This window comes from Nocardioides sp. 503 (assembly GCF_004522095.1).
In the GTDB taxonomy this organism is placed as follows: domain Bacteria; phylum Actinomycetota; class Actinomycetes; order Propionibacteriales; family Nocardioidaceae; genus Nocardioides.
Window position 1 is genome coordinate 1,129,916 of sequence record NZ_SPUI01000002.1, and the last position, 56,798, is coordinate 1,186,713.

General features: G+C 72.1%; 55 protein-coding genes and 1 tRNA gene (2 of these 56 running past the window's edge). 38 read left to right on the forward strand and 18 right to left on the reverse strand.

The window, feature by feature from the left end:
* A protein-coding gene (locus tag E4622_RS06415; protein ID WP_134739191.1) for an acyl-CoA dehydrogenase family protein crosses the window boundary here: on the forward strand, positions 1-451 show its 3' end. The gene continues 914 nt to the left of window position 1, outside the view; 451 of the gene's 1,365 nt are visible here — the last part of the coding sequence; its start codon lies beyond the left edge, outside the window; its stop codon occupies positions 449-451.
* Positions 451-1,665, forward strand: coding sequence for an acyl-CoA dehydrogenase family protein (locus tag E4622_RS06420; protein WP_134739192.1), 1,215 nt, complete (start codon positions 451-453; stop codon positions 1,663-1,665). Before E4622_RS06415 ends, E4622_RS06420 begins: the two co-directional genes overlap by 1 nt.
* A gap of 80 nt (positions 1,666-1,745) precedes the next feature.
* Here E4622_RS06420 and E4622_RS23040 read toward each other — a convergent pair whose 3' ends face one another.
* The 3 genes from E4622_RS23040 to E4622_RS06435 all read right to left on the reverse strand — a co-directional run bounded on the left by E4622_RS23040 (position 1,746) and on the right by E4622_RS06435 (position 3,429).
* Positions 1,746-2,552, reverse strand: a complete 807-nt coding sequence (locus tag E4622_RS23040; protein ID WP_209021798.1) for a hypothetical protein — start codon at positions 2,550-2,552, stop codon at positions 1,746-1,748.
* Between the two features lie 95 nt (positions 2,553-2,647).
* Positions 2,648-3,007, reverse strand: coding sequence for a hypothetical protein (locus E4622_RS06430; RefSeq protein ID WP_134739193.1), 360 nt, complete (start codon positions 3,005-3,007; stop codon positions 2,648-2,650).
* Between the two features lie 134 nt (positions 3,008-3,141).
* On the reverse strand, positions 3,142-3,429 hold the full coding sequence (locus tag E4622_RS06435) for a YiaA/YiaB family inner membrane protein (protein WP_134739194.1): 288 nt from the start codon (positions 3,427-3,429) through the stop codon (positions 3,142-3,144).
* A gap of 117 nt (positions 3,430-3,546) precedes the next feature.
* On the opposite strand from E4622_RS06435, the gene E4622_RS06440 reads away from it, so the two are divergent.
* The gene (locus tag E4622_RS06440; RefSeq protein WP_245155907.1) at positions 3,547-4,854 is read left to right on the forward strand and encodes a DUF2252 domain-containing protein; all 1,308 of its coding nucleotides are present in this window, start codon (positions 3,547-3,549) and stop codon (positions 4,852-4,854) included.
* Between the two features lie 13 nt (positions 4,855-4,867).
* Here E4622_RS06440 and galK read toward each other — a convergent pair whose 3' ends face one another.
* Positions 4,868-5,962 (reverse strand): galactokinase, encoded by a 1,095-nt coding sequence (gene galK / locus E4622_RS06445; RefSeq protein ID WP_134739195.1) that lies wholly within the window; start codon positions 5,960-5,962, stop codon positions 4,868-4,870.
* Positions 5,963-6,012: 50 nt separating this feature from the next.
* Between galK and E4622_RS06450 the strand changes: the two genes are divergently transcribed.
* Positions 6,013-7,452 carry a GuaB1 family IMP dehydrogenase-related protein gene (locus E4622_RS06450; RefSeq protein ID WP_134739196.1) on the forward strand — a complete coding sequence of 480 codons (1,440 nt, stop codon included), beginning with the start codon at positions 6,013-6,015 and terminating at the stop codon, positions 7,450-7,452.
* A gap of 78 nt (positions 7,453-7,530) precedes the next feature.
* On the opposite strand, the gene E4622_RS06455 is transcribed toward E4622_RS06450, so the two are convergent.
* A complete protein-coding gene (locus E4622_RS06455) occupies positions 7,531-8,115 on the reverse strand; it encodes a LysR family substrate-binding domain-containing protein (RefSeq protein WP_245155908.1) in 585 nt (194 codons plus the stop codon).
* Between the two features lie 85 nt (positions 8,116-8,200).
* Between E4622_RS06455 and E4622_RS06460 the strand changes: the two genes are divergently transcribed.
* Positions 8,201-9,169, forward strand: a complete 969-nt coding sequence (locus E4622_RS06460) for an NAD(P)H-binding protein (RefSeq protein WP_134739198.1) — start codon at positions 8,201-8,203, stop codon at positions 9,167-9,169.
* Between the two features lie 109 nt (positions 9,170-9,278).
* On the opposite strand, the gene E4622_RS06465 is transcribed toward E4622_RS06460, so the two are convergent.
* The 5 genes from E4622_RS06465 to E4622_RS06485 all read right to left on the reverse strand — a co-directional run bounded on the left by E4622_RS06465 (position 9,279) and on the right by E4622_RS06485 (position 13,158).
* Positions 9,279-10,058 (reverse strand): isocitrate lyase/phosphoenolpyruvate mutase family protein, encoded by a 780-nt coding sequence (locus E4622_RS06465; RefSeq protein WP_134739199.1) that lies wholly within the window; start codon positions 10,056-10,058, stop codon positions 9,279-9,281.
* Between the two features lie 46 nt (positions 10,059-10,104).
* Positions 10,105-11,349, reverse strand: a complete 1,245-nt coding sequence (locus tag E4622_RS06470) for an MFS transporter (RefSeq protein ID WP_134739200.1) — start codon at positions 11,347-11,349, stop codon at positions 10,105-10,107.
* Positions 11,350-11,469: 120 nt separating this feature from the next.
* Positions 11,470-12,372 (reverse strand): universal stress protein, encoded by a 903-nt coding sequence (locus E4622_RS06475; protein ID WP_134739201.1) that lies wholly within the window; start codon positions 12,370-12,372, stop codon positions 11,470-11,472.
* Between the two features lie 26 nt (positions 12,373-12,398).
* Positions 12,399-12,839 (reverse strand): pyridoxamine 5'-phosphate oxidase family protein, encoded by a 441-nt coding sequence (locus tag E4622_RS06480; protein ID WP_134739202.1) that lies wholly within the window; start codon positions 12,837-12,839, stop codon positions 12,399-12,401.
* Between the two features lie 233 nt (positions 12,840-13,072).
* Positions 13,073-13,158 (reverse strand) — tRNA-Leu (locus E4622_RS06485).
* A 76-nt stretch (positions 13,159-13,234) separates the two neighbouring features.
* On the opposite strand from E4622_RS06485, the gene E4622_RS06490 reads away from it, so the two are divergent.
* Positions 13,235-14,569 carry a M20/M25/M40 family metallo-hydrolase gene (locus E4622_RS06490; RefSeq protein ID WP_134739203.1) on the forward strand — a complete coding sequence of 445 codons (1,335 nt, stop codon included), beginning with the start codon at positions 13,235-13,237 and terminating at the stop codon, positions 14,567-14,569.
* A 3-nt stretch (positions 14,570-14,572) separates the two neighbouring features.
* A complete protein-coding gene (locus tag E4622_RS06495) occupies positions 14,573-14,971 on the forward strand; it encodes a tetratricopeptide repeat protein (RefSeq protein ID WP_134739204.1) in 399 nt (132 codons plus the stop codon).
* Positions 14,972-15,085: 114 nt separating this feature from the next.
* Here the strand turns inward: E4622_RS06495 and E4622_RS06500 are convergent, their stop codons facing one another.
* Both E4622_RS06500 and E4622_RS06505 read right to left on the reverse strand, forming a co-directional pair.
* Complete coding sequence (locus tag E4622_RS06500; RefSeq protein WP_245155909.1) at positions 15,086-15,304, reverse strand: DUF5703 family protein; 219 nt, start codon at positions 15,302-15,304, stop codon at positions 15,086-15,088.
* On the reverse strand, positions 15,301-16,251 hold the full coding sequence (locus E4622_RS06505) for an aldo/keto reductase (protein WP_134739205.1): 951 nt from the start codon (positions 16,249-16,251) through the stop codon (positions 15,301-15,303). The genes E4622_RS06500 and E4622_RS06505 overlap by 4 nt, the downstream gene beginning before the upstream one ends.
* Positions 16,252-16,323: 72 nt before the next feature.
* Between E4622_RS06505 and E4622_RS06510 the strand changes: the two genes are divergently transcribed.
* Positions 16,324-17,148: an undecaprenyl-diphosphate phosphatase gene (locus E4622_RS06510; RefSeq protein WP_134739206.1), complete on the forward strand. Its 825-nt coding sequence runs from the start codon at positions 16,324-16,326 to the stop codon at positions 17,146-17,148.
* A gap of 96 nt (positions 17,149-17,244) precedes the next feature.
* Here the strand turns inward: E4622_RS06510 and corA are convergent, their stop codons facing one another.
* Positions 17,245-18,225 (reverse strand): magnesium/cobalt transporter CorA, encoded by a 981-nt coding sequence (gene corA, locus E4622_RS06515; RefSeq protein ID WP_134739207.1) that lies wholly within the window; start codon positions 18,223-18,225, stop codon positions 17,245-17,247.
* Positions 18,226-18,257: 32 nt separating this feature from the next.
* Between corA and E4622_RS06520 the strand changes: the two genes are divergently transcribed.
* The 4 genes from E4622_RS06520 to mshC are packed head-to-tail and all read left to right on the forward strand — an operon-like array spanning position 18,258 to position 21,644.
* Positions 18,258-18,977 carry a histidine phosphatase family protein gene (locus E4622_RS06520; protein WP_134739208.1) on the forward strand — a complete coding sequence of 240 codons (720 nt, stop codon included), beginning with the start codon at positions 18,258-18,260 and terminating at the stop codon, positions 18,975-18,977.
* 10 nt (positions 18,978-18,987) lie between these two features.
* A complete protein-coding gene (locus tag E4622_RS06525) occupies positions 18,988-19,572 on the forward strand; it encodes a DUF3090 domain-containing protein (protein WP_134739209.1) in 585 nt (194 codons plus the stop codon).
* Entirely contained in the window at positions 19,569-20,381 is an 813-nt protein-coding gene (locus E4622_RS06530) for an SCO1664 family protein (RefSeq protein ID WP_280633741.1), read from the forward strand. Before E4622_RS06525 ends, E4622_RS06530 begins: the two co-directional genes overlap by 4 nt.
* Before the next feature lie 24 nt (positions 20,382-20,405).
* The gene (gene mshC, locus E4622_RS06535; protein ID WP_134739210.1) at positions 20,406-21,644 is read left to right on the forward strand and encodes a cysteine--1-D-myo-inosityl 2-amino-2-deoxy-alpha-D-glucopyranoside ligase; all 1,239 of its coding nucleotides are present in this window, start codon (positions 20,406-20,408) and stop codon (positions 21,642-21,644) included.
* 111 nt (positions 21,645-21,755) lie between these two features.
* Here mshC and E4622_RS06540 read toward each other — a convergent pair whose 3' ends face one another.
* Positions 21,756-22,616 (reverse strand): PAC2 family protein, encoded by an 861-nt coding sequence (locus tag E4622_RS06540; RefSeq protein ID WP_134739211.1) that lies wholly within the window; start codon positions 22,614-22,616, stop codon positions 21,756-21,758.
* A gap of 195 nt (positions 22,617-22,811) precedes the next feature.
* Between E4622_RS06540 and metH the strand changes: the two genes are divergently transcribed.
* The 5 genes from metH to E4622_RS06565 all read left to right on the forward strand — a co-directional run bounded on the left by metH (position 22,812) and on the right by E4622_RS06565 (position 29,806).
* Positions 22,812-26,549 carry a methionine synthase gene (metH, locus tag E4622_RS06545; protein ID WP_280633742.1) on the forward strand — a complete coding sequence of 1,246 codons (3,738 nt, stop codon included), beginning with the start codon at positions 22,812-22,814 and terminating at the stop codon, positions 26,547-26,549.
* 34 nt (positions 26,550-26,583) lie between these two features.
* Positions 26,584-27,213: an HAD family phosphatase gene (locus E4622_RS06550; RefSeq protein ID WP_280633743.1), complete on the forward strand. Its 630-nt coding sequence runs from the start codon at positions 26,584-26,586 to the stop codon at positions 27,211-27,213.
* A 197-nt stretch (positions 27,214-27,410) separates the two neighbouring features.
* Positions 27,411-27,857, forward strand: a complete 447-nt coding sequence (locus E4622_RS06555) for a hypothetical protein (RefSeq protein WP_134739213.1) — start codon at positions 27,411-27,413, stop codon at positions 27,855-27,857.
* A 24-nt stretch (positions 27,858-27,881) separates the two neighbouring features.
* Complete coding sequence (locus E4622_RS06560; RefSeq protein ID WP_134739214.1) at positions 27,882-29,168, forward strand: sensor histidine kinase; 1,287 nt, start codon at positions 27,882-27,884, stop codon at positions 29,166-29,168.
* Positions 29,165-29,806, forward strand: coding sequence for a response regulator transcription factor (locus E4622_RS06565; RefSeq protein ID WP_134739215.1), 642 nt, complete (start codon positions 29,165-29,167; stop codon positions 29,804-29,806). The genes E4622_RS06560 and E4622_RS06565 overlap by 4 nt, the downstream gene beginning before the upstream one ends.
* A gap of 75 nt (positions 29,807-29,881) precedes the next feature.
* Here the strand turns inward: E4622_RS06565 and E4622_RS06570 are convergent, their stop codons facing one another.
* On the reverse strand, positions 29,882-30,790 hold the full coding sequence (locus E4622_RS06570; RefSeq protein ID WP_134739216.1) for a PD-(D/E)XK nuclease family protein: 909 nt from the start codon (positions 30,788-30,790) through the stop codon (positions 29,882-29,884).
* Between the two features lie 166 nt (positions 30,791-30,956).
* On the opposite strand from E4622_RS06570, the gene E4622_RS06575 reads away from it, so the two are divergent.
* The 18 genes from E4622_RS06575 (at position 30,957) to E4622_RS06660 (ending at position 51,021) form a co-directional block, all read left to right on the forward strand.
* On the forward strand, positions 30,957-32,093 hold the full coding sequence (locus tag E4622_RS06575; RefSeq protein WP_134739217.1) for a site-2 protease family protein: 1,137 nt from the start codon (positions 30,957-30,959) through the stop codon (positions 32,091-32,093).
* A 26-nt stretch (positions 32,094-32,119) separates the two neighbouring features.
* Positions 32,120-33,148: a tRNA (adenine-N1)-methyltransferase gene (locus tag E4622_RS06580; RefSeq protein ID WP_134739218.1), complete on the forward strand. Its 1,029-nt coding sequence runs from the start codon at positions 32,120-32,122 to the stop codon at positions 33,146-33,148.
* Positions 33,145-33,876: a glutamine amidotransferase gene (locus E4622_RS06585; RefSeq protein ID WP_134739219.1), complete on the forward strand. Its 732-nt coding sequence runs from the start codon at positions 33,145-33,147 to the stop codon at positions 33,874-33,876. The genes E4622_RS06580 and E4622_RS06585 overlap by 4 nt, the downstream gene beginning before the upstream one ends.
* A 199-nt stretch (positions 33,877-34,075) precedes the next feature.
* A complete protein-coding gene (gene arc, locus E4622_RS06590) occupies positions 34,076-35,830 on the forward strand; it encodes a proteasome ATPase (RefSeq protein ID WP_134739220.1) in 1,755 nt (584 codons plus the stop codon).
* Positions 35,831-36,301: 471 nt separating this feature from the next.
* Complete coding sequence (gene dop, locus E4622_RS06595; protein ID WP_134739221.1) at positions 36,302-37,810, forward strand: depupylase/deamidase Dop; 1,509 nt, start codon at positions 36,302-36,304, stop codon at positions 37,808-37,810.
* Between the two features lie 107 nt (positions 37,811-37,917).
* Positions 37,918-38,115 carry a ubiquitin-like protein Pup gene (locus E4622_RS06600; protein WP_134739222.1) on the forward strand — a complete coding sequence of 66 codons (198 nt, stop codon included), beginning with the start codon at positions 37,918-37,920 and terminating at the stop codon, positions 38,113-38,115.
* Positions 38,112-38,966, forward strand: coding sequence for a proteasome subunit beta (gene prcB, locus E4622_RS06605; protein ID WP_134739223.1), 855 nt, complete (start codon positions 38,112-38,114; stop codon positions 38,964-38,966). The genes E4622_RS06600 and prcB overlap by 4 nt, the downstream gene beginning before the upstream one ends.
* The gene (gene prcA, locus E4622_RS06610; protein ID WP_134739224.1) at positions 38,963-39,880 is read left to right on the forward strand and encodes a proteasome subunit alpha; all 918 of its coding nucleotides are present in this window, start codon (positions 38,963-38,965) and stop codon (positions 39,878-39,880) included. Before prcB ends, prcA begins: the two co-directional genes overlap by 4 nt.
* A gap of 183 nt (positions 39,881-40,063) precedes the next feature.
* Positions 40,064-41,071, forward strand: coding sequence for a hypothetical protein (locus E4622_RS06615; protein ID WP_134739225.1), 1,008 nt, complete (start codon positions 40,064-40,066; stop codon positions 41,069-41,071).
* Positions 41,072-41,163: 92 nt separating this feature from the next.
* A complete protein-coding gene (gene pafA / locus E4622_RS06620) occupies positions 41,164-42,525 on the forward strand; it encodes a Pup--protein ligase (RefSeq protein WP_134739226.1) in 1,362 nt (453 codons plus the stop codon).
* A gap of 156 nt (positions 42,526-42,681) precedes the next feature.
* Complete coding sequence (locus E4622_RS06625; RefSeq protein ID WP_134739227.1) at positions 42,682-43,617, forward strand: FKBP-type peptidyl-prolyl cis-trans isomerase; 936 nt, start codon at positions 42,682-42,684, stop codon at positions 43,615-43,617.
* Between the two features lie 71 nt (positions 43,618-43,688).
* On the forward strand, positions 43,689-44,657 hold the full coding sequence (locus tag E4622_RS06630; RefSeq protein ID WP_134739228.1) for a WYL domain-containing protein: 969 nt from the start codon (positions 43,689-43,691) through the stop codon (positions 44,655-44,657).
* Positions 44,654-45,640, forward strand: a complete 987-nt coding sequence (locus E4622_RS06635; protein WP_134739229.1) for a WYL domain-containing protein — start codon at positions 44,654-44,656, stop codon at positions 45,638-45,640. Before E4622_RS06630 ends, E4622_RS06635 begins: the two co-directional genes overlap by 4 nt.
* 36 nt (positions 45,641-45,676) lie before the next feature.
* Positions 45,677-46,018, forward strand: a complete 342-nt coding sequence (tatA, locus tag E4622_RS06640) for a twin-arginine translocase TatA/TatE family subunit (protein ID WP_134739230.1) — start codon at positions 45,677-45,679, stop codon at positions 46,016-46,018.
* A 28-nt stretch (positions 46,019-46,046) separates the two neighbouring features.
* Positions 46,047-46,883 carry a twin-arginine translocase subunit TatC gene (gene tatC / locus E4622_RS06645; protein ID WP_134739231.1) on the forward strand — a complete coding sequence of 279 codons (837 nt, stop codon included), beginning with the start codon at positions 46,047-46,049 and terminating at the stop codon, positions 46,881-46,883.
* Positions 46,880-47,275: a hypothetical protein gene (locus tag E4622_RS06650; RefSeq protein ID WP_134739232.1), complete on the forward strand. Its 396-nt coding sequence runs from the start codon at positions 46,880-46,882 to the stop codon at positions 47,273-47,275. The genes tatC and E4622_RS06650 overlap by 4 nt, the downstream gene beginning before the upstream one ends.
* A 15-nt stretch (positions 47,276-47,290) precedes the next feature.
* Positions 47,291-48,169, forward strand: coding sequence for a YegS/Rv2252/BmrU family lipid kinase (locus E4622_RS06655; protein WP_134739233.1), 879 nt, complete (start codon positions 47,291-47,293; stop codon positions 48,167-48,169).
* A gap of 101 nt (positions 48,170-48,270) precedes the next feature.
* The gene (locus tag E4622_RS06660) at positions 48,271-51,021 is read left to right on the forward strand and encodes a DEAD/DEAH box helicase (RefSeq protein WP_245155933.1); all 2,751 of its coding nucleotides are present in this window, start codon (positions 48,271-48,273) and stop codon (positions 51,019-51,021) included.
* Positions 51,022-51,271: 250 nt separating this feature from the next.
* Here the strand turns inward: E4622_RS06660 and E4622_RS06665 are convergent, their stop codons facing one another.
* Complete coding sequence (locus tag E4622_RS06665) at positions 51,272-51,931, reverse strand: SDR family oxidoreductase (RefSeq protein ID WP_134739235.1); 660 nt, start codon at positions 51,929-51,931, stop codon at positions 51,272-51,274.
* A gap of 34 nt (positions 51,932-51,965) precedes the next feature.
* A complete protein-coding gene (locus tag E4622_RS06670) occupies positions 51,966-52,895 on the reverse strand; it encodes a 5'-3' exonuclease (RefSeq protein ID WP_348536975.1) in 930 nt (309 codons plus the stop codon).
* Between the two features lie 41 nt (positions 52,896-52,936).
* Here E4622_RS06670 and E4622_RS06675 point away from each other — a divergent pair, with 41 nt between their 5' ends.
* Positions 52,937-53,392 (forward strand): Lrp/AsnC family transcriptional regulator, encoded by a 456-nt coding sequence (locus tag E4622_RS06675; RefSeq protein ID WP_134739236.1) that lies wholly within the window; start codon positions 52,937-52,939, stop codon positions 53,390-53,392.
* 117 nt (positions 53,393-53,509) lie between these two features.
* On the opposite strand, the gene E4622_RS06680 is transcribed toward E4622_RS06675, so the two are convergent.
* On the reverse strand, positions 53,510-54,982 hold the full coding sequence (locus E4622_RS06680; protein ID WP_134739237.1) for a lysine 2,3-aminomutase: 1,473 nt from the start codon (positions 54,980-54,982) through the stop codon (positions 53,510-53,512).
* A gap of 150 nt (positions 54,983-55,132) precedes the next feature.
* On the opposite strand from E4622_RS06680, the gene E4622_RS06685 reads away from it, so the two are divergent.
* Entirely contained in the window at positions 55,133-56,179 is a 1,047-nt protein-coding gene (locus E4622_RS06685) for an L-erythro-3,5-diaminohexanoate dehydrogenase (protein ID WP_134739238.1), read from the forward strand.
* Positions 56,176-56,798 carry the beginning of a lysine 5,6-aminomutase subunit alpha gene (locus E4622_RS06690; protein ID WP_134739239.1) on the forward strand. It continues 952 nt past the right edge of the window, so only the first 623 of its 1,575 coding nucleotides appear in the window; the start codon lies at positions 56,176-56,178; its stop codon lies off the right edge, out of view. The genes E4622_RS06685 and E4622_RS06690 overlap by 4 nt, the downstream gene beginning before the upstream one ends.

The window sequence follows — 56,798 nt, forward strand, 5'->3', positions numbered from 1 at the left end:
CGCCGTCCCGGCCGACGCGGTCCTGGGCGACACCGACGGCACCGCCTACCTCGAGTGCGTGCGCCTCTCCCGGCTCGCGTGGTGCGCCCTGGCGGTCGGCACCGGCCAGGCCGTCCTCGACTACGTCACCCCCTACGTCAAGGAGCGTCACGCGTTCGGCGAGCCGATCGCCCACCGCCAGTCGGTGGCGTTCATGGTCGCCAACATCGCGATCGAGCTGCAGGCCATGCGCCTGGTGACCTACAAGGCTGCCTCGCGCGCCGCTGCCGGCAAGGACTTCGCCCGCGAGGTCGCGCTGGCCCGCAAGCTGTGTGCCGACAAGGGCATGCAGATCGGCCTCGACGGCGTCCAGCTGCTCGGCGGCCACGGCTTCGTCAAGGAACACCCCGTCGAGCGCTGGTACCGCGACCTCCGCGCGGTCGGCGTCATGGAAGGAAGCGTGCTGGTCTGATGCCCATCAACCTCGACGACCCGAAGAAGTTCCGTCCGCTGGTGGGCCAGGCCCACCAGGTCGCGATGAACATGCTGCGCCCCATCTCGCGCAAGTACGACCGCGCCGAGCACGAGTACCCCCACGAGCTCGACATGCTGGCCGCGATGATCGACGGCCTGGCCGAGTCCGGCGCCAGCGAGGGCGCGGGTGCCGCCGGCGTACGCCGCGAGGAGACCGAGGCCGACGCCTCGGTCAAGAACGGCACCAACCTCGCCTCGGTCATGTCCATCGCCGAGATGTGCTGGGGCGACGTGGGCCTGCTCCTCTCGATGCCCCGCCAGGGCCTGGGCAACTCCGCCATCGCCTCGGTGGCCGACGAGGAGCAGCAACAGCGCTTCGCGGGGGTCTGGGCCGGCATGGCGATCACCGAGCCCGGGGTCGGCTCCGACTCGGCCAACATCAAGACCACCGCCACCCTCGACGGCGACCACTACGTGCTCAACGGCGAGAAGATCTACGTCACCTCCGGCGACCGCGCCGACCACATCGTCGTGTGGGCCACGCTCGACCGGAGCCTGGGGCGCGCCGCGATCAAGTCCTTCGTGGTCCCCAAGGGCACTCCGGGCATGCGCGTCGACCGGCTCGAGCACAAGCTCGGGATCCGCGCCTCCGACACCGCGACGATCATCTTCGAGGACTGCCGGGTGCCGGCCGAGAACCTCCTCGGCTCCCCGGACGTCGACACCAAGCAGGGCTTCGCCGGCGCCATGGCGACCTTCGACAACACCCGACCGCTCGTCGCCGCCATGGCGGTGGGGTGCGCGCGGGCGTCGCTCGACCTCACCCGCGACCTGCTGGCCCAGGCGGGGGTGGCGGTCGACTACGACCGTCCCGCGCAGAACCAGTCGGCAGCGGCGTCCCGGCTCCTGCAGATGGAGGCCGACTGGGAGGCCGCCTACCTGCTGATGCTCCAGGCCGCCTGGCTGGCCGACAACCGGCAGCCCAACTCGCTCGAGGCGTCGATGGCCAAGGCGAAGGCGGGGCGGGTCGGCTCCGACATCACCCTCGGCTGCGTCGAGCTGGCTGGGTCCGTGGGCTACAGCGAGTCCGAGCTGCTCGAGAAGTGGGCGCGCGACTCCAAGATCCTCGACATCTTCGAGGGCACCCAGCAGATCCAGCAACTGATCGTCGCGCGGCGGGTGCTGGGCCTCTCGAGCGCCGAGTTGAAGTAGCGCTCGAGCCCCCTTGTACGACGAACGGCGGCGGACCCTGGGGGGGCCGCCGCCGTGCTGTCGTGCTCAGGAGCGAGGAGTCAGCTCGTCGACCTCTTCGCGACCGCGGACGCGATGTCGGCCGGCGTCACGTCGACGTGCTCGGTGTCCGCCCGGGCGTCGATGGTCGTCAGCGGTGCGTCGGAGCCGGGCGACGGCGTCGTCGCCGAGGAGGGGGACGGGGCCGGGGTAGCTGCGGCCTTCTTCGCCGGTGCCTTCTTCGGGGCCGGTGCCTTTTTGGCCGCGGCCTTCTTCGTCGGTGGCTTCTTCGCGGCGGGCTTCGTCTCGACGGGGGCCGGGTCCAGGCCCAGCTCCTCGGTGACGTTGACCGGCGTCGTGGGGTCGACGCTCACCTTCGTGGCCGGTGCCTTCTTCGTGGCCGGTGCCTTCTTCGCGGGGGCCTTCTTCGCCGCAGGCTGGCTCTGCGGCTTCTTCGCCGGCGCCTTCGTCCTGGCCGGCCCGGCGGGCGCCGCGGGGTCCTTCACGGGCAGCACGGCGGCGACGGACTTCTTGGCGGGCGTCGCCTTGGCGGGGGCCTTCTTGGCCGGTGCCTTGGTGGCGGCGGCCTTCTTGACCGGCGGGACGACCTGGGGCGCCAGGGCGTCGCCCTGGACCTTGCCGGAGGCGTGCGCGGAGTCCGTGGACGCCGGCGAGGCGGAGGGGGTGGGCTGCTTGCGACCGGGGAGCAGCGAGGTGACGGTGTCCGCGGCCTTGGCGGCGGCCGTGCCGGCGACCAGCTTGCCGAGGCCCACTCCACCCTTGGCGCTCTCGACGGTCAGGCTGGCAGCCTTCTGCGCGGTGCCGAGCGCGGCGTCCTTGATCGACTCGATCGGGTTCTTGCGGGCCACGGGAGGTCCTTTCGTCGGTGCAGCTCTCGTCGTTCTCAGTACCCATCCAACGACCGGCGACGCGTCAGGTCAGGGTGACCTTGCCCACCGCGGGGTCAGTCGTCGTCGGCCTTGCGCACCGGCAGCTTGGCGCCGGGGGCCGAGCGCTTCACGGGCTTGCGGGCGGCCGGCCGCTCCGCGGGCGGGTGCGGGGCGATGTTGCGGGCGACGGCCGACGGGGAGGGGGTGCCGGGCGTGGGTGAGGCCGTCGAGTCGGCGTGTGTCGGAGCCGGCGCCTCCGGTGCGCGTGCCGGCGGGGCGGCAGCGGCCGCGGGGCGGCGTCGCGTGGCGGCGGCGGCCTTCCCGACCGCCCGGGCGAGCAGCGGCCGGGCGGTGCGGGCGGCACGGGCTCCGATCGCGGTCCCGATGACGACGGCCCCCGAGGCGACGCTCCTGATCCGGTCGATGGCTGCCATGGACACTCCCTGTCGTCGTCGCGCGCGGGTCGTCGTCCGATTGAAGCAGGGTCGCGCAACGACTCGGGCGGGCGCGCCGTCCCGGGGGACGAGGCGCCCGCCCGAGTCGGCGGTGCTGAGTGTCGGAGCGGGCGTCAGGAGACGCTGCGGAAGGGGTCGTGCTCGGCGAGGATCTTGTCGACCCGGGCCTGGTCGAGGCGGGAGACGACGTACTGGTTCTCCTGCGAGTCGCGCACGCACTTGGCCAGCGTGAAGCAGGAGGTCGTCAGGAACATCGTGCCGAGCCCCAGGAAGGCACGGATCCACGGGTCGACCGGGAGGTAGAGGATCGCGAGGATCATGGTCAGCAGCGCGATGCCGAAGGAGATCGCGGCCTGCGCGAAGAAGGCGTTGGTGTTCTTGGCGGAGTTCGGAGTGCTCATGGCACCAGCCTCGCCGTCGTACGGCGGTCCGGGAGCGGCTCGCGTACCTGCTCACCGCTGAGTACCCGACCTCAGCCCTCCCGCGGGGGCGACCGTCGGCGTGGCAGGCTCTGCGGCGTGACGAGCGACGAGCGGGCCGAGCTGATCGTGTCCACCCTGACGGATGCCTTCGCGCCGCTGATGGCGGCCGACCCGGCGGCGTTCCGCGGCAAGTTCCGCACGATGTCCTCGGACCCCCACGCCTTCTACCGCGGCACGGCCTGCCTCTTCTACGCCGACGTCACCCGCGCCGAGGACCCCTTCGCCGACGAGCGCAGCGGCCGGATCTGGGTGCACGGCGACCTGCACGTGGAGAACTTCGGCACCTACCTCAACTCCGACGGCCGGCTCGTCTTCGACATCAACGACTTCGACGAGGCTTACCTGGGGCGCTTCACCTGGGACCTGCAGCGCTTCGCGGCGTCGCTGGCCCTGGTGGGCTGGCAGAAGGCCCTGCCCGAGGAGGACGTGCGGCGGCTGGTCGGGCGCTACCTGCGCGCCTACCTCTCGCAGGTGGACGAGTACCGCGAGAGCGAGGAGGACGACTTCGCCCTCCACCTCGACAACACCGAAGGCCCGATCCAGGAGGCGCTGGTGATGGCGCGCCACCAGCGCCGCGCGGAGCTGCTCGACCAGAGCACCGAGGAGGTCGACGGGATCCGTCTCTTCCGCGAGGGACGCGGCGTGCGGCGGCTGGGCAAGCGGGAGCGCGCGAAGGTGGTGGCGGCGTTCGAGGCCTACCTGGAGACGATCCCGGAGCGTCGGCGCTCCGACCGCGACCTGTTCTACGAGCTGCGCGACGTCGTCGGCCGGTCCGGCTTCGGGATCGGCAGCGCGGGGCTGCCGGCCTACAACGTGCTGGTCGAGGGCTACAGCCAGGCGCTGGACAACGACGTGGTGCTCTCGATGAAGCAGGCCAACGTGCCCGCGATCAGCCGCTTCGTCGACTCCTCGCAGGTGGAGCGCTACTTCGAGCACGAGGGCCACCGCACGGTCGTCAGCCAGCGGGCGCTGCAGGTTCACACCGACCCGATGCTGGGCTACACCGAGCTGGACGGGGTGGGCTACGTCGTCAGCGAGGTCTCGCCGTACGAGGTGGACCTGGACTGGACCCATCTCACCGAGCCCGACGAGATCGCGCGCGTGGTCGACCTGCTGGGGCGAGCCACCGCCAAGATCCACTGCGCCTCCGACGAGGACAGCGACCAGGACCTGGTGGACTTCCAGGTGGAGGACGCGATCGCGGCGAGCGTCGAGGGGCGCCGGCGCGAGCTCGTGCGATGGGTGACGGACTTCGCGATGGGCTACGCCGACCAGGTGCGCGAGGACCACGCGCTGTTCGTGCACGCCTTCCGCGAGGGTCGCATCGGCGTCACGGCGACCTGAGCCGCGCCGGCGCTCAGACCAGGTGGGCGGGGCCGCTCGGGCCGGCGTCGAGGTGGCGGGGCGCGGCGAAGCCCGCGGCCGCGAAGGCGGCGTCGACCGCACGCCGTACGGCCGAGGTGCGCTCGGTGGGCACCAGCGCGATGGCTGAGCCGCCGAACCCGCCGCCGGTCATGCGCGCGCCGACGGCGCCGGCCTCGATCGCGGTGGCGACGACGAGGTCGAGCTCGGGGCAGGACACCTCGTAGTCGTCGCGCAGCGAGACGTGGGAGGCGTCCATGAGCCCGCCCAGCGCCGCCCAGTCGGCCGCCTCGATGGCGGTGACGGCGTCGGTGACCCGGGCGTTCTCGGTGACGACGTGGCGGGCGCGGGCCTGGAGGCGCGGGTCGTCCAGGCGGTCGACGTCGGCGAGGGTCGCGCGGCGCAGCGAGGGCAGACCGAGCTGCTCGACGGCGGCCTCGCAGTCGGCGCGACGGGCGCCGTACCCGCCGTCGGTGAGGGTGTGCGAGACCTGCGTGTCCACCACGATGAGGGTCAGTCCGGCGTCGCCCCAGGGCAGGGCCACGTCGCGGGTCGAGCCGTCCTCGAAGTCGATCAGCAGCCCGGCGCCGGGCGCGGACAGCAGCACGGCGCTCTGGTCCAGCCCGCCGGTGGGGGCGCCCGCGACCTCGCTCTCGGCGCGACGGCAGGCGGCGACGAGCTCGTGGCGCAGCTCGTCGGTCAGCTCGCGCCCGACGAGGTCGGCCGCGGCCACCGCGACCGCGCACTCCAGGGCCGCCGAGCTCGACAGTCCCGCGCCGATTGGCACGGTGCTCTCGACCTCGAGGTCGACGCCGGGCAGCTCCCAGCCGGCCTCGCGCAGGGCCCACAGCACGCCGACGGCGTACGTCGCCCAGCCCTCGGCCTCACCGGGGCCGGTGGTGTCCAGCGTCCCCGACCACGGCTCGCCCTCGCCGCTGCTGCGGGCCGTGACCCGGTCGTCGTCGCGCGCCGTGGCGGTGACGGTGGTGGCGTAGGGGATGGTGAGGGGCAGGCACAGGCCGTCGTTGTAGTCGGTGTGCTCGCCGATGAGGTTGACCCGGCCGGGAGAGCGGCCCACGGACGTCGACATGGGCGGAAGCCTAGGCGGCGGTGGTGAGTGAGCGGCTCTAGGCTCCTCGGGTGCACTTCCTCCACGACGCCACTCCCGCGCACGACCTGACCTACGACGACGTCTTCATGGTGCCGCGCCACAGCGGCGTCGCGAGCCGCTACGACGTCGACCTCGCGACCGCCGACGGCACCGGCGCGACGGTCCCGCTGGTCGTGGCCAACATGACCGCCATCGCGGGCAAGCGCATGGCCGAGACGGTCGCGCGGCGCGGGGGGATCGTGGTGGTGCCGCAGGACATCCCCTTCCCGGTGGTCAAGGAGGTGGTCGCCGAGGTGAAGTCGCGCCACCTGGTCTTCGACACCCCGATCGAGCTCACCGAGCACCAGACGGTCGCCGAGGCGCTCTCGCTAATCCCCAAGCGCGCGCACCGCGCGGCCGTGGTCGTCGACGCCGAGGGGCGCCCGGTCGGCGTGGTCTCGGAGGCCGACTGCGCGGACGTCGACCGCTTCGCGCAGGTCGGTCAGGTCATGAACCCGCGCCCGGTGCTGATCCCGGACGACACCGACCCGCGGGCGGCGTTCGACGCCATCGACGCGGCCCGGACCGCCGTGGCCGTGGCCGTGCGGCCGGACGGTCGCCTCGCCGGCGTCCTCACCCGCACCGGCGCGCTGCGTGCCACGCTGTACGCGCCGGCGGTCGATGCCTCCGGTGGGCTGCGGGTCGCGGCCGCCGTGGGGGTCAACGGCGACGTGGCGGAGCGCGCCGCCGAGCTCCTCGAGGCCGGCGTCGACTGCCTGGTCGTCGACACCGCCCACGGGCACCAGGACCGGATGCTCGACGCGCTGCGCGCCGTCCGCGCCCTCGACCCGGGCGTGCCGGTGGCCGCGGGCAACGTGGTCTCCGCGGAGGGGACGCGCGCCCTGATCGAGGCGGGCGCCGACATCGTCAAGGTCGGCGTCGGCCCCGGCGCCATGTGCACGACGCGCATGATGACCGGCGTGGGGCGCCCGCAGTTCTCCGCCGTCCTGGAGTGCGCGGCCGCTGCCCGTGAGCTGGGGCGCCACGTGTGGGCCGACGGCGGGGTGCGCCACCCGCGCGACGTCGCGCTGGCGCTCGCGGCCGGGGCGTCGTCGGTGATGATCGGGTCGTGGTTCGCGGGCACCCACGAGTCGCCCGGCGATCTGCTCGAGGACTCCCAGGGCCGCGCCTACAAGACGTCGTTCGGCATGGCCTCCGCGCGCGCCGTCGCCAACCGGACGTCGGCGGAGTCGGCCTACGACCGCGCCCGCAAGGGTCTCTACGAGGAGGGCATCTCGTCCTCGCGCATGTACCTCGACCCGGCCCGCCCCGGCGTCGAGGACCTCATCGACGAGATCTGCTCCGGCGTGCGCTCGGCCTGCACCTACGCCGGCGCCTCCACCCTCGCCGAGCTGCACGACCGCGCCGTCGTCGGTGTGCAGTCGGCCGCCGGGTTCCACGAGGGGCGGCCGCTCGCCACGTCGTGGTGACCCCTGCGGTTTGGTCACCAACCGCAGGTCCTCGGCCCTCGGACGTGCGGTCTGTGACCAAACCGCAGGTCTGAGGGACTAGCGGGAGGACCGCTCGGTGCGTCCGCGGACGATGCCGATGAACGTCTGGACGCGCTCGTCCTCGTTGTCGACCAGCCAGGCGAGGCCGACCTTGGTGTCCGGCAGGTCGGTGACCGGTCGCGTCACCACGTCCTTGCGCTGGTGCAGCCGGGCGACCGACATCGGCACGAGCAGGACCCCGGTCCCGGAGGCGACGACCTCGACGGCGTCCTTGATGCTCATCTCCGGCCAGGCGAGCTGCTCGGCCGACGGCGTCCAGCCGGAGTCGTGGGGGAGGACCAGCTGCTCCTCGCTCAGGTCGTCCAGGGTGACCTCGTCGGCGGCCGCGACGAGGTGCTCCAGCCCGGCCACGACGACCGGCACCTCGTCGTACAGCGGGATGCAGTGCACCGCGTCCCGGTCGATCGGCAGTCGCACGAGCGCCATGTCGAGCGAGCCGTCGCGCAGGCCGGTCTCCTGCTCGTCCTGGGTGACCGGGACCAGCTCGAGCGGGGTGCGCGGGTAGCGGGTGCGCCACACACGGGCCCACTTGTCCGGGGTCGCACCGGTGACGAAACCGACACGGAAGGGGCGAGTGTCCACCGCCCGAGTATGGGGTAGTGGGCGGCACTGGCTAGCGTCGAGGTCGAGCCGGAGCCACGGCGAGACGTAGGGGAGAGGGACACGCATGCGGGTGCTCGTGACCGGAGCGACGGGCTACGTCGGGTCGCGGCTGGTGGCCTCGCTCCTCGCGGAGGGCCACGCCGTGGTCGCCGCCGCCCGTGACCTGACCGCCCTGGACCGCTTCGCGTGGTCCGACTCGGTCGAGCGCCGGCACTTCGACGTCGAGGACACCGTCTCGGTCCACCTGGCCGTGCGCGACATGGACGCGGTCGTCTATCTCGTGCACTCCATGGCCTCGGGGGAGTTCCTCAAGCGCGACCGCGAGGCGGCGGAGTACGTCGCCGACGCCTGCGACTACGCCGGGGTCTCCCGCATCGTCTACCTCTCCGGGCTGGTGCCTCCCGGTCACCTGTCCGACCACCTGCGCTCGCGCCTGGAGGTGGAGGACATCCTGCTCGCCAGCGACGTCCCGACAACCGTGCTGCGGGCCGCCATGGTGATCGGCGCCGGCTCGACGTCCTTCGAGCTCATGCGTCGCGTGAGCGAGCGCCTGCCGCTCACCCCGGTGCCGGTGTGGATGCTGCGCGACATCCAGCCGGTCGCGGTCGAGGACGTGGTCCACCTGATCGCCCGGGCGCTCGACGGCGAGCCGCGCAACCGCGCCTACGACGTCGGCGGCGACGAGGTGCTGACCTACCGCGAGCTGCTCGAGCGCTTCGCGCACCTCGCCGGGCTGACGCGCCAGCAGGTGCTGGTGCCGGTGGCGCCCGAGTGGGCGGTCGGCGAGGCCGTCGCCCTGGTGTCCGGGCTACCCCGCTCGACGGTCCGCGCGCTGGTGCGCAGCCTCGCCCACGACATGGTCTGCACCGAGGACGACGTACGCCGTGACCTCGCCCCCGGCCACCGGTTCCTGTCCGTCGACGAGGCGATCACCCGCGCGCTGGCCGGCCAGACCCACGCCACCGAGCTCGACGGCGACATCCAGGGCCAGGCCACCAGCGACCCCGACTGGGTCGGCACCACCCTCGCCTGACGTCCGCTCTCCGGGCTCGTCACCCCTGCGGTTTGGTCACCAACCGCACGTTCGAGAGCCCCGGACGTGCGGTCTGTGACCAAACCGCAGGGCCTGGGACCCGACGAGCTCAGTTGAGGATGCGCATGTCCTCGGGGACGCCACCGCCGTCGCGGACGGCCTCGACGAGCTTGGCGAGCGCGGTGAGGGCGACGTTCTGCGACATGGGCCCGTAGGAGACACGGGCGACGCCGAGCTCCTCGAGCCGCGCCAGCGCAGGAACGCCGGGGATGCCGATGAGCGTGAGCCGCTGCGGGCCGAGGGCGTCGACGAGCGCGACGACCTGCTCCTCGGACAGCCGGCCCGGGACGAAGACCACGGGCGCTCCGGCGTCCAGGAAGGCGCGCCCGCGCTCGATCGCGTCGGCGAGCACCTCGGCGGGGTCGCGGTCGCCGGCCTTGACGAAGGCGTCGGTGCGGGCGTTGAGGACGAAGTCGGGCACGCCCTCGGCGGCCGCGGCGGCCATCACGGCCTCCACCTGGGCGGCGGCCTCGGCGAGCGGCTTCATCTGGTCCTCGAGGTTGGCGCCGACGACGCCCACGCCGATCGCCTTGCGGATCGTCTCCGGCGCGTCGCCGTAGCCGCCCTCGAGGTCTGCCGAGACCGGCAGCGAGGTCGCCGCGACGATCCGGGCCACCTCGGCGACCATCTCGTCGACGGGGATGTTCTCGCCGTCCTCGTAGCCGCGCGAGGCGGCGATGGAGTGGCTGGCCGTGGCCAGCGCGGTGGTGCCCTCGATGTCGGTCACGACCTTGGCGGTGATCACGTCCCAGACGTTGACCACGGTGAGGAGGCGGGGGTCGGTGTGGAGGCGGAGGAGGTCGGTGGCGCGCTGCGCGATGTCGGTCACGCCCCCATCCTGCACCCCCGGCGGTCACCTCGCACGGGCCAGGACCTCAGGCGACGCTGCGGATCCGCGTCACCAGCAGCGAGCCCACGACCGTCACCGCCGCGGCGACCGTGTAGAGCGTCGCGTAGCCCAGGTCGAGACCGAGGATCAGCGCCGCCACCCCTGGCGCGACGACCTGGGGGAGGGCGTTGGCGATGTTGATGACGCCGAGGTCCTTGGCGCGGTCGCCGGCCGAGGGCAGGACCTGGCTGATCATCGCGAAGTCCACCGAGCTGTAGATCCCGAACCCGACGCCCAGCACCATCGCCCCCACCCACGCCCCGGTCATCGTCGGCACGGCCGCCAGCACCAGCAGCGCCGCGGCGATGACCAGCCCGGAGGCGATGACGAACGGCTTGCGGCGCCCGACCCGGTCAGACCAGACCCCGCCCACCACGGCGGTGAGCACCGTCAGGACGCCGTACGCCGCGGTGAGCTGGAAGACCCGCGACTCGGCCTGGTCCTCGGTGAGCCCGACGGCGTCGTCGAGGTAGTAGAGCAGGTAGAGCACGACCAGCGAGTTGCCCAGGTTCACCAGGAAGCGCGTGAGCCATGCCCACGCGAAGTCGGGGTGGCGACGCGGTGACACCCAGAACGACCGCACGAACGGCCCCAGCGCGAACGGCGGCCGCTCCTGGGCCTGCAGCGGTACGTCGCGGCTGTGCAGCACGTACGGCGTGGCGGTGAGCAGCAGCAGCCCCGCGCTGGTGAGGTAGCCGGCCGCGATGCTGCCCGTGGCGGCCGCGATCCCGGACCCCGCGATCACCCCGACCGTCTGCGCCAGCGCCAGCCAGCCGCCGATCGTGCCGCGCTCGCGGACCGGAACCTGGTCGGGGATGGTCGCGGTGAGGGCGGCGAGCATGGCGTTGAGCGACGCCTGCGCCAGGCACCACCCCAGCAGCATCTGCCACAGCGTGTCGGCGGGCGCCAGCACGAGCATCGACACCGCGCCGGTGATCGCGCCGCCCACCACCCACGGCACGCGTCGGCCGATCCGCAGCAGCGTGCGGTCCGACAGCGCACCCCACAGCGGGTTGAAGACCAGGCTGACGGCCGCGCCGGCGCCGGTGACCAAGGCGAGCACCGACTCCTTCTCGGCCTCGTTGACCAGCTCGGCCTGCTGGGCCAGGAGCACCTGGATGGGGCCGAAGAAGCCCGCCCACACCCCGATGCTGGCCAGGGAGAGCCACAGCACCCAGATCCGGGGCACCGCGTCGGTGGGCTCGGCGAGCGCCGAGCGGGTGGTGGTCATCGCCCGCATCGTAGGAGCGCCGGGACGAACGCGTGGCCGATCCGGTCACCGCACCGGCAGTGGTCCAGCCCGCCCACGACCCGGTGACCGACACCGCCCGGGCGATCGGGTCGCGTCAGGTCAGCCCGGCTGCCCCACGACCGCCACGGAGCACCGGCCGGCCTCGACCACCTGCGGCGCGACCGAGCCGTAGACCAGCTTGCCGAGCCGCGGCCGGGGCCGATGCCCGAGGACGACGAGGTCCGCGTGACGGGTGGCGTCCAGGACCGCCGTGTCGACGAAGCCCCGCGTGAGCCGCGGGTGCACCGCCACGCTCGGGTGCGCCGCCCGGTGCGCGGCGAGCGCCCAGCCGAGCCGCTCACGGAGCTCGTCGTGCCCCGGCTCGTCGTCGGGCACGTCGACCGCACCACGGGAGACGTCGTCGGGGTCCCAGAAGCAGTGCATGGCCGTCAGCGGGAGGCCGCGGGACCCGGCCACCCGGAAGGCCAGGTCGAGCACGGGCGCGTCGTCCCCGTCGAGGGCAAGCGCCACGACCACGCCGCCCGGCGAGCGGGGCTCATCGAGGGGGCGGACGACGACCACCGGCCCAGGGGCGTGCTTGGTGAGCGCGAGGCTCACCGAGCCCAGCAGCAGGCTGCGCACCGGACCCATCCCGCGGGAGCCGACGACCAGCAGCCGGTCCTCGCCGGCGAGCTCCAGGAGGGCCTCCCGGGGATCGGCCACCCGGGCCACCCGGTCGACCACGAGCCCGTCGTGAGCGGCGCAGACGCGGGCAGCGGCCCCGTCTAGCAGTGCTGCGGCATCCGACAGGACCTCCTCGCGCAGGCGCGACGTGTCGACGCCCAGGGAGCCCAGCGAGGCGACCGCGCCGGCGCCCAGGGGCGGGGCGGCGTGCACGAGGGCGAGCGGTCGCCCCTCGAGCGCGGCCTGCTCCGCCGCCCAGTCGAGAGCCGCCGCCGCGGGCGGTGAGCCGTCCAGCCCGACGACGATCGCGTCGCGGGGGATCTGCCTGGCGTCGTTCATGGAGCTCTCCTCAGGTCGCTGTGCGGTCAGGGGGTCCGTGCGGTGAGCCGGCGGCCGGTGACGCGGTGCACGGTCAGGCGCACAAGGGCACCGCGGTTCCCCGGGGCCCACGTGTCCAGCAGGCGCACCGCCTCGGGAACGTCGAGGGTGTCGACGGGCTCGCCGACGCCGGCGACGACCACGCTCCAGCCGCTGCGGCGCCCGGTGTCCACGTGGTCGGCCTCGACGGCCAGGCGTGCGCCACCTCGGCAGTGGCCGACGAGCCGCGAGTACGGCGACGTGCGCAGCCACACCGCCTCCTCGACCACGGCGAGGTTGACCGGCACGACGTCGGGTCCGTCCGGTCCGCACCACGCCACGCGACCGACCTCCACCTGCTCGAGCAGGCCCCAGCACTGGTCCGGTGTGAGGTCGGCCAGCCGTGCGGGGCCGGAGCCCGGTGTGCGCTCGATGTCCGTGTCGTCCATGCCGGCCACCTCCTCGTCCCCGCCAGCCTCGCGCGGCAGGGCGCTGCGCGGCAGGGGCTCGGGTCACGGGGGCCGGGACCTTGGTCCCGGGAGGACAGCGGACGGCCCCCGCACTGGCGAGAGTGCGAGGGCCGTCCGGCAACGACCCTAGCGCCCGCGGACCGGCGGCTCGCACCGGCGTGCGCGCGGGGCCGAAATGAAGAAAAGACCCCGTGGAGCCGGGGCCTTTCCAGTGTCCGAGGGGGGACTTGAACCCCCACGCCCTAATACGGGCACTAGCACCTCAAGCTAGCGCGTCTGCCAATTCCGCCACCCGGACGAGTGCGGTGGAACAGTAGCAAAGGCAGCGCCCCCGCCCCGCATCGGGAGGCACCTGGCAGTGCTTTGATGGGGCCATGAGCACCGATGCCGACAGCACGCCCTACGACCCCTCCGGGGAGGTCGTCGAGCTGTGCCGTGAGCTGATCCGGATCGACACGAGCAACTACGGCGAGGATGAGGGCCCGGGGGAGCGCAAGGCGGCCGAGTACGTCGCCACGCTGCTCGACGAGGTCGGCATCGAGTCCCGCCTCTACGAGTCGACTCCCGGACGCACCTCCGTGGTCGCCCACTGGGGAGGCCCGGCCGACGGCAGCGTCCCGGACCGCGGCGCCCTGCTCCTGCACGCCCACCTCGACGTGGTGCCCGCGGCCGCCGAGGACTGGCAGGTCCACCCCTTCGCCGGCGAGGTGCAGGACGGCTACGTGTGGGGTCGCGGCGCGGTCGACATGAAGGACTTCGACGCGATGCTGCTCTCCGTCGTACGGGCGCGCGCCCGGGCCGGCGCCGTCCCGGAGCGGCCCGTCGTCCTTGCCTTCACCGCCGACGAGGAGGCCGGTGGCCACCACGGGGCGCAGGTGCTGGTGGAGCAGCACGCCGAGGAGTTCGACGGCGTCACCGAGGCGGTCGGCGAGGTGGGCGGCTTCTCGACCACCATCCGCGGCCAGCGGCTCTACCTCATCGAGGCCGCCGAGAAGGGCATGGCCTGGATGCGGCTGACCGCCCGAGGACGCGCCGGCCACGGCTCGATGATCAACCGCGAGAACGCCGTCACCGACCTCGCCGCCGCCGTCGCGCGCATCGGCGCCTACGAGTGGCCCGTGCGGCTGACCCCGACGATGCAGACGCTCCTCGCGGCCGTCGCCGAGCTGGTCGGCACCGAGGCCACGCCCGACAACGCGGAGAGTCTGATCGAGGAGTTCGGCAGCGCCGCGCGGATGCTGGGCGCGGTCATCCGCAACACCACGAACCCGACGATGCTGGGCGCGGGCTACAAGGTCAACGTCATCCCGACCGAGGCCACCGGGCACGTCGACGGGCGCTTCCTGCCGGGCTACGAGGACGAGTTCTTCGCGACGCTCGCGGAGCTGTGCGGCGAGCACGTGTCGATCGAGTACGTCTCCAAGCAGCAGCCGTGGGAGATGCCCTACGAGGGCGCGATCGTCGACACGATGACCCGCGCACTGCTCGCGGAGGACCCGGACGCCATCGTGGCGCCGTACCTGATGAGCGGCGGCACCGACGCCAAGCACTTCAACAAGCTGGGGATGACCTCCTACGGCTTCGCGCCGCTGCGGCTGCCCGCCGAGCTCGACTTCACCGCGCTCTTCCACGGCGTCGACGAGCGGGTGCCGGTGGACGCGCTGGAGTTCGGGGCGCGGGTGTTCGACCGCTTCCTCGGCGAGGCCTGAGGCGTGAGCGAGACACCCTGGGAGCACCTGTTCGTCGAGGCGGTCGGCGCCAACGAGGCCGGCGACCCCGAGCGGGCGTTCCGCGGCTTCCTGACCGTGCTCGCCCTCGACGAGGTGCCCGGCTACGCCAAGTCGCTCGCCAGCACGAACATCGCGACGATGCACCTGCGCTCGCAGCGCGTCGACGAGGCGCTGGAGTGGTACGAGCGCGCCGTGGACTTCGACCCCGAGGGGGAGTCGGCGGCGGTCGCGCTCGGCGCCAAGGGCATGTCGCTGCACCGCTTGGAGCGCCTCGACGACGCGATCGCGACGTTCGAGCGGATGCTCGGCCTGCCCGTGCTCCCCGAGCCGCAGCGCCTCGCCGCCGAGCAGCAGCTGCGCGTGCTCCGGGGCGAGGGCTAGCGGCGCCGCTGCGGGCGCCGTAGCCCTGCGGTTTGGTCACAGACCGCAGGTTTCGAGGCCGCGGACGTGCGGTTGGTGACCAAACCGCAGGGGTTCGGGGGGCGCGCGGCGGGATCAGGCGGTACGGACCGCGCGGATGATCTTGCGGCGCAGGATGACCCGGCGGGTGCCGTCGGGGGTCATCCGGACCCGGTCGAGCTCCCAGCCGCCGTGCTCGGCGCGCTCGACGAGCAGCTTCGTGACGACGTTGCGGGGGAACTCCTTCGGGAACGTCACCCGGTCGAACTCCCACTCCACCCCGCGGCCCGGCGCGCGGCGCTCCTGGCGGCTCACGCCGGCTCCGACACGTCGTCGAGGGCGGCGATGATCTCGGGCGGGAGCTCCTTGTCCTCGAGGGCGAGCGCTCCGCGGAGCTGGGCGGCGGTGCGCGCGCCGACGATGGGGGAGGTCACGCCCGCGCGGTCGCGCACCCACACCAGCGACACCTCCAGCGGGGTCCAGCCCAGGCCCTCCGCGGCGCGGGCCACCGCCTCCACGATGCGGCCGCTGCGCTCGTCGAGGTAGGCGCCGACGAACTGCGAGAAGACGGGAGAGGCGCCCCGGGAGTCCGAAGGCGTCCCGGTGCGGTACTTGCCGGTCAGCACGCCGCGCCCCAGCGGCGACCACGGCAGGACGCCGAGCCCCAGGGCGGCGGCGGCCGGCAGCACCTCGCGCTCGACTCCGCGGTTGAGCAGGGAGTACTCGACCTGCGTCGACGCCAGCACGGCCCGTCCGGGCACGGCGCGCTGCCAGGTGGCGGCCTGCGCGGTCTGCCATCCGGAGTAGTTGGAGATCCCGACGTACGACGTTCGCCCCGAGCTCACCGCGTGGTCGAGCGCCGTGAGCGTCTCCTCGAGCGGGGTCTCGTCGGACCAGATGTGGACCTGCCACAGGTCGACGTGGTCGACGCCGAGCCGCTTCAGCGAGGCGTCCAGGGCGGTCAGGAGGTGGCCGCGCGCGGTGTTGGTGACGCGCTCGCCGGACCGACGCGAGATGCCGGCCTTGGTCGCCAGCACGATCTCGTCGCGCGCGACGACGTCCCCGATCAAGGAGCCGACCAGCGACTCGGAGTCGCCGTCGGTGTAGCCGGCGGCGGTGTCGACCAGGGTCCCGCCCGCCTCGGCGAACGCGATCAGCTGGTCGCGGGCCTCGTGCTCGTCGGTGTCGCGCCCCCAGGTCATCGTGCCGAGACCCAGGCGTGAGACCCGGAGACCGGTGTGGCCCACTGACCGCTGCTTCATGGCCACAAAACTAGTGGGCGCACCCAGGGGGCGGCGCGGCGGCTCGCCCGGGTGGGCCTAGGCTTCCTGCTCGTGTGGGACTACCTCCAGGCCGTCGTGCTGGGCATCATCCAGGGCCTCACGGAGTTCCTCCCGATCTCCAGCAGCGCCCACCTGCGGATCTTCCCCGAGCTGTTCGGGTGGGGCGACCCGGGGGCGGCGTTCACCGCGGTCATCCAGATCGGCACCGAGCTCGCGGTGCTCATCTACTTCCGCCACGACATCTGGCGGATCGCGTCCATGTGGACCAGGTCGCTGTTCCGGGCGGAGTACCGCGGCCACCTCGACGCGCGCATGGGCTGGTTCATCATCATCGGCTCGCTGCCCATCGTCGTCCTGGGCGTGCTGCTCAAGGACGTGATCGAGCGGGACTTCCGCAACCTGTGGATCATCGGCACGACGCTCATCGTGCTCGGCATCGTCCTGGGCATCGCCGACCGCGTGGGTGGCACGTCCAAGCAGATCAGGGAGATCACGCTGCGCGACGCCGTGCTCATGGGCGCCGCGCAGGCGATGGCGCTGGTCCCCGGCGTCTCCCGGTCGGGCGCGACGCTGTCCATGGGCCGCTTCCTGGGCTACGACCGCGAGGCCGCGACCCGCTACGCCTTCCTGCTGGCCATCCCCGCCGTCGTCGGCGCCGGGCTCTTCGAGCTCAAGGAGATCCCACACGGCGACAACACCTACGGCTGGGGTCCGACCCTCGTGGCCACCGTGGTGTCGTTCGCGGTCGGGTACGCCGCCATCGCGTGGCTGCTGCGCTACGTCAGCACCCGCTCCTACACCCCGTTCGTGCTCTACCGCGTCGCCCTCGGCGCCGCGGTCCTGATCCTCCTCGGCGCCGGCGTCCTCAGCGCCTGAGCGCGGCCGCTCTGTGGCGTCGAAGGACCTGCGGTTTGGTCACAAACCGCAGCTTCGCGGCCCTCTGACGTGCGGTTGGTGACCAAACCGCAGGGGTCAGAGCCAGCCGGACCGCTTGAAGAACACCCACAGCACCAGCGACGACAGCGCCATCAGGGCGAGCGCGAACGGGTAGCCGAAGGCCCAGTGCAGCTCGGGCATGTGGTCGAAGTTCATGCCGTAGACGCCGGCGATCATCGTGGGGGCCGCGACCAGGCCGACGCCGGCGGAGATCTTGCGCATGTCCTCGTTCTGCTGGACCGAGATCCGGGCGAGGTGGGCCTCGAAGGCGGTCGAGAGCAGCGAGTCGAGGTTGTCGATGATCTCCGAGGCGCGCACGAGGTGGTCGGCGACGTCGCGGAAGAACGGCGCGGCCTGCTCGTCGATGCCGCTGACCACCCCGGAGGCGAAGCGGCGCATCGGCTCGCGCAGGGGGAGCACCGCGCGGCGTACCTCGGCGATCTCCCGCTTGAGCGTGTAGATCCGGACTGAGTCGTTGGTGCGGGCGGGGGAGAAGACCGACTCCTCCACCTCGTCGACGTCCTCCTCCAGCGAGCTCACCACGTCGGTGTAGGCGTCGACGACGGAGTCGCAGACGGCGTAGACGACGGCGGAGGGGCCGTGGGTGAGGACCTTCTCGCGCTGCTCGAGGTACTGCCGCGCCGAGTGCAGCTCCCCACCGTGACCGTGGCGGACCGTGATCACGAAGTCGGCGCCGACGAACATGCTGATCTCGCCGGTCTCGACCGCGTCTTCCTCGTCGACGTACCAGAGGGTCTTCAGGATGAGGAAGAGGCAGTCGTCGTAGCGCTCCAGCTTGGGCCGCTGGTGTGCCTTGACGGCATCCTCCACCGCGAGCGGGTGCAGCCCGAACGCCGCCGCGACGCGCTCCAGCTCGTGCTCGTCGGGCTGGTGCAGCCCGACCCAGACGAAGTCCCCCCGCTTCTGCGCCTGGGCCCGCAAGGTGGCGTAGTCCTGTGGCCGGCAGTCGACGGGGATCCGCACACCTTCGCGGTACACCGCGCTGTCGACGATCACGGGCTCACGGTAGCCCCACTACAGTCCCCGACATGGCAACAGTGATCCTCGTCCGCCACGGCCGGACGAGCGCCAACGCGAGCGGCACCCTCGCCGGACGGACCCCGGGCGTCAGGCTCGACGACACCGGCACCGAGCAGGCCCGGCGTACGGCGGAGCGGCTCGCCGTCGTGCCGCTCGCCGGGGTGGTGACCAGCCCGCTCGAGCGCTGCCGGCAGACGGCCAAGATCATCACCGGCGCGCACCCCGCGGCACCGCCCACCGTCTCGGAGCGCGGCATCACCGAGTGCGACTACGGCGAGTGGCAGGGCCGGCCGCTCAAGGACCTGGCCAAGGAGAAGCTGTGGTCGGTCGTGCAGACCCAGCCCTCGGCCGCCGCCTTCCCCGGCGGGGAGTCGCTGCAGGCCATGCAGGCCCGCTCGGTGGCCGCCGTACGCCGCCACGACGCCGCGATCGAGGCGGAGCACGGGCCCGGAGCGGTGTGGGTCGCGGTGAGCCACGGCGACATCATCAAGTCGGTCCTGGCCGACGCGCTCGGCATGCACCTGGACCTGTTCCAGCGGCTGTTCGTGGACCCGGCGTCGGTGTCGATCGTGCGCTACACCGGGACCCGCCCCTACGTGATGGCCTCCAACACCCACGCCGGCGACCTGTCCTGGCTGGCCGCCCCGCCGCCCAAGAAGGCGCGTCGGCGCAAGGCCGCCGAGGACGCGCCCGTCGGCGGCGGCGCCGGGCCTTCGGTCCGGTCATAGGGTGGTCGGCATGCCACCGATCATCCACGGCTTCGACCCGCCCGAGCGCTTCGTCGCGGGCACCGTCGGACCTCCGGGGTCGCGGACCTTCTTCCTCCAGGCCCGCACGGGCGTGCGCGTGACGAGCGTCTCCCTGGAGAAGCAGCAGGTCGCGGCGCTCGCCGAGCGCGTCGACGAGCTTCTCGACGAGGTGATGTCGAGCGACCAGACCGAGGGAGTCATCCCCGCCGTGGCGCCGCTGGGCCTCGAGGACCCGCACCCGCTGGAGCAGCCGATCGAGGAGGAGTTCCGCGCCGGCACGATGACCCTGTCCTGGGACCCCTCCGACCAGCGGGTCGTGATCGAGGTGTTCCCGTTCACCGAGGCCGCCGTCGTCACCCCCGACCAGCTCGAGGAGGATGTCGACTTCGAGGAGCCCGAGCCCGACGAGGTGTTCCTGGTCCGCCTCGACGCGGGGCACGCACGGGCGTTCGTGAAGCGCGCCGCGCAGGTGCTGGACGCCGGGCGCCCCAGCTGCCCCTTCTGCGGCAACCCCATCGACCCCGACGGCCACCTGTGCGTCCGAGCCAACGGCTTCCGCCGGCGGGACCCGTGACCCACCACCCCGTGCCCGAGCCCGCCGAAGCCGCGGAGCCCGGTCGCGGACCGGTCGTCGAGCCCGAGGGCGAGCTGACCCTGCAGGGACGCATCATGCCGGCCTCCAACGCGACCTTCCTCGGGGAGATCGACGGGGTCAGCGTGGTCTACAAGCCCGTCGCCGGGGAGCGGCCGCTGTGGGACTTCCCCGACGGAGACCTCGCCGGGCGTGAGGTCGCGGCGTACCTCGTCTCCGAGGTCACCGGCTGGGACGTCGTCCCGCACACGTGGCTGCGAGACGGCCCCCACGGGGTCGGCATGTGCCAGCTGTGGCAGGAGCCCGACGAGGAGCAGGAGGCCGTGACGCTCGTGGCCGAGGGCGACGTGCCGCCGGGCTGGCGGCACGTCTTCGACGGCCTCGACGGGCGCGACCAGGCCGTCTCCCTGATCCACGAGGACACCGAGCAGCTGCGCCGGATGGCCGTCTTCGACGTCGTCGTCAACAACGCCGACCGCAAGGGCGGGCACGTCCTGGCCATGTCCGACGGGCACCGCTACGGCGTCGACCACGGCATCGCCTTCCACCACGAGCACAAGCTGCGCACGGTCCTGTGGGGCTGGCAGGGCGAGCCGCTGACCGACGACGAGGAGCAGACCGTGCGCCGGATCCGGGCCAGCCTGGCCGACGGCCTGGCCGACCGGCTGGCCCAGCACCTGACGGACCTCGAGATCGAGGCGCTGGACCGTCGGTGCCGCCGGCTGCTGGGCACCGGGCGGCTGCCCCGCTCCGGCAACGACTGGCCCTCCATCCCGTGGCCGCCCTTCTGAGGGCCGGCCACTAGGCTGACGCCCATGCGAGCCTGGAGCGCCCCCGAGGTCCCCACCCTGTCCGAGGTGGGCCCGCCCGTGGTGCTGCACGACACCGCCACCGGCGCCCGCGTGACGACCTCACCCGACGGCGCCGCGCGGCTCTACGTCTGCGGCATCACGCCGTACGACGCCACGCACCTGGGCCACGCGGCGACGTACGTCGCCTTCGACCTGCTCAACCGCGCCTGGCGCAACGCCGGCCACGAGGTGACCTTCGTGGAGAACGTCACCGACGTGGACGACCCGCTGCTGGAGCGCGCCACCAAGGTCAGCGTCGACTGGGTCGAGCTGGCCGAGCGCGAGACCGAGCTGTTCCGCCAGGACATGACCGCGCTGCGGGTGATCCCCCCGGACCACCTCGTGGGTGCCGTGGAGTCCATCCCGCTCGCCGTCGAGCTCATCCAGCGACTGGAGGCCCTCGGCGCGACGTACACGGTCGACACCGACGTCTACTTCTCGGTGACCGCCGACCCGGCGTTCGGGCGCGAGTCCGGCTACGACCGCGACACCATGCTCCGCCTCTTCGGCGAGCGTGGCGGCGACCCCGACCGCGCGGGCAAGCGCGACCCCCTCGACTGCGTCGTGTGGCGCGGCGAGCGACCGGGGGAGCCGAGCTGGGAGAGCCCGTTCGGGCCGGGGCGCCCCGGCTGGCACATCGAGTGCGCCGCGATCGCGATGCACCACCTCGGCGGCGCCTTCGACGTCCAGGGCGGCGGCTCCGACCTGGTCTTCCCCCACCACGAGATGTGCGCCGGGCACGCGCAGGTCGCCGCGGCCGGCACGACGTTCGCCCAGGTCTACTCCCACGCCGGGATGGTCGGCTACGACGGGCAGAAGATGTCCAAGTCGCTCGGCAACCTGGTCTTCGTCTCGGCCCTGCGCAACAGCGACGTCGACCCGATGGGCATCCGGCTCGCGCTCCTGCGCCATCACTACCGCTCCGACTGGGAGTGGACCGACGCCGAGCTGTGGGAGTCCGTCGACACCGTCACGTCCTGGCGCAAGGCGCTGTCGCTGGGCGCCGGCGCCCCCGCCGCACCGGTCGTCGCCGAGGTCCTGGCCGCCCTGGCCGACGACCTGGACGCTCCCCGCGCCACCGCCGCGATCGACGCCTGGGCGGCCGCCACGCTCGGCACCGACGGCCTCGCCGACACCAGCGACCCCGACGCCGCCGTCACCCTGCTCGCCGTCCTCGACGCCGCGCTCGGCCTGTCGCTCTAGCGCGGCGCGGGCGGTCCCACCCCCTGCGGTTTGGTCACAGACCGCACGTTTCGGCGCCCCGAACCTGCGGTTGGTGACCAAACCGCAGGGTCGGCGGACCCAGCGGCGCCCTCAGGCCGGCCCCGGCTCCTCGTCGCCGCGGCGCTTCAGGTAGCGCTCGAACTCCCGGGCGATGGCCTCGCCGGAGGCCTCGGGCAGGTCGGCGGTGTCGCGGGTCTCCTCGAGGCTGCGCACGTAGTCGGCGATGTCCTCGTCCTCCTCGGCGAGCTCGTCGACGCCGCGCTCCCACGCGCGGGAGTCCTCGGGCAGGTCGCCGAGCGGGATGCTGACCTCGAGCAGGTCCTCCAGCTGGCCGATGAGCGCGAGGGTGGCCTTGGGGCACGGGGGCTGGGCGACGTAGTGGGGGACCGCCGCCCAGTACGACACCGCCGGCACGTCCAGCTTGACGCAGGCGTCCTGGAAGACCCCGACGATGCCGGTCGGTCCCTCGTAGGTCGAGTGCTCGAGCTTGAGGCGGTCGACCAGCTCGGGCTCGGTGGCGGTCCCGTTGACCGGGATGGGTCGGGTGTGGGGCGAGTCGGCCAGCAGCGCGCCGAGCGTGACCACCAGCTCGCCGCCCAGCTCGTCGACCGCGGCGAGCAGCTCCGCGCAGAACTGGCGCCAGCGCATGCTGGGCTCGATGCCGCGGATGAGGATGACGTCGCGGTCGAGGTCGGGCGGGGAGGCCACCGCGATCTGGGTGGTCGGCCAGGTCAGTCGGCGGTAGCCGTGCTCGTCGGTGCCGACCATCGGTCGGTTGACCTGGAAGTCGTAGAAGTCCTCCGGGTCCACCGCTCCCACGACGCGGGCGTTCCACACGGTCATCAGGTGGTCCACCACGCCGGACGCGGCGTCGGCGGCGTCGTTCCACCCCTCGAAGGCGGCGATCACGATGGGATCGACCAGGTCGGGGGCGGCATCGATCTCGATCACGGCGAAAGCCTAGTCCGCGCCTCCGTCCACCGGGCGGGGGAATGGGCACGGGGGGGCCCTCGTTGGACTCCACGGGGATTTCGCCGCGTCCCAGCCGCGGTGTCACCATTCGGAATCCGAGTCCACGTCGTGGACGCGCTTCCTACGCTGGAACTCCGGCGCCGCACGGCGCCGGCCGAGCCCGAGAGGAGTCCTGTGTCCCGACCGACGGACCTGCGGCCCGACGCCACCGATGCCCTGACCGCGACCCTGCGGGAGCGGATCATGGTGATCGACGGCGCCATGGGCACGGCGATCCAGCGGGACCGGCCCGACGAGGCGGGCTACCGCGGCGAGCGCTTCGCCGACTGGCCCAGCGACCTCCAGGGCAACAACGACCTCCTGACGCTCACCCAGCCCGAGATCATCGCCGGCATCCACCGCGAGTACCTCGAGGCCGGCGCGGACCTGGTCGAGACCAACACCTTCAACGCCAACGCGGTCTCGCTCAGCGACTACGGCATGGCCGAGCTCGCCTACGAGCTCAACTACGAAGCCGCGCGCCTGGCCCGCCGCGAGGCCGATGCCGCGAGCGCGCGGACACCGCAGCGCCCGCGGTACGTCGCCGGCGCCCTCGGGCCCACCACGCGCACGGCGTCCATCTCGCCGGACGTCAACGACCCCGGCGCGCGCAACGTCAGCTACGACCAGCTCGTCGCGGCCTACATGGAGGCCGGCCGCGGGCTGCTCGACGGTGGCTCGGACCTGCTCTTCATCGAGACCATCTTCGACACCCTCAACGCCAAGGCCGCGATCTTCGCGGTGGAGACCCTGTTCGAGGAGTACGGGCGCCGCTGGCCCGTGATCGTCTCCGGCACCATCACCGACGCCTCCGGACGCACCCTCTCGGGTCAGGTCACCGAGGCGTTCTGGGACTCCGTGCGCCACGCCCGACCCCTCGCGGTCGGCCTCAACTGCGCGCTCGGAGCCAAGGAGATGCGCCCCTACATCGCCGAGATGGCGCGCCTGGCCGACAGCTTCGTGTCCTGCTATCCCAACGCCGGCCTGCCCAACGCGTTCGGCGAGTACGACGAGGCCCCCGAGGAGACCGCGGCGATCATCGCGGAGTTCGCCGAGAGCGGCTTCGTCAACCTGGTCGGCGGCTGCTGCGGCACGACGCCGGACCACATCGCGGCCATCGCCAAGGCGGTCGAGGGACAGACCCGCCGCGAGCCGTCCGACGTACCCCCGGCGATGCGCCTGGCGGGCCTCGAGCCGTTCACCGTCGACGAGTCCAGCCTGTTCGTCAACGTCGGCGAGCGCACCAACATCACCGGCTCGGCGCGCTTCCGCAACCTGATCAAGGACGGCGATTACGACGCCGCCCTGGCCGTCGCGCTGCAGCAGGTCGAGAACGGCGCGCAGGTCATCGACGTCAACATGGACGAGGGCATGATCGACGGCGTCGCCGCGATGGACCGCTTCCTCAAGCTGGTCGCCGCCGAGCCCGACATCAGCCGCGTCCCCGTGATGGTCGACTCCTCCAAGTGGGAGGTGATCGAGGCCGGGCTCAAGTGCGTCCAGGGCAAGCCGATCGTCAACTCGATCTCCATGAAGGAGGGCGAGGACACGTTCCGTGCGCAGGCGCGCCTGTGCAAGAAGTACGGCGCCGCGGCGGTCGTCATGGCCTTCGACGAGGACGGGCAGGCCGACAACCTGGAGCGGCGCAAGCAGATCTGCGAGCGCGCCTACCGGATCCTGGTCGACGAGGTCGACTTCCCGCCCGAGGACATCATCTTCGACCCCAACGTCTTCGCGGTCGCGACCGGCATCGAGGAGCACGCCTCCTACGGGCTGGACTTCATCGAGTCGACCCGCTGGATCAAGGAGAACCTCCCCGGCGCCAAGGTGTCCGGCGGCATCTCCAACGTGTCGTTCTCCTTCCGCGGCAACAACCCCGTGCGCGAGGCCATCCACGCGGTGTTCCTCTTCCACGCCATCCAGGCCGGCCTCGACATGGGGATCGTCAACGCCGGGGCCCTCGTCGTCTACGACCAGGTCGAGCCGGAGCTGCGCGAGCGCATCGAGGACGTCGTCCTCAACCGCCGCCCCGACGCGGCCGAGCGGCTCCTGGAGATCGCCGAGGCCCACAACCTGGAGGGCGAGAAGGTCGAGGCGACCGCCGAGGAGTGGCGCTCGTTGCCCGTCGGGGAGCGGATCACCCATGCCCTGGTCAAGGGCATCGACGCCTACGCCGAGTCGGACACCGAGGAGCTGCGGCAGCTGATCTCCGAGCGCGGCGGCCGCCCGATCGAGGTCATCGAGGGCCCGCTGATGGACGGGATGAACGTCGTCGGCGACCTGTTCGGGGCCGGCAAGATGTTCCTGCCGCAGGTGGTGAAGTCGGCGCGGGTGATGAAGAAGGCCGTGGCCTACCTGATCCCCTACATCGAGCAGGAGAAGCTCGACAACCCCGAGTACGCCACCGCCAAGGAGACCAACGGCACGATCGTCATGGCCACCGTCAAGGGCGACGTGCACGACATCGGCAAGAACATCGTCGGCGTGGTCCTGCAGTGCAACAACTACGAGGTCATCGACCTCGGGGTCATGGTGCCCCCGCAGAAGATCCTCGACGCCGCCAAGGAGCACGACGCCGACATCATCGGGCTCTCCGGGCTGATCACCCCCTCGCTGGACGAGATGGTGACGCTCGCTACCGAGATGCAGCGCCAGGGCCTCACCATCCCGCTGCTCATCGGGGGCGCGACGACGTCGCGCGCCCACACCGCGGTCAAGGTCGACCCCAAGTACGACGGCCCGGTGGTCTGGGTCAAGGACGCCTCCCGCTCGGTGCCGACCGCCGCGGCCCTGCTCCACGACGACCGGCGAGCCCAGCTGATGGCCAACGTCAAGGAGGACTACGACGCGCTGCGCACCCGCCACGCCGGCAAGAGCGAGCGCAAGCTGCTGTCCTACGACGCGGCGCGGGCCAACGCGACCCCGGTCGACTGGGAGGGCTACGTCGCCCCCGCGCCGAAGCAGCCGGGCGTCCACGTCCTTGCGGACTACGACATCGCCGAGCTGCGCGACTACATCGACTGGCAGCCGTTCTTCAACGCCTGGGAGATGAAGGGCAAGTTCCCCGACATCCTCAACAGCCCCACGTCGGGGGAGACCGCGCGCAAGCTCTACGACGACGCCAACGAGATGCTCGACACGATCATCGCGGAGAAGTGGATCACCGCCCGCGGCGTCTACGGCTTCTTCCCGGCCAACGCCGACGGCGACGACGTCATCACCTACGCCGACGACGCCCGGCAGGAGCCGCTCACGGTGCTGCACCACCTGCGTCAGCAGGGCGCGCACCGTGATGGCGTACCCAACCGGTCGCTGGCCGACTACGTCGCGCCCGTCGGCAGCGGGATCGCCGACCACCTCGGTGGCTTCGCAGTGACGGCGGGCATCGGGCTGCCGGAGCGGGTCAAGGCCTTCCGCGACGACCTCGACGACTACAACGCGATCCTCATCGAGTCGCTCGCCGACCGGCTCGCCGAGGCGTTCGCCGAGCGCCTGCACCAGCGGGTCCGCACGGAGTTCTGGGGCCACGTCACCGACGAGCAGCTCTCGAACGCCGACCTGATCGCGGAGAAGTACGACGGCATCCGCCCGGCTCCGGGCTACCCCGCCTGCCCCGACCACACCGAGAAGCCCCTGCTGTGGGACCTGCTCGACGTCGAGGCCAGCACCGGGATCACGTTGACCGAGTCGATGGCGATGTGGCCCGGCGCCTCGGTCTCCGGGTGGTACTTCAGCCACCCGCAGTCGCAGTACTTCGTCGTGGGCCGGCTCGGCCGCGACCAGGTCGCCGACTACGCCGAGCGCAAGGGCTGGACGCTGGCGGAGGCCGAGCGGTGGCTCTCGCCCAACCTCGGGTACGACCCTGAGGACTGAGCCGGCCGCCGTCGCGGACCTGCGCCCCGCCGCCGTGCTGTGGGACATGGACGGGACGCTGGTCGACACCGAGCCGTACTGGATCGACGTGGAGTACGAGCTGGCCGAGGAGTACGGCGGCACCTGGAGCCGCGAGCACGCCCTGGAGCTGGTCGGCAACGACCTGCTCTCCTCCGGCCGCTACATCCGCGAGCACATGGGGATCGACCTCTCGCCGGAGGAGATCGTGGAGCGGCTGCTCGACGGCGTCGTCGCGCGGGTGTCCCAGCAGGTCCCGTGGTGCCCGGGCGCCCGCGAGATGCTGATCGCGCTGCGCGAGGCCGACGTCCCGATGGCGCTGGTGACGATGTCGTACGCGCGCTTCGTGGCGCCGATCCTCGAGCAGCTGCCGCCCGGCACCTTCGACGCGATCGTCACCGGCGACCAGGTCACTCACGGCAAGCCCCACCCCGAGCCCTACCTCACCGCCGCGGCCACGCTGGGGGTGGCGCCGGACGCGTGCGTCGCCGTCGAGGACTCCACCACCGGCACCACCTCGGCCGTCAGCGCCGGCTGCCAGGTCCTGGTCATCCCCAACCACGTCACCGTCGCCCCCGGCCCCGCCCGCCACTTCCGCGACTCCCTCGTCGGCCTCACCGTCGCCGACCTCGCCGCCCTCGCCTGACGGCCTCGGCCGCGCCGCGCGGCCTGTCACCCCTGCGGTTTGGTCACCAACCCCCCCGTTGGCGCCCGCCAACGGGCGGGTGGTGTCCAAAACGCGGGGGTCTTGAGCAGTCGCGGGGTGGTCCTAGTACCACCGGACAATGGCGGCCGGCACCCGGCGCGGCGGAGGGTTGGACCCACACCGACCAAGGAGAAGCCATGAACACCACCCCCCGCACTCACACCGCCCCCAGCGCAGTCCGCACCGTCGCCCGCACCGCCACCCGGTCCGCCGGCGCCCTCGTCCTGGCCGCCTCGCTCGGAGCGGGCCTCGCGGGCGCCGCCAACGCCTCCTCCGACGACGACCGGGTCATCCGGACCGGGTCCTGCAGCGGCTCGACGGACTGGAAGATCAAGGCCAAGGAGGACGACGGCCGGATCGAGGTCGAGGCCGAGATCGACAGCAACCGCACCGGGCAGACCTGGCGCTGGCGTCTGGTCCACAACGGCTCGGTCTCCGCGAAGGGGACCTCGCGCACCCGGGGCCGCAGCGGCTCCTTCTCCGTCGAGCGCAAGACCGTGGACGCCTCGGGCAAGGACTCCTTCACCTTCCGGGCCCGCAACCCGCGCAGCGGCGAGCGCTGCGTCGCGCGCGTCTCCTACTGAGGCACGGGCGATACTGGGCCGACCATGACCGTGCCCGGACTCAGCGCCCTGCGCAGCCCCGTGACGCAGTTCGTGCTCACGGGGCTCGCCACGCTGGCGGTGCTGGTGCTGCTCACCGGCTACCTCGGCGGCCGGGCCGCTCGCGACGAGGCGCTCGTCGACGCCCGCGCCACCACGAGCGTGCTGGCGCACTCGGTCGCGGAGCCTGAGATGCGCCGCGGGCTCGTGGCCGGGGATGCCGGCGCCGTCGACCAGTTCGACCGCATGGTCCTCGACCGGCTGGTCGTCGGCGACGTGCGCCGGATCAAGATCTGGGACCGGGACGGGCGCATCATCTACTCCGACGAGGCGCGCCTCATCGGGGAGCGGTTCGCCCTGGACGGCGAGGAGCTCGAGGTCCTGGACGAGGGCGGGACCGAGGCCGAGGTCTCGGACCTCGCGGAGCCCGAGAACCGCTTCGAGGCCGGCGACCAGGGGCTCGTCGAGGTCTACACCCGCATCGAGAGCCCCGAGGGTGAGCCGCTCCTCTTCGAGGCCTACTTCTCCTCGCGCGACATCGAGGCCCGCCGCAGCGAGGTGCTCGCGCCGTTCCGGGAGATCACCGTGGGCGCGCTGCTGGTCCTCGTCGCGGTGGCCACCTCGATGCTGTGGGTGCTGACCCGGCGCCTGACCCGAGCCGGTCTCGAGCGCGAGCGGCTGCTGCGCAGCGCCGCCACCGCCTCCGACGCCGAACGTCGCCGCGTCGCCCGCGACCTGCACGACGGCGTGGTGCAGGACCTGGCCGGTACGACGTTCGGGGTCGCCGCCCTGGCCCGTGAGCTGCCGCCACCCCAGCGCGAGCGCCTCGACGAGGCCGCCGGGTCGCTGCGCACGAGCCTGCGTGCGCTCCGCTCGCTGCTGGTGGAGATCCACCCGCCCGGCCTGACCGCGGAAGGCCTGCCCTCCGCCCTCGACGACCTGACCGCACCCGCGGCCGCCGAGGGCGTCGACGTCCAGGTGCACGTGAGCCCGCTCGGCGACGTCCACCCCGACGTCGTCGCGCTCGTCTGGCGCGTCGCCCAGGAGGCGGTACGAAACACCCTGCGCCACGCGCACGCCGACCACCTGCGGGTCTCGGTGCAGAGCGAGGGGGACTCGATCGTGCTGGAGGTCGCCGACGACGGTCAGGGCTTCGACCCGGACCAGCCGCGCCCCGGGACCCACTACGGCCTGCGCGGGCTCGAGAGCCTCGTGCGCGACACCGGAGGCACCCTGGACGTCTCCTCCTCACCGGGTGCGGGCGCCCGGGTCGTCGTGCGGGTGCCGCGATGAGCATCCGCGTCGTGCTGGTCGACGACCATGCCGTCGTACGCACCGGGCTGGCGCAGCTGCTCGACGGCTCCGAGGGCATCGAGGTGGTCGGCAGCGCCGCGACCGGCGAGGAGGCCATCGACGTGGTGCGCGAGAGCAGCCCGGAGGTGGTCCTGATGGACCTGCAGATGCCGGGCATGGACGGGGTCGCCGCCACGCGGCGCATCCTGGCGGACAGCCCGAGCGCCCAGGTGCTCGTCCTGACCTCCTACTCCGACGCCGAGCGCATCGTCGCGGCGCTGGACGCCGGCGCGGTGGGCTACCTCCTCAAGGACGCCGACCCCGAGGAGATCATCTCGGGGGTCCGGGCGGTCAGCCGTGGGGAGTCGCCGCTGCACCCGCGTGCGGCCAGGACCCTGCTGACGGCGCGCTCCACCAGCCCTACCGCCGGCCCGGCCTCCGGGCTCACGCCGCGCGAGCTGGAGGTGCTGGCGCTGGTCCGCGCCGGGCTCGCCAACAAGCAGATCGCCCGGCGGCTGGGCATCTCCGAGCGCACGGTCAAGGCGCACCTCACCTCGACCTTCGCCCGCATCGGCGTCGTCGACCGCACCCAGGCCGCCGTCTGGGCCGAGCGGCACGACGTCGGCGACGGGCGCTGACCCCTGCGGTTTGGTCACCAACCGCAGGTTCAAGGCCCTCCGACGTGGGTAGGTGACCAAACCGCAGGCGAAGCGTCAGCCGAGCACCGGCGCGTCGGGCCCGGGCGGCGGGTCGGCGACGACGGCGTCGACCGCGGGCAACGGCGGGGGAGTGCCGCCCCACTCGGGGCAGATCGCCTGGTGGGCGCACCAGTCGCACAGGCGGTTGCGGCGGGCGCGCCAGTCCTGGGTCTCGCGGGCGTGGCGGATCGCCTCCCAGACGGCCTCCACCTTGCGCTCGGTGGCCAGGAGGTCGTCCTCGTCGGGCTCGTAGCGCAGGATCTCGCCGTTGCCGAGGTAGACCAGCTGCAGCACGGCGGGCACGACGCCGCGGGTGCGCCAGATGACCACCGCGTAGAACCTCATCTGGAACAGCGCCTTGGCCTCGAAGCCCTCGGTGGGCGAGCGCCCGGTCTTGTAGTCGACGACCCGGATCGCGCCGTCCGGGGCGATGTCGAGGCGGTCGACGAAGCCGCGCAGCAGCAGCTTGGAGTCCAGCAGCGCCTCGACGTACAGCTCGCGCTCCGCCGGCTCGATGCGCTGAGGGTCCTCCAGCGAGAAGTAGCGGTCGAGCACGACACGGCATGACGCCAGCCAGGCGGCGACGTCGGGACCCTCGGTGCCGAACATCTCCGCCACCCCGGGCTCCGCGTCCAGCAGCTCGTCCCAGGCCGGCATCAGCAGACCCCGCGCCTGCTCGGGCGTCCGGTCCACGGCGGGCAGGTCGAACAGGTTCTCCAGGACGCGGTGGACGACGGTGCCGCGGACGGCGTCGACCGAGTAGGGCTCGGGCAGCTTGTCGATGGTGCGGTAGCGGTAGAGCAGCGGGCAGGTCAGGAAGTCGCCGGCGCGGCTGGGCGACAGGGCGCCGAGCACCTCGACCCCGTCGACCGGGGTGGAGACGCGCTCGGCGGGCGAGGGCGCCGCCGTGTCCTGGACCGTCATGCTGACCTCACGCCCCGACCCTAGGCCAGCCCACCGACAGCCACCCACGCCCCACCAGCGGTCAGCCGGCGCCGTACCGCCCGTCCCGCGGGGCCAGCCGAGCCCGCCGAGCCCGCCGAGCCCGCCGAGCAATGGTCCGGACCCAGTGGTCCGATAGGTTCGGTGTGTGCCCGACCCCGCCCCACCGCCCCGAGAGTCCCGGCCTCCCGGGACCTTCAAGCTGGGCACCATCGCGGGCAGCGACGTGCTGGTGTCGTCGTCGTGGTTCGTCATCGCCGGCCTGATCGCCTACATGTACGCCCCCGTCGTCGAGCGCACGCAGCCCGGCCTCGGAGTGTGGAAATACGTCGCCGGGCTGTCCTTCGCGGTCATCCTCTACGGGTCGATCCTGCTCCACGAGGCCTCGCACGCCATCGTGGCGCGTCGCTTCGGCTTCCAGGTCCGCTCCATCACGCTGCACTTCCTGGGCGGCATGACGTCGATCGAGGGCGAGTCACGCACGCCGCGCCAGGAGTTCTGGATCGCCGTCGTCGGGCCCCTCACCTCGATCGCCGTCGGCGGGGCGGCCGTCGGGCTCTGGTTCGTGACCCCCGACGGCCTCCTGCGGGTGGCGGTCTACGGCCTCGCGACCGCCAACCTGCTCGTCGGCGTCCTCAACCTGGTCCCGGGCCTGCCCCTGGACGGCGGCCGGGTGCTCAAGTCGCTGGTGTGGCGGGCCACCGGCAACGTCCACCGCGGCACGGTCGCGGCGGGGTGGGGCGGTCGGGTCACCGCCGGCGCGGTCCTGCTGTGGCCGCTGCTGCAGAAGCAGATCTTCGGACGGCCCCCCGACGTCTTCGACTTCCTGATCTCGCTGCTCATCGCGGTCTTCCTGTGGTCCGGTGCCACCGCGGCGATCGCGTCGGGCCGGCTGCGCTCCCGCCTGCCCGACCTGCGCGCCCGCGACCTCGCCCGCCGTACCCTCGCCGTCCCCGACGACCTGCCCCTGTCCGAGGCCGTACGTCGCGCCCAGGACGCCCACGCGGGCAGCATCGTCACCGTCACGAGCAGCGGGCGGCCCATCGGCGTCGTCAACGAGGCCGCGCTGCTGGCCACGCCTGCGGACCGCCGGCCCTGGGTGGCGGTGTCGACCGTGGCCCGCACGCTCGACGAGGGGCTCAGCCTGCCGGTGGCGATCAACGGGGAGGACCTGGTCCTGGCGATCAACCGCAACCCGTCGGCGGAGTACGTCCTGGTCGAGGACGACGGCTCGGTCTTCGGCGTGCTGTCCACCGCCGACGTCGACCGAGCGTTTCGCCAGTGAGGGCCCGGCGACAGTAGGGTTCCGCGGTGTCCTCGACTCTCCCGCACGACGACGATGTCGACCCCCGAGCCTGGTCCGGGGTCCACCGCGGCCCCCTGCGCGAGGGCGAGTGGGTGCGCCTCGTGGACGCCAAGGGCCGCAAGCACAACATCTGCCTCGAGGCCGGCAAGACCTTCCACACCAACCGCGGCGGGATGTCCCACGACGACCTAATCGGGCGCGAGGAGGGCTTCACGGTCGTCTCCACCTCCGGCGGGGAGTACCTCGTGTTCCGGCCGCTGCTCTCGGAGTTCGTGGTCTCCATGCCGCGAGGTGCAGCGGTCGTCTACCCCAAGGACGCGGCCCAGATCGTGGCGATGGCCGACATCTTCCCCGGCGCTGACGTCGTCGAGGCGGGCGTGGGGTCCGGGGCGCTGACCTGCTCGCTGCTGCGCGCGGTCGGGCCGTTCGGCCGGGTGACCTCCTACGAGCGCCGGGAGGAGTTCGCCGACGTCGCCCGCAAGAACGTCACCCAGTTCTTCGGCGCCCCCGACGGGGAGACGCATCCCGCGTGGTCGCTGCGGCTCGGAGACCTCGCCGAGGAGCTGCCCACCACCGGCGAGCGCTACGACCGCGTCATCCTGGACATGCTCGCCCCGTGGGAGTGCCTCGACGCCACCGCCGACGCGCTGCGACCCGGCGGGATCGTGTGCGCCTACGTCGCCACCACGACCCAGCTGTCGCGGTTCATGGAGACGGTGCGCCTGCACGGCGGATTCACCGAGCCGCAGGCGTGGGAGTCGCTCGTGCGCGACTGGCACGTCGAGGGCCTCGCCGTACGACCCGGCCACAAGATGATCGGCCACACCGCCTTCCTGGTCACCGCCCGGCGGATGGCGCCGGGCCAGAAGGCGCCGCTGAAGCGCCGCCGACCGGCTCCCGGCGCCTACGGCCCGGACTACACCGGCCCCCGCGCCGAGGAGGTGGCCGAGGAGATCACCGAGCCGACCGGGGTCGCCGAGGGAATCGGTGACGGTCGGAGCGCAGCCGTGACGGGGGAGCCCGAGACCGCGTGAGGCCGTTCCTCCTGCTGTCGATCCGCTCCGAGCCCGACGCGGTCGCGGAGGAGTACGACGCCTTCCGCCGCTTCCTCGAGGTCTCGCCGGAGGAGCTGGAGACCCGGTCCTTGGCGACCGGTCCGCTCGGCGAGGTGTCCCTGGACGACTGGTCCGGGATCCTGCTGGGCGGCGGCGCCTTCACGGTCTCGGACCCCGAGGAGCGCAAGTCGGCGGCCCAGCGGCGCACCGAGGACGACCTCGCGGTCCTGCTCGACTCCGTCGTCGCCGCGGACTTCCCGTTCCTCGGCGCCTGCTTCGGCATCGGCACCCTGGGCACCCACCAGGGCGGCGTCGTGGACACCAGCCACCCCGAGCCGGTCGGCCCGCTCGCGGTCACCGTCACCGAGGCAGGCTCGGCCGACCCGCTGTTCGCGTCGGTGCCGCGCGACTTCACGGCGTACGGCGGTCACAAGGAGGCCTTGTCCCGGCTGCCGGCCCACGCGACCCTGCTGGCCACCTCCGAGGCGTGCCCGGTGCAGGCCTTTCGGGTGGGCGAGAACGTCTACGCGACGCAGTTCCACCCCGAGCTCGACCTGCCGGGCATCCTGACCCGGATCGCGGTCTACGCCACCTTCGGCTACTTCGACCCCAGCGAGGTCGCCGACCTGCAGGCCGCGGCCGCTCGCGCCGTCGTCACCCACCCCGGCCTGCTGCTGCGCAACTTCGCCCGGCGCTACGCGCGCTGACCGCCGCCTTCGTCCTCCCGAGGCCCATGACCCTGCGGTTTGGTCACAAACCGCAACCCCGGAGGCCCCTGACGTGCGGTTGGTGACCAAACCGCAGGGCCGCTGGGGTCACGGTTCCAAATCGTGACCAACACCGAGACGCAACCGCTTCCGTTGTGTGTCCGCCCGGGTAGGGTCGCAAGAACAGGAGGTGGGCCTCATGTCGATGTCAGATGGTGTGTCCAGCAACAACGGTCGGAGCCCCGAAGAGCTCGAGAGCCAGGTGCGCTTTCTCGAGGCCGAGGTGACCGACCTGCGTCGCCGCCTCAGCGACGCCCCGACGTACTCGCGGGGCGTGGAGCTGCGGCTGGCCGACGCCCAGCGGTCGCTGTCGGCGGTGACGTCGCAGAACGAGCGTCTCGCCGAGACGCTGCGCGAGGCGCGTGACCAGATCATGAAGCTCAAGGAGGAGGTCGACCGGCTGGCCCAGCCGCCAGCCGGTTTCGGGACCTTCCTCGCGCGCAATGAGGACGACTCCGTCGACGTGTTCACCGGTGGGCGCAAGCTGCGGGTCAACGTGAGCCCCTCGGTGGAGCTCGACGGCCTGCGCCGCGGCCAGGAGGTCATGCTCAACGAGGCGCTCAACGTCGTGGCCGCGTTCGACTACGAGCAGGTCGGCGAGGTCGTGATGTTCAAGGAGCTGCTCGCCGACGGTGAGCGCGCCCTGGTCATCGCCAACGCCGACGAGGAGCGCGTCGTACGCCTGGCGCAGCCCCTGCTCGAGGACACGATCCGCGCCGGGGACTCGCTCCTGCTCGACTCGCGAGCCGGCTACGTCTACGAGAAGGTGCCCAAGTCCGAGGTCGAGGAGCTCGTGCTGGAGGAGGTGCCCGACATCGACTACGAGTCGATCGGCGGCCTCTTCGGCCAGATCGAGCAGATCCGCGACGCGGTGGAGCTGCCCTACCTGCACCCCGAGCTGTTCCTCGAGCACGAGCTCAAGCCGCCCAAGGGGGTCCTGCTCTACGGCCCTCCCGGCTGCGGCAAGACGCTCATCGCCAAGGCCGTGGCCAACTCGCTGGCCAAGAAGGTGGCGGCCAAGACCGGCCAGGAGGGGAAGTCGTACTTCCTCAACATCAAGGGCCCTGAGCTCCTCAACAAGTACGTCGGCGAGACCGAGCGCCACATCCGGCTGGTCTTCCAGCGGGCGCGCGAGAAGGCCAGCGAGGGCACCCCGGTCATCGTGTTCTTCGACGAGATGGACTCGCTCTTCCGCACGCGTGGCTCGGGCGTATCCTCCGACGTCGAGAACACCATCGTCCCGCAGCTGCTCAGCGAGATCGACGGTGTCGAGCTGCTCGAGAACGTCCTGGTGATCGGCGCCTCCAACCGCGAGGACATGATCGACCCCGCGATCCTGCGCCCCGGGCGGCTCGACGTGAAGATCAAGATCGAGCGCCCCGACGCGGAGTCGGCGCGCGACATCTTCTCCAAGTACCTCACCGCCAGCCTCCCGCTGCACGCCGACGACCTGGGCGAGTTCGGCGGAGACCGCGACGCCTGCGTGGCGGGCATGATCCGCGCGACGGTGGAGCGGATGTACACCGAGACCGAGGAGAACCGGTTCCTGGAGGTCACCTACGCCAACGGTGACAAGGAGGTCCTGTACTTCAAGGACTTCAACTCCGGCGCCATGATCCAGAACATCGTCGACCGCGCGAAGAAGATGGCGATCAAGGACCTCCTCGACCACCAGCAGCGCGGCCTGCGCGTCTCGCACCTGCTGCAGGCGTGCGTCGACGAGTTCAAGGAGAACGAGGACCTGCCCAACACGACCAACCCCGACGACTGGGCGCGGATCTCGGGCAAGAAGGGGGAGCGGATCGTCTTCATCCGTACCCTCATCACCGGCAAGCAGGGCACCGAGCCCGGCCGCTCCATCGACACCGTCGCCAACACGGGTCAGTACCTCTAGGCGGTCGCCTGGCGTCGTCCTCCACCGTGCGGTTTGGTCACAGACCGCACGGTGGAGCGCCTGCGACGTGCAGTTTGTGACCAAACCGCACGGGGTGTGGTCCAGATCGGCGCGCTCCGCCAGCACCGCGGCGCTGCGCAGGCTCCAGGCGCCGCGGCCACGCCTGCCACGCCGGGGGGCTGACGCCCGCTCCGGGCTGCGCAGCGATCTTTCGACCAGATGCGGGACGACGCGCCGTTCCACGAGCTCATCTCGATGGCTCACTCCTCGCGCGGCAAGGACGGTGCCAGGCCCGCGGCGTGCTAACCATGTACCCCCGCGTCACCCGTCAGAGGTGACCGTCACGGTCGGAGACCCCCATGATCAAGATCCTCGTCATCATCGTCGTCGTGCTCGTCATCATCTACCTCGCCCAGATGGTCCTGCGGAAGCGCTGAGCGGACGCTCGCCCCGGCCACGTACGCTCGACCCATGAGCGTACGGCGGGTCATGGGGGCCGAGGTCGAGTACGGCATCTCGGTGCAGGGCCAGCCGTTGGCCAACCCGATGGTGGCGTCCTCGCAGGTGGTCAACGCCTACGCGTCCGCCACCGTTCGGGCGCGGCGCGCGCGCTGGGACTTCGAGGAGGAGTCCCCGCTGCGCGACGCCCGCGGCTTCGACATGGCGCGGCAGGTGGCCGACCCCAGCCAGCTGACCGACGAGGACCTGGGCCTGGCCAACGTCATCCTGACCAACGGCGCACGCCTCTACGTCGACCACGCGCACCCCGAGTACTCCACCCCCGAGGTCACCAACCCCCTCGACATCGTCAGGTGGGACAAGGCCGGCGAGCAGGTCATGCTGGACGCGCAGCGGCGCGCCGCGGCGATGCCCGGCGGCGCCCCGATCGCGATGTACAAGAACAACACCGACAACAAGGGCGCCTCCTACGGTGCTCACGAGAACTACCTGATGCGGCGCTCGACCCCGTTCGCCGACATCGTTCGGCACCTCACGCCGTTCTTCGTCAGCAGGCAGGTCGTGTGCGGCGCCGGCCGGGTCGGCATCGGCCAGGACGGGCGGGAGCACGGCTTCCAGATCAGCCAGCGTGCCGACTTCTTCGAGGTCGAGGTCGGTCTCGAGACCACCCTGAAGCGGCCCATCATCAACACCCGCGACGAGCCGCACGCGGACCCCGAGAAGTACCGCCGGCTGCACGTCATCATCGGCGACGCCAACCTCGCGGAGGTCTCCACCTACCTCAAGGTGGGGACGACGTCGCTGGTGCTGGCCATGATCGAGGACCGGTTCATCGGCGCGGACCTCACCGTCGACGGGGCGGTCTCCGCGCTGCGCGCGGTCTCCCACGACCCCACGCTGAAGCAGACGTTCACGCTGACCGACGGCCGCACGCTGACCGCCGTACAGCTGCAGCTGGAGTACCTCGACCTGGCCAAGAAGTACGTCGAGGACCGCCAGGGCTCCGACGCAGACCCCCAGACCGTGGACATCCTCGCGCGCTGGGAGTCGGTCCTGGATCGCCTCGAGCGCGACCCGATGCTGTGCGCCACCGAGTTGGACTGGGTCGCCAAGCTGAAGCTGCTGGAGCAGTACCGCTCGCGCGACGCGCTGGACTGGGACGACGCCAAGCTGCAGCTCATCGACCTGCAGTACTCCGACATCCGGCCCGACAAGGGTCTCTACAACCGGCTCGTGGCGGCCGGACGCATGGAGCGACTGCTCGACGACGACTCGGTGGTGCAGGCGATGCACGACCCGCCGGAGGACACCCGGGCGTACTTCCGCGGCCGGTGCCTGGAGAAGTACGCCGAGCACGTCGCCGCCGCGTCGTGGGACTCGGTGATCTTCGACCTGCCCGGCCGCGAGTCGCTGCAGCGCGTGCCCACGATCGACCCGTTGCGCGGCAGCCGCGCCCACGTCGGCGACCTGCTCGACCGCTGCGACACCGCCGAGCAGCTGTTCACCGCGCTGACCCGCTGACTCCTCAGGGCTCGTGGTTTGGTCACCAACCGCAGACCGAAGACCTCCGACGTTGCGGTTTGTGACCAAACCGCGACGTCCTTCCCCCGACTGGATAGGGTCGAGGCATGGCCCAGGAGCAGAAGCAACCGCGCAAGTCGTCGGAGACCGAGGAGTCGACCGAGGTCGCCCCGGAGAGCGATGTCGCCGAGCGCAGGGAAGCCCTCGACGGTGACGTCGACGCGATCCTCGACGAGATCGACGAGGTGCTGGAGTCCAACGCCGAGGACTTCGTGAAGTCGTTCATCCAGAAGGGCGGCCAGTGAGCGACCCGCGCCTGCCCGCGTCGTACCTCCAGCCGGGCATCTCCTCCTTCAGCGACTTCCTCGCCGGTGAGTCTCCTGAGCTGCTGCCCAGCCGCCGGGCGCTCCCGCAGGGCCAGGCCGGCGACCTGGCGCCGCACGGCACGACGATCGTCGCGGCGACGTTCCCGGGCGGCGTCGTCATGGCCGGGGACCGCCGGGCCACGATGGGCAACATCATCGCGCAGCGCGACATCGAGAAGGTGTTCCCGGCCGACGAGTACTCCGTCGTCGGCATCGCCGGCACCGCCGGCCTCGCCGTCGAGATGGTCCGGCTCTTCCAGACCGAGCTCGAGCACTACGAGAAGATCGAGGGCACGACGCTGTCGATGGACGGCAAGGCCAACCGGCTGGCGGCCCTCATCCGCGCCAACCTCGGGATGGCGATGCAGGGGCTCTCGGTCGTCCCGCTGTTCGCCGGCTTCGACCTGCGCCAGAGTCAGGGTCGGATCTTCAGCTACGACATCACCGGTGGTCGCTACGAGGAGACCGCGTTCTACTCGGTGGGCTCGGGGTCGCTGTTCGCCAAGGGCTCGCTCAAGAAGCTCTACCGCGAGGACCTCGACGAGACCCAGTGCGTCACCGCCGTGATCCAGGCGCTCTACGACGCCGCCGACGACGACTCGGCGACCGGTGGCCCCGACATGGCCCGCCGCATCTTCCCGGTGGTGCGCGTCATCACCGTCGAGGGCGGACGGCGACTGAGCGACGAGGAGGTCGCCGAGATCGCCGACCGCGTCATCGCGGGTCGCATGATCAGGCCCGACGGGCCGGGGGCACCGCTCACCGGCGGTACGACGGGAGGCCAGCGATGAGCATGCCGTTCTACGTCTCGCCCGAGCAGCTGATGAAGGACCGGGCCGACTTCGCACGCAAGGGCATCGCCCGCGGGCGGTCGGTGGTGACGGTCCAGTACGGCGACGGCATCCTGTTCGCCTCCGAGAACCCCTCCCAGGCCCTGCACAAGGTCTCGGAGATCTACGACCGCATCGCGTTCGCGGCCGTGGGTCGCTACAACGAGTTCGAGAACCTCCGCATCGCCGGCGTACGTCTCGCCGACATGCGGGGCTACGCCTACGACCGACGCGACGTGACCGGACGGGGACTGGCCAACGCCTACGCCCAGACCCTCGGCACGATCTTCTCCAGCGGCGGCGAGAAGCCCTACGAGGTGGAGCTCTTCGTCGCAGAGATCGGCGACAGCGCCGCGCAGGACCAGATCTTCCGCCTGACGTACGACGGGCAGGTCGCCGACGAGCAGGGCTTCGCCGTCATGGGCGGCGCCTCGGACGTGGTGGCGGGCTACATCAAGGAGCGCTACGTCGCGGACTCGACGTTGGAGGACGTCGTGCGTCTGGCCGTGGCGGCCCTCGGGCACTCGGCGGACGACGACCGGGTCATCGACGTCGACCACCTCGAGGTCGCGATCCTGGACCGCACGCGCACCCAGCCCCGCAAGTTCGTGCGGCTCAGCCCTGCGCGGCTCACCGGGCTGCTGGGCGAGCGCGGGCCGTCCAGCCCCGAGGAGGCCATGCCGGAGGACACCCAGCCCGGCCCGGCCACGCACGTCGGCAACCCTGATGACCCCCGCGACCCCACCGACCAGACGAGCGGCCACGTGCCCCCGCTGGAGGACCCCGTCACCGGCGAGCCGACGTCGCGGGGCGGTGACGACGGGGAGCCTCCCGTCGCGCCTCCTGCCCCCGGCTCCGGTGGCTCGCCTCTCTGAGCCCTCGCGGCGTCCCTCCATCTGCGGTTTGGTCACAGACCGCAGGTCGGAGGGGCCCTGGGTTGCGGTTGGTGACCAAACCGCGCGGCGCGGGGACGTGAGGCGGCGGCGCGCTGAGGCGGCCGTCCACAGGCGGATCGACGCCGTGTTTCAGTGCACGCCAGGTCGTCCAGGCTATGAGGCATGTCCGAGGACGAGAGGGCCCGCCAGGCGATGGCTCGCGCCGTCGACGAGGCCGTGCGGGCGTGCGGCGCCGAGCTGGGGGAGGTCAGGCTGGCCGGGTCGAGGCGCGTCAGCTTCGGGCTGTACCGGCCTGAGACCGGCGGCGACGAGGTAGCCGAGCTGCTGCTCGACCTGGCCGCCTGGCTGTTGGTCCTGCCGCCAGGGGCGGTGTTCACGCACCTGACCGGGGCGTGGCTGCGGGGCTGGACGCTGCCCAAGGTCCCCGAGGGGGTGCCGGTGTTCGCCGCCGTACGTCGCGAGCAGCGGAGGCCGCGGCGGCCGGGCCTGCTGTGCTCCCGCCTGGTGGGGGAGCCCTCCTACGAACTGCGCCACGGCCTCCCGGTCGAGTGCCCCGAGGAGATCCTGCTGCGCGCCGCCCGGGACCTCGGGGTCATGGACCTCGTGATCATGATCGACTCGGCCCTGCACCTGGGCGACATCGACGTCGACCGGATGGAGGCGCTGCTCCAGAGTCGTCGACCCGGCGTACGGCAGCTGCGCACCGCCTGGCTGCTCGCCGACGGCGCCACGGAGTCGGCTGGGGAGTCGGTCCTGCGGCTCTTCCACCGAGCCATCGGCGTGGCGGTGGAGCCTCAGGTGGAGGTGATCGACGACGACGGCCGCCCGCTCGGGCGCGTCGACCTGCTCGTGACCGGCACCCGGTCGGCCCACGAGTACGACGGTGAGCACCACCGCGACAAGGTGCAGCAGCGCACCGACCTGCGGCGCGAGCGCGGCCTGGGGGCGACGTACGTGCGGCGCGGCTTCACCCTCGACGACCTGCTGAACCACCCCGCCACGACCATGCACGAGATCGACCGGGCACTGGGCAGGGCGCACCGCAGTGCCCGGTTGACGCGCTGGCGGGTGCTGGTGAGCAACTCGATGTACTCCGACTCCTGCCGGCGCCGACTGCTGCTGCGGTGGCAGCGCGCCACGGGGGTCATCGACTGGTTCGCCGTCGCCTGAGGCGCCGCTCGTTGCGGTTTGGGACCAAACCGCAACCGCGCCGCACGGTGAATGAGCGGACGTGTGGACAGGCGCCCCGTAGGGTTTGTCTCGTGGACCGGCGGATCTTCGGCATCGAGAACGAGTACGGCGTCACGTGCACGTTCAAGGGTCAGCGCCGCCTGAGCCCGGACGAGGTCGCCCGCTACCTGTTCCGCAAGGTCGTCAGCTGGGGGCGCTCCAGCAACGTCTTCCTGCGCAACGGAGCCCGGCTCTACCTCGACGTCGGCAGCCACCCCGAGTACGCCACCCCCGAGTGCGACGACATCGCCGAGCTCGTGACCCACGACAAGGCGGGGGAGCGGGTCCTCGAGGGCCTGCTGCTCGACGCCGAGCAGCGGCTGCACGACGAGGGGATCCAGGGCGAGATCTACCTGTTCAAGAACAACACCGACTCCGCCGGCAACTCCTACGGCTGCCACGAGAACTACCTGGTCGGTCGGGCGGGGGAGTTCAGCCGGCTCGCGGACATCCTGATCCCGTTCCTGGTGACCCGTCAGATCGTGGTGGGGGCCGGCAAGATCACCCAGACCCCGCGCGGGGCGTCGTTCTCGGTCTCCCAGCGCGCCGAGCACATCTGGGAGGGCGTCAGCAGCGCCACGACGCGCAGCCGGCCGATCATCAACACCCGCGACGAGCCGCACGCGGACGCGGAGAAGTACCGGCGCCTGCACGTCATCGTCGGTGACTCCAACATGAGCGAAACCACCACGATGCTCAAGGTGGCCAGCTGCGACCTGGTGCTGCGCATGATCGAGGAGGGCGTGGTGATGCGCGACCTCACGATGGAGAACCCGATCCGCGCGATCCGCGAGATCTCCCACGACGTGACCGGGCGCCGCAAGGTGCGCCTGGCCAACGGTCGGGAGGCCAGCGCCCTGGAGATCCAGGGGGAGTACCTCTCCAAGGCCCGTGACTTCGTCGACCGTCGCCAGATCAGCACTCCGCTGATCGAGCGTGCCCTGGACCTGTGGGAGCGCGGCCTGAAGGCCGTGGAGTCCGACGACCTCGGCCTCGTCGACCGCGAGATCGACTGGGTCATCAAGTGGAAGCTCATCGACCGCTACCGCGCCAAGCACGGACTGCCGCTCGGCCACCCCCGCATCGCCCAGCTCGACCTGGCCTACCACGACATCCACCGCGGGCGCGGGCTCTACTACCTGCTGGAGAAGCGGGGCGCGGTGGCCCGGGTCTCGACGGACCTGAAGATCTTCGAGGCCAAGTCGGTGCCGCCGCAGACCACCCGGGCGCGACTGCGCGGCGAGTTCATCCGCAAAGCCCAGGAGCGGCGGCGCGACTTCACCGTCGACTGGGTGCACCTCAAGCTCAACGACCAGGCCCAGCGCACCGTGCTGTGCAAGGACCCCTTCCGGGCCTACGACGAGCGCGTGCAGCGCCTCATCGACGGCATGTGACCCTGCGGTTTGGTCACCAACCGCAGGTCTGGTGGCCTCCGGCCTGCGGTCTGTGACCAAACCGCAAGGGCGACACCACCCGCGCCTTGGGGATCTCTCAGTGACGGCTTGTAGGGTGACCGCGCCGTAACGCTCCGCTTCCGAAGGTGAAAATTCGTGCTCTCACGCCGTCGTCCTGCCGCCACCCTGGCTGTCTCCGTCGTCCTGCTGTCCGCCCTCGCGGCGTGCGGTGACGACACCGCCGACGAGCCGGAGGGTCTCGACGGGCTGGCCGCGGTGGAGATCTCCGGGGACTACGGCAAGGAGCCGGAGGTCACCTGGAAGGACCAGATGACGGCCGAGGACGTCGACGTGAAGGTCCTCAGCGAGGGCGACGGGGAGAAGGTCGCCGACGGCGACCAGGTCCTGGTCAACTTCTGGGTCGGCAACGGCTTCACCGAGAAGAAGACGTTCAGCACCTACGACGAGGGCGGTGCGCCCGAGACCGTCCCGATCACCGACGAGGTCTCCCCGATCTTCAAGGACTCCCTCGTGGGCCAGACGATCGGCTCGCGCATCGCGGTGACCGCCTCGGCCGAGGACGCCTTCGGCGAGAGCGGCAACCCCGGTCTGCAGATCGGCAACCGCGACACCGTGCTGCTGATCTTCGACCTCATGGAGGCTCCCGAGCCGCCCAAGCTCGTCGACGTGCCGGCCCGGCGCCAGCCGAAGGTCATCGAGCGCAAGGGCGAGCCGGTGCGGATGAACTTCGACGGCATCAAGGCCCCGTCCGCCGAGGGCCCGCTGCTGCGCACGATCGTCAAGCAGGGCAAGGGCGCCACCGTCACCGAGGACATGAGCCTGACGGTCAACTACCTCGGCTCGGTCTACGGCAAGAAAAAGCCCTTCGACGAGTCCTACTCCAAGGAGCCGGCCACCTTCGAGCTGACCGGCGTCGTCGCCGGCTGGACCCAGGGCCTCGCCGGCGTCAAGGTCGGCAGCCGCGTGCTGCTGACCATCCCGCCGGTCCTCGGCTACGCCGCGCAGGAGCAGGCCGGCATCCCGGCCAACAGCACCCTGTACTTCGTCGTCGACATCATCTCGGCCAAGTAGCCTCGCAGTACGTCCAGCCAGCCCCCGGTAGCAAGGAGCGAGGAGCAACGATCGTGGAGGGGACCGCCGCCGTGAACGAGCGCAAGAGCGAGCGGCTGCTCAACCTGCTGATCATGCTCCTCGTCCAGCGCCACTTCGTCGCCAAGGACCGCATCCGCACCCTGCTCTACCCGGGGTCCTCGCGCGACGCCTTCGAGAAGATGTTCGAGCGCGACAAGGAGGAGCTGCGCAGCCTCGGCGTCCCGATCGAGGTCGGGCAGATGGACGCGTTCTTCGCCGACGAGCCGGGCTACCGGATCCGCCCCGACGAGTTCGCACTGCCCGACATCGCGCTCGAGCCCGACGAGGCGGCCATCATCGGCCTCGCCACCAAGGTCTGGCAGCACGCCCGCCTGGCCGAGGCGACGACCGACGTCGTCCGCAAGCTGACCGCGCTCGGTGTCCCCGTCGACGTCTCGGCCCTCGACATCGTCCAGCCCCGGCTCAGCGCCGACGAGCCGTCGTTCGACGTCTTCTTCGAGGCGGTGCAGGAGCGCAGCGCGGTGGAGTTCGACTACGTCCGGTCCGGCCAGAGCGAGGTGACCCGCCGTCGCCTGCACCCGTGGGGCGTGGCTCGCTACGCCGGCCGCTGGTACGTCGTCGGGCACGACCTCGACCGCGACGCCGAGCGCCTGTTCCGGCTCTCCAGGGTCCAGGGCAAGGCCCGCAAGGTCGGTCCCGCGGGCGCCTACGAGGTCCCGCCCGGCACCGACGTCGGCGAGGTCGCCCGTCGTCTCGCGCCCGCCCCGCGCCTCGAGCGCGCGGTCGTCCTGGCCCGCGCCGGCACCGGCGTGCCCCTGCGCCGCGAGGCCTCCGAGATCACCACCGCCGTCGTCGGCCCGGACGACCGCACCCTGTGGGACCGGCTGGTCGTCACCCGCAGCGCCATCGGCCTGGCCGACGAGCTGCTGGGCTACGGCGCCGACGTCTACGTCGAGGAGCCGGCCGAGCTGCGCGACGAGCTCGTCGAGCGACTGAGCGCCGTCGGGGGTGCCGCATGAGCCACACACCGGCGGGGGCCAAGGACCAGGTGGCGCGGCTGCTGACGCTGGTGCCGTTCCTGCACACCCACGGCCAGGTCCGCATCGACACCGCCGCCGCCGCGCTCGGGGTGCCGGAGGAGCAGCTGGTCACCGACCTCAAGGTGCTGCTGATGTGCGGGCTGCCCGGCGGCTACCCCGACGACCTCATCGACGTCGACCTGGACGCCCTGGAGGCCGGCGTCATCCGGGTGTCCAACGCCGACTACCTCGCCCGCCCCCTGCGGCTCACTCCCACCGAGGCGAGCGCGATCATCGTGGCCCTCCGCGCCCTGCGCAGCGGCGCCAAGGACGACACCCGCGAGGTCGTCGACCGGGCCCTGGCCAAGCTCGAGGCGGCCGCTGCCCAGGGCTCCGGCGCCCCCCAGATCGACCCCGGCGTCAACGCCGCCGACGCCGACCAGGCGCTGCTCGCCGTACGCCTGCGCGACGCGGTCGACCGAGGCCGCCAGGTCCGTCTCACCTACTACGTGCCTGCGCGCGACGAGGAGTCGGTGCGCGTCGTCGACCCGCACGGCGTGATCACCCACGGCGGGCTGACCTACCTCGACGCGTGGTGCCACAGCGCCGAGGCGCCCCGGCTCTTCCGCCTGGACCGCATCGCAGCCGCGGAGACCCTCACCACGCCGGTCTCCCGGCCCGACACCGAGCCCCGCGACCTGGGCGACGGGCTGTTCACGTCGTCCTCGCAGACCACGCCGGTCACGCTGCGGCTGCGGCCCGAGGCCCACTGGGCCACCGAGTACTACCCGATGGACGCGATCCGTCCCCAGGACGACGGCACGCTCGAGGTGGACCTGCAGGTCGCCGACGAGCGCTGGCTGACGCGGCTGCTGCTGCGCCTGGCCCCGCACGCCGACGTCGTGGCCCCTGCCGGCTACGGCGAGGCGTTCATCGCCGCCGCACAGGACGCCCTCAGGCTCTACTCACGGCCCCCGGCGTAGGCTGGGATCCAACGCACCCCGACGAATGAGGTCCCGATGCTCTACCCACTGATCGGTATGCCGGCTGGAGCCGAGTGGCTCGTCATCCTGGCCATCGTCATCCTGGTGTTCGGTGCGGCCAAGCTGCCCGCCCTGGCCCGCAGCACCGGCCAGTCGCTGCGCATCTTCAAGGCCGAGACCAAGGGCCTGCGCGACGACGACGACCCGACCGAGCCCACGCCGCCTGCGACGCCGGCCGCCGAGCTCCCGGAGGCCACCAGGCCCGTCACCCCGCCCGTCACGCCCCCGGCGATGACCCCCGTGGAGCCGCAGGCCGTCGACCCCATGCCCGGCACCACGGAGCACCAGACGCCCCACAACGGCCCCCGCAACGCCTGAGCCTCGGGCGGCCTGAGAGCATCGCCGGGTGTCCATCTCCGGCCTGGTCCAGCTGTTCGTCGGCACCCCGGTCCACCCGGTCGGCGAGGACGGCCGGATGGCGCTGTCCGACCACCTGCGAGAGCTGCGCGCCCGGATCCTGAAGGGCACCCTGGTGGTCCTGATCGGGCTGGGCGTCGCCCTGATCTTCTTCGACCAGCTCTACGACCTGGTCTACGACCCCTACCTCCGCGCCCAGCGGAAGCTGCCGGAGGGGAGCACCGTCGGCACGACGGGCGGCCCCGGCGGCGGCCTGATGCTCTACCTCAAGCTCTGCGGCCTCGCCTCGGTCGTGTGCACCAGCCCGTTCTGGCTCTACCAGATCTGGGCGTTCATCCTCCCCGGCCTGCACGCCAAGGAGAAGCGCTGGTCGCGGATCTTCGTCGCCATCGCAGGGCCGCTCTTCGCGGTGGGGATCCTGCTCGGCTACGTCACCCTGCCCAAGGGCCTGGAGATCCTGATCGGCTTCAACCCACCGGGGCTGACGAACCTCGTCGACTTCAACGACTACCTCACGTTCTTCAGCCGCACCCTGCTGGTCTTCGGCATCGCCTTCGAGATCCCGCTGTTCGTCGTGCTGCTCAACCTCGCCGGCGTGGTCTCCGGCAAGAGCCTGGGCGCCCACCGGCCCTGGATCATCGTGGGGGTGTTCGTCTTCGCCGCGATCGCGACGCCGTCGGCCGACCCGTTCACGATGACGTTCATGGCCGTCCCGATGGTGCTGCTCTTCCTGCTCGCCGAGCAGATCGCCCGCTACAACGACCGCCGCCGCGCCCGCCGCGACCCCCACGCCGGGCTGTCGCCCGACGAGGCCTCGGCGCTGTGACCGCGGGCGAGGCCGCCGAGGTGGACCCCTTCGACCTGCCCGGCTGGCTCGGGGAGGCCGAGGTCACCTGGTCCACCGACGAGGGGCTGCGCGCCGGCCACCTGGTCGCCGGGCGCCTGACCGGCGCCGGGGAGGAGCTGCCCTGCGACCTGCTCGCCGTCGACGAGGCCTACCCGCAGCCGGTCACCGACACCGCCCTGCGCTCCCGCGCCCACCAGGCCTGGCGCCACGGCCAGCTCCACCTGGCGTCGTACGGCGGGCGCCTCACCCTGCTCGTGCCCGGCACCGGCTTCGACGCCGACCGGGTCCTCGAGGCGCTGGCCCGCCTGGCGATGGCGGTGGGCGCCGCGCCGGAGCGCTACGCCGTGCACCTCCGGATCGGCAGCCGGTAGCACTAGGCTCCGAGGGTGGCCGCCACCCGGACGATCGCGCTCCTGGCGAACCCCACCGCGGGCGGCGGCAAAGGCGCCAGCAGGGCCGGTGCCGCCCTCGAGCGCCTGCGCAGCCAAGGGCACCACGTCCAGGCGCTCCAGGGACGGGACGCCGACGAGGCGCTGGACATCGCCCGGGCCGCCGTCGCCGACGGCGTCGACGCCCTGGTGGTCGTGGGCGGCGACGGCATGGTCCACCTCGGGGTGCAGGCGGTGGCCACGACCGGCGTACCGCTCGGCGTGGTCCCGGCCGGCACCGGCAACGACGTGGCCCGCTACGTCGACCTGCCGCGCACCGACCCGGTGGCCGCCGTCGACCGGTTGCTCGCCTGGCGGCCCCGCACGCTGGACCTCGCCGTGAGCCAGGGGCGCTACTTCACCACCGTCATGGCCGCCGGCTTCGACGCGGTCGTCAACGAGCGGGCCAACCGGATGGCCTGGCCGAAGGGCCAGATGCGCTACAACCTCGCCACCCTCGCCGAGCTGCGCACCCTGAAGCCGATCGACTACATCCTCGACCTGGACGGCACGGCTCTCCGCGTCCCCGCGGTCCTGGTCGCCGTCGGCAACGGACCGTCGTTCGGTGGCGGGCTGCGCATCGCGGAGGGGGCGCTGCTCGACGACGGGCTCCTCGACGTCGTCGTGATCAAGCCGATCGGCCGCCTGGAGCTGGTGCGCACCTACCCGCGGCTGTTCCGCGGCACCCACACCAGCCATCCGCAGTACGAGCGGCACCGGGTCCGGCGGGTCACGGTTGCGGCGCCTGGCATCGTGGGGTACGCCGACGGGGAGCGGTTCGGACCGCTGCCCCTCACCATCGAGAGCGTTCCGGGAGCCCTGATCCTGCTGTCATGACCACCTCCGACCAGTCGTCCGCCCGTCCGGGCCGGGGCGCCGACCTGACGCCCGCCGACGCCGCTCACGCCGAGCTGGGTCCCGCCGAGCGCTACGCCGCCATGCGCCGCGACCGCAAGCACCCGGTGCTGCGCGACTTCGCCGCCCACTACGACTTCCCGCTCGACGACTTCCAGGTCCGGGCCTGCCGCGAGATCGAGGACGGCCGCGGCGTGCTCGTCGCCGCCCCGACGGGCTCGGGCAAGACGATCGTCGGGGAGTTCGCGATACACCTGGCGCTCGCGACCGGGCGCAAGGCCTTCTACACGACGCCGATCAAGGCCCTGTCCAACCAGAAGTTCCACGACCTGGTCGACCGCTACGGCGCCGACCAGGTGGGCCTGCTCACCGGCGACAACACGATCAACGGCGAGGCGCCGATCGTCGTGATGACCACCGAGGTGCTGCGCAACATGCTGTACGCCGGCTCGCGCACCCTGCTGGGCCTGGGGTTCGTGGTGATGGACGAGGTGCACTACCTCGCCGACCGCGCGCGCGGCGCCGTCTGGGAGGAGGTGATCATCCACCTGCCGGAGTCGGTGGCCCTGGTCTCCCTGTCCGCCACGGTCTCCAACGCCGAGGAGTTCGGGGAGTGGCTGGCCACCGTGCGCGGCGAGACGACCACGATCGTGGAGGAGCGCCGCCCGGTGCCGCTCTACCAGCACGTGATGGTCGGCCGGCGGCTGCTCGACCTGTTCGCCTCCTCCGACGTCGACGCCGCGGCCGGCTTCGTCAAGGAGGGCGCCCCCGTCAACGACGAGCTCAACCGGATCGCCCGCGACGACTGGGCCTCGGCGCGCATGAAGGACCGCCGTACGCCGAAGGGGAGCAGGGGTCGCTCGGGCGGGCCCCGGCAGGTCGGCAACGGTCGGCGGGTGTGGATCCCCAGCCGCGCGGACGTCATCGAGCGCCTCGACCGCGAGGGGCTGCTGCCGGCGATCGTGTTCATCTTCAGCCGGGTGGGCTGCGACGCGGCGGTGACCCAGTGCCTCAGCGCCGGAGTGCGGCTCACGACGCCGGAGGAGCGCGACGAGATCGTGGCGTTCGTCGAGGCCAGCTGTCGCGACCTGCCTGAGGACGACCTGCACGTGCTGGGCTACCACGACTTCCTCGACGGGCTGAGCCGCGGCGTCGCGGCGCACCACGCCGGCATGCTGCCGGCGTTCAAGCAGTGCGTGGAGGAGCTCTACGTGCGCGGGCTGTGCAAGGTGGTCTTCGCGACCGAGACGCTCGCGCTCGGCATCAACATGCCGGCGCGCACGGTCGTCATCGAGAAGCTGTCGAAGTGGAACGGCGAGACGCACGCCGACATCACGCCGGGGGAGTACACCCAGCTCACCGGCCGCGCCGGCCGCCGTGGCCTGGACGTCGAGGGCCACGGCGTCGTGCTGTGGCAGCCGGGGATGAACCCCCGCGAGGTGGCCGGGCTGGCCTCCACCCGGACCTACCCGCTGCGGTCGTCGTTCCGCCCGTCGTACAACATGGCCGTCAACCTGGTGCACCAGTTCGGGCGCGAGCGCAGCCGCGAGCTGCTGGAGCAGTCGTTCGCGCAGTTCCAGGCGGACAAGGCAGTGGTGGGCCTGGCGCGGCAGCTGCGCAAGGCCGAGGACGCGCTGGACGGCTACGTCGAGGCGGCCACGTGCCACCTCGGGGACTTCATGGAGTACGCCGGGCTGCGCCGGGCCATCAGCGACGCCGAGAAGAACGCCAGCCGGGCGCGTCGCTCGGACCGCCGCGAGGAGGCGCTGGCCTCGCTGGGGCGGCTCAAGGTGGGCGACGTCATCCAGGTGCCAGCGGGCAAGTTCGCCGGGTTCGCCGTGGTCGTCGACCCGGGCTACTCGCCCGAGGGGCCCCGACCGTACGTCGTGACGGCCGACCGGCAGGCCCGGCGGTTGGCGATGATCGACTTCCCGGTGCCGGTCGAGGCGCTGACGCGCCTGAAGGTGCCCAAGAGCTTCAGCGCCCGCAACCCGCAGATGCGCCGCGACCTGGCGGCCGCGCTGCGCTCGCGCACCCACGACCTGACGCCGCCGCCGTCGACCACCGGTCGTCGCGTCGACGGCGGCCTGCCGCCGGCCGTGGCCGACGAGATCGACGCGCTGCGCGCCGAGCTCAAGGCCCACCCGTGCCACGCGTGTCCCGAGCGCGAGGACCACGCGCGGTGGGCGGAGCGGTGGTTCAAGCTGCACCGCGACGCCGCGACCCTGAGGCGGCGCGTCGAGCAGCGCACCAACACCGTCGCGCGCCAGTTCGACCGGGTGTGCGAGGTGCTCTCGGCCCTCGACTACCTCGCCGACGACGAGGTCACGCCGCGCGGGCGTCACCTGATGCGGCTCTACTCCGACATGGACCTGGTCGCCGCCGAGTCGCTGCGCCGTGGCCTGTGGGACGACCTCACGCCCTCCGAGCTGGCAGCGGTGCTCTCCACCCTGGTCTTCGAGGCTCGACGCCCGGACGACGCGCGGTCCCCGCGCCTGCCCGGCGGCGCGGTCAAGGAGGTCGTCGCGGAGATGGTGCGCCTGTGGGCCGAGCTCGACGAGCTCGAGCGCTCCCACCACCTGGACTTCCTGCGCCAGCCCGACCTCGGCTTCGCCTGGATCGCCTACCGCTGGGCCGAGGGCGACGACCTGGACGAGGTGCTCGGCGGCTCCGAGCTCGCCGCGGGTGACTTCGTGCGCTGGATGAAGCAGCTGCTCGACCTCGCCGGCCAGGTCGCCGACGCCGCCGGCGACTCACCCCTGCGCCACACCGCCCGCACCGTCGTCCGCACCCTGCGCCGCGGCGTCGTCGCCTACTCCGGCCTCGCCGACTGACGGTGCCACGAGGGCCGTCGGCCCTGCGGTTTGGTCACCAACCGCACGTTTCGGGGCCGGGAATCTGCGGTCTGTGACCAAACCGCAGGGTGTTCGGGTGTCGCCGGCCAGGTGGCGACCCAGCCGAGTCCGGCGGCGCTCGTCAACCTTCTTGGCCGACCGAGCGTCGCCGCCCCTGCGGTTTGGTCACCAACCGCACGTTTCGAGCCCGAGGACCTGCGGTCTGTGACCAAACCGCAGGGGTCCCGCGTCAGCCGGCGGCCGCGGCGAGGGCGTCGTGGACGAGCGTGTCGCCGTTGACCAGGTCCCACTGGTGACCGGCGGCGGCGTCGTGGTCGAGCACGGCGGCGACGACCGCGGCAACGTCCGCCCGGGTCACGTCGCCGTGCGTGAGGCCCTCACCGAGCGTGACCAGGCCGGTGGCCGGGTCGTCGGTCAGACGACCGGGGCGGATGATCGTCCACGCCAGGTCGCTGTCGCGCAGGGCGGCGTCGGCGTCGCGCTTGGCGGTGACGTAGGCGGCCCAGACCTCGGCGGTGTCCGCGGGCAGCGGCTCGTCGACGCCGATCGCGGAGACCTGCACGAACCGGGAGATCCCGGCCTGCTTGGCGCCCTGGATCGACTTCAGGGATCCCTCGAGGTCGACGGTGCGCTTGCGCTCGATGTTGCCGTCGGGGCCTCCGCCGGCGGCGAACACCACCGCGTCGCAGCCCTCGAAGGCAGCGGCGAAGTCGCCGGCGCCCTGCTGCTCGAGGTCGAGCAGCCGCACCTCGGCGCCGCGGCTCTCGAGTTCCTCGCGGTACTCCTCCCGGCGTACCAGCGCCACCGGCGTGTGCTCGGCACGGCGCAGGATGGTCAGCAGATGACGGGCCACGGCTCCGTGGCCCCCGACGATGGCGATGCGGGACATGTCCCCACCGTACGTCGCACCCGGAGGCCGCGGGTCAGCCGGACAGGACCGCCAGGAGGCGCTGCGTCGGGCTCTCCAGGCCGTAGCGCTGGGCCAGCTCGGCCACGGCCGCCGGGTCGGCGGGAGTGCGCGGCAGCGCCCAGCCGCCACGCTTGAGGTCGATGTCGCGCGCGACCGCGACGACGGTCGGGGCCACCGCCAGGTAGTCGGCCGCCGCCTTGATCTTGCCGCGGGGCCCCGGCCCGAGGTCGGTCTCGGGGTCGTGCGCGGCCGCGATGATGCCGTCCATGTCACCGAAACGGCCGAGCAGGGTCGCGGCTGTCTTCTCGCCGACGCCGGGCACGCCCGGGAGGCCGTCGGAGGCGTCGCCGCGCATGGTGGCGAAGTCGGCGTACTGCCGCGCGTCGATGCCGTACTTGGCGCGCACCCACTCGTTGGTGACCTTCTCGTGGTTGCCGACGCCGCGGGCGATGTAGAGCACCCGCACGTCGGTGTCGTCGTCGACCAGCTGGAACAGGTCGCGGTCACCGGTCACGATGTCGACCGGCTGGCCGGCGCCGGTGGCGAGGGTGCCGATGACGTCGTCGGCCTCGTAGCCGTCCGCCCCGATCACACGGATGCCGAACGCCGCCAGCACCTCCAGGATGATCGGGACCTGGACCTGCAGCGGGTCGGGGACCTCCTCGACGTCCGGCGCGGTGGCGACCTCCTCGACCACGCGGTGGCCCTTGTACGACGGCAGCAGGTCGACGCGCCACTGCGGGCGCCAGTCGTTGTCCCAGCAGCAGACCAGGTCGGTGGGGCGGTACTGGTCGACCAGGCGCGAGATGAAGTCCATCAGTCCGCGCACGGCGTTGACCGGGGTCCCGTCGGGGCCGGTGATCTCCGGGACCCCGTAGAAGGCGCGGAAGTACATGGACGCGGTGTCGAGGAGCATGAGGCGGCCGTTCTGCGGGCTGGTCACGCCGGGCATCCTGCCACGCCGCAAGCACTAGTCTGTGCCGCGTGGCAGCCACCGACCTCGAGGCAACCGACCGGAAGATCCTCGAACTCCTGGCCCGCGACGGGCGGATGTCCTTCACCGACCTCGGGAAGGCGACCGGCCTGTCCACCTCGGCGGTCCACCAGCGGGTCAAGCGGCTCGAGCAGCGCCGCCTGATCCTCGGCTACGGCGCGACGATCAACCACGACGAGATCGGGCTGCCGCTGACGGCGTTCATCTCGATCCGGCCGATCGACCCCTCCCAGCCAGACGACTGCCCCGAGCGCCTGCGCCACATCCCCGAGATCGAGTCGTGCTGGTCGGTGGCGGGGGAGGAGTCCTACATCCTCAAGATCCGGGTGCCGACCCCCGCGGACCTGGAGGACCTGCTGGCGCGGGTCCGCGCCGCGGCCAACGTCTCCACCCGCACCACGATCGTGCTGTCCACGCCGTACGAGAACCGCCCCGTCACCGGCTGAGCCGCGGGGCTCGTCGTCTCGCACCCCTTGCGGTTTGGTCACAAACCGCAGGTTCTGGGGCCTCGGACGTGCGGTTGGTGACCAAACCGCAGGGGTGACGAGCCGACGGACCGACCCTCAGTAGGCCTGCAGGGCGGCCATGCGGCGGGAGGCCTCGGCGACCTCGGCCGCCTTGAGGGCGGAGGTGTCGAGGTCGCCGTGCTCGGCCCACCACGCCTGGCCCTCGGCGGGCAGGGTGTGGATGGGGTCGTAGTACTCGTAAGTCTTCGACAGCGCGTCGGACTGGGTGGCCTCGATGGACGTGCGGTAGTTCTTCGTCCAGTGCGAGATGCCGCGGACCTCGTCGTACGACGCCAGCTGGTGCACCCAGCGCTTGCCGACGAACGGCACGTCGCACACGATCCGCGGCGTGGCGAAGCCGGGGAGGTAGCCCATGATGTGGTGCTGGAGCCGCTGGGCGTCCGCGACCGAGACCCGCCAGTGCTCCGAGTACGGGATCATGTCGCACATGTAGAAGTAGTAGGGCATGATCTGCGCGCCGTCGAGCAGGCGGAAGCACAGGTCGAGCAGGGCGTGCGGGTCGGCGTTGACGCCGTTGAGCAGGACCCCCTGGTTGCGGACGTCGCGGATGCCGGCGTCGAGCATCGCGCGCGTCGCCTCGGCGACCAGCGGCGTGATCGAGTTGGCGTGGTTGGCGTGGGTGTGGATCGCGATCGAGACCCCGCGCTCGCGCGCCACGCCGGCGACCCGCTCGACGCCGGCGCGCACCTCGGGCTGCAGCCAGTGCTGGGGGAGGCCCACCAGCGCCTTCGTGGCCAGGCGGATGTCGCGGATGTTGTCGATCTCGAGCAGCCGGGTCAGGAAGTCCTCGAGCCGGGGCCACGGCATGTTGGCGACGTCGCCGCCGGAGACCACCACGTCGCGCACCTGGGGCGTACGCCGCAGGTAGTCCATCATCGAGTCGAGCCGGTCGACGGGCTTGGCGGTGAACTTGAGCTTCTCGATCACCGGCGTGGAGTTGCCGACCAGGTCCATGCGGGTGCAGTGGCCGCAGTACTGGGGGCACGTCGGCAGCAGCTCGGCCAGCACCTTGGTCGGGTAGCGGTGGGTCAGGCCCTCGGCCACCCACATGTCGTGCTCGTGCAGGGAGTCGCGCGTGGCGTGGGGATGCGAGGACCAGTCGGTGCGGCGGTCGGAGAACACCGGGATCATGTAGTGGCGCACCGGGTCGGCGTAGAGCTCCTCGGTGAACGACCCCGGGCCGGCGGGCACGGCCTGCGGCAGCATCGTGTTCATCATCTGCGGCGGCACCAGCATCGACATCGTCGCGCGCTCGGCCTGGTCGCGCTCCAGGTCGGCGTAGAAGCGCTCGTCGACGAGGTCGCCCATCAGCTCGCGCAGCTGCCTGACGTTCTTGACGCAGTGGGCACGCTGCCACTGCACGGAGGCCCACTCCTCGGCGGTGACGTCCTTCCACCCGGGGAAGCGGGTCCAGTCGGGCTCGACGAGCTCCACCCGCTGGTAGGGGTAGGGCTGGCCGGCCTCCAGTGAGAGTCCCGACGAGGGAGGGAGGGAGGTGTCGATGCTCATGGGTGCTCCGGGGTGTGGGTCGGGCGGCGGCGCGTCGGTTGTGGGCCACGCCACTGTCCTGCGTAGACTACGTGGAGATCATTCGGTCTGCACATCGCCACACCGCACAATTTCCTGAACATCTCGCGCAACGACGGAGGACAGCCCGACATGACGGTTCGTGACGCCGATCCGACCGGCCTGCACCGGGTCCTCGACGACACCGTCGTGCTCCCGCAGGCGGCCGCTCGCCTCGACACCCGCCCCGAGCTGTGGCCCGACGAGGTCCGCATCCGCGTCGAGCGGCTCAACCTCGACGCCGCCTCGTTCCGGCAGCTGGAGCGTGCGCACACCGTCGGGGGACGGGTCGACCGTGAGGCGCTGCGCGCCGAGGTCCTCGACATCGTCGCGACCCGCGGCAAGATGCAGAACCCCGAGACCGGCTCCGGCGGCATGCTCGTCGGCGTCGTCGAGGAGGTCGGGCCGGCCTCGCCGCTCGGCCTGAGCGTCGGTGACCGGGTCACCACCCTGGTTTCCCTGACGCTCACCCCGCTCGTCATCGAGGACGGGCTGGCCGGCTGGGACGCCCGCGACGAGCAGGTCCCGTGCGACGGCTACGCCATCCTGTTCGGCCGCTCGATCGCCGCGGTCATCCCCGACGACCTCCCGGCCGGGCTCAGCCTCTCGGTCATGGACGTCTGCGGCGCCCCGGCGCTCACCGCACGCGTCGTGGCCGGATACGCCGACGCCACCGTCGCCGTCATCGGCGGTGGCGGCAAGTCCGGTTCGCTGAGCCTGGCTGCCGCCCGGCAGGCCGGCGCCCGCCACCTCGTCGGCGTCGTCCCCCACGAGGAGGAGGCCTCCCGCCTGCGCGCCTCGGGGCTGGCCGACGAGGTCGTCGTCGCCGACGCCCGCAACCCCGTCGCCCTGCGCGAGGCCGTCGAGAAGGCGGGAGGACCGGCCGACGTCACCGTCGTGTGCGTCGACGTGCCCGGCTGCGAGGGCGGCGCGATCCTGGCCACCGCCGACCGCGGCACCGTCATCTTCTTCTCCATGGCCACCTCGTTCTCCGCCGCCGCACTCGGGGCGGAGGGGTTGGCCGCCGACGTCACGATGCTCGTCGGCAACGGCTACGTCCCCGGGCACGCCGCCTACGCCCTGCAGCTCCTGCGCGAGTACGACGGCGTCCGCTCGCTCTTCGAGAGCCGGCTCGGATGAGCCGCCGGCCACGCGGCAAGCTCGACCTCGACCCCGCCACCGTCAAGCAGGCCCGGGCGCTGGCCCGCAAGGTCGGCCGCCCCATCGTCACGACCGCCAAGAAGCACACGACCGTCGCCGTGGAGCGGGCCACCCTGCGCCTGGCCGGCCTCGAGGGCGCCGACGCCGAGGGCACGCCGTGGGTCAACCGGCTCATGGACGTCGTACGCGCCGACACCGGCCTCGAGCACGGCGTCGCCCTGCCCGTCTGGGACGCCCTGGCCCGGGGCGAGGCCGCCGACCTCGTGACCCTCGCGCAGAAGGCCTCGGCCGGCTCCGTGACGTTCCGACTCCCCGAGGGTCGCGACGCCACGCGGGCCCGCACCGCGTCGCGCAAGCAGGTGGGCCGCGGCATCAAGCGCATCGACCAGCGCCGCGTCGAGCGCGACCGGATGATCAAGCGCCAGGGCGACGCGCCGCGCACGCCGTGGATCTACCTCATCGTGGCGACCGGCGACATCTACGAGGACATCCCGCAGGCCCAGCAGGCCGCGCGCGAGGGCGCCGACGTCATCGCCGTCATCCGCTCCACGGGCCAGAGCCTGCTCGACTACGTGCCGGAGGGGGCCACCCGCGAGGG

Bases quoted from the DNA above. Each gene is read 5' to 3' on its own strand.
- E4622_RS06475 (WP_134739201.1), bottom strand. From the start codon at position 12,372: ATGAACGACGCCAGGCAGATCCCCCGCGACGCGATCGTCGTCGGGCTG.
- E4622_RS06680 (WP_134739237.1), bottom strand. From the start codon at position 54,982: ATGAGCATCGACACCTCCCTCCCTCCCTCGTCGGGACTCTCACTGGAG.
- galK (WP_134739195.1), bottom strand. From the start codon at position 5,962: ATGTCGACGTCCGTGGGCCGCTCTCCCGGCCGGGTCAACCTCATCGGC.
- arc (WP_134739220.1), top strand. From the start codon at position 34,076: ATGTCGATGTCAGATGGTGTGTCCAGCAACAACGGTCGGAGCCCCGAA.
- E4622_RS06505 (WP_134739205.1), bottom strand. From the start codon at position 16,251: ATGAAGCAGCGGTCAGTGGGCCACACCGGTCTCCGGGTCTCACGCCTG.
- E4622_RS06555 (WP_134739213.1), top strand. From the start codon at position 27,411: ATGAACACCACCCCCCGCACTCACACCGCCCCCAGCGCAGTCCGCACC.
- prcA (WP_134739224.1), top strand. From the start codon at position 38,963: ATGAGCATGCCGTTCTACGTCTCGCCCGAGCAGCTGATGAAGGACCGG.
- E4622_RS06635 (WP_134739229.1), top strand. From the start codon at position 44,654: ATGAGCCACACACCGGCGGGGGCCAAGGACCAGGTGGCGCGGCTGCTG.
- E4622_RS06460 (WP_134739198.1), top strand. From the start codon at position 8,201: ATGCGGGTGCTCGTGACCGGAGCGACGGGCTACGTCGGGTCGCGGCTG.
- E4622_RS06560 (WP_134739214.1), top strand. From the start codon at position 27,882: ATGACCGTGCCCGGACTCAGCGCCCTGCGCAGCCCCGTGACGCAGTTC.
- E4622_RS06525 (WP_134739209.1), top strand. From the start codon at position 18,988: ATGCCACCGATCATCCACGGCTTCGACCCGCCCGAGCGCTTCGTCGCG.
- E4622_RS06685 (WP_134739238.1), top strand. From the start codon at position 55,133: ATGACGGTTCGTGACGCCGATCCGACCGGCCTGCACCGGGTCCTCGAC.
- E4622_RS06470 (WP_134739200.1), bottom strand. From the start codon at position 11,349: ATGACCACCACCCGCTCGGCGCTCGCCGAGCCCACCGACGCGGTGCCC.
- E4622_RS06420 (WP_134739192.1), top strand. From the start codon at position 451: ATGCCCATCAACCTCGACGACCCGAAGAAGTTCCGTCCGCTGGTGGGC.
- E4622_RS06520 (WP_134739208.1), top strand. From the start codon at position 18,258: ATGGCAACAGTGATCCTCGTCCGCCACGGCCGGACGAGCGCCAACGCG.
- E4622_RS06565 (WP_134739215.1), top strand. From the start codon at position 29,165: ATGAGCATCCGCGTCGTGCTGGTCGACGACCATGCCGTCGTACGCACC.
- E4622_RS06660 (WP_245155933.1), top strand. From the start codon at position 48,271: ATGCGCCGCGACCGCAAGCACCCGGTGCTGCGCGACTTCGCCGCCCAC.
- E4622_RS06480 (WP_134739202.1), bottom strand. From the start codon at position 12,839: ATGGACGACACGGACATCGAGCGCACACCGGGCTCCGGCCCCGCACGG.
- E4622_RS06570 (WP_134739216.1), bottom strand. From the start codon at position 30,790: ATGACGGTCCAGGACACGGCGGCGCCCTCGCCCGCCGAGCGCGTCTCC.
- tatA (WP_134739230.1), top strand. From the start codon at position 45,677: ATGCTCTACCCACTGATCGGTATGCCGGCTGGAGCCGAGTGGCTCGTC.
- mshC (WP_134739210.1), top strand. From the start codon at position 20,406: ATGCGAGCCTGGAGCGCCCCCGAGGTCCCCACCCTGTCCGAGGTGGGC.
- E4622_RS06600 (WP_134739222.1), top strand. From the start codon at position 37,918: ATGGCCCAGGAGCAGAAGCAACCGCGCAAGTCGTCGGAGACCGAGGAG.
- E4622_RS06615 (WP_134739225.1), top strand. From the start codon at position 40,064: ATGTCCGAGGACGAGAGGGCCCGCCAGGCGATGGCTCGCGCCGTCGAC.
- E4622_RS06665 (WP_134739235.1), bottom strand. From the start codon at position 51,931: ATGTCCCGCATCGCCATCGTCGGGGGCCACGGAGCCGTGGCCCGTCAT.
- dop (WP_134739221.1), top strand. From the start codon at position 36,302: ATGAGCGTACGGCGGGTCATGGGGGCCGAGGTCGAGTACGGCATCTCG.
- E4622_RS06430 (WP_134739193.1), bottom strand. From the start codon at position 3,007: ATGGCAGCCATCGACCGGATCAGGAGCGTCGCCTCGGGGGCCGTCGTC.
- E4622_RS06435 (WP_134739194.1), bottom strand. From the start codon at position 3,429: ATGAGCACTCCGAACTCCGCCAAGAACACCAACGCCTTCTTCGCGCAG.
- E4622_RS06490 (WP_134739203.1), top strand. From the start codon at position 13,235: ATGAGCACCGATGCCGACAGCACGCCCTACGACCCCTCCGGGGAGGTC.